The sequence below is a fragment of the Erwinia typographi genome, assembly GCF_000773975.1.
GTDB classification, from domain to species: domain Bacteria; phylum Pseudomonadota; class Gammaproteobacteria; order Enterobacterales; family Enterobacteriaceae; genus Erwinia; species Erwinia typographi.
On record NZ_JRUQ01000045.1, the window covers coordinates 112,098 to 169,035 of the forward strand.

A 56,938-nucleotide genomic window follows, 5' to 3' on the forward strand; every position below is an offset into this window, starting at 1 on the left:
TCACGCCAATTTTCTGCTGATTGTCCGGCGCGCTGGTCACCAGTTCGGCAGCCATGCTGCCAAAGGAAAGTGTGCTTAACATGACGGCGGCTACGGCTAATTTGATGTTTTTCATGACGATACCCTTAATTTAAAATGTGTTATTTCAGCAACAGCTCATTCGGTTCAGTTACTGATAAATCTCTGCGGTAGCATGCATACGGTTATTACCTGTGGTTGAGGTAATACGGAATGATTTTGCACCGGCTGCATCAGCTTTTGCTGACAGCTGAGATTCCAGTGAAGACAGGTTGGTGCCTGTCGCGCTTATCACGCCTACCTGCTGCTGGTTAACGGGGTCCTGGCCCACGATATCCGCAGCAAAACCTGTAAAGGAAACGGAAGTCAGTGCGATGGCTGCAAGGGTCATTTTCAGGGTTTTCATACTTTTTTCTCTCTCTCGATTCGGTTAAATGATTGTCTGCATCGTTATTAGTTAACGATCGATAACTAAATGGTATTCCCTCGTCGCAAAGGCGTCAACATCATTTTATTATCGATCGTTAATTTAATTGGTAAGCTGCTGATAAAAAATGATTTAAAGTTTATAAAAAGTGTGTTGGCCGCGCGCCGATGATGGAAGAAACGATTAATAGCGAGGAAAGTGACGAAGGGACTCGACAGGGCGGGATAAACTTTTTTATAATGATCGGTAATTTATTCATCAGTAGTTAATCAAGAGAGGATTTATGACTGATGGGGACGTATGCACACGCAAGGGGCGGGGACGGCCAAAAACCTTTGACCGGGAAGCGGCGCTAGACAAAGCGCTTGAGCTATTCTGGCGCTACGGCTATGAAGCCACTTCACTCTCCGATCTGGTTGAGGCCACCGGCGCGAAGGCGCCCACGCTCTACGCGGAATTTACTAATAAAGAAGGCCTGTTCCGCGCTGCGGTCGATCGCTACACCGAAAAATTTGCTGACCAGCGCCAGGCGGCGTTAGCCTGCCCGGAAAGCTGCGTTCAGAAAGGCGTGGAAGCTTATTTCCGTTCAACCGCCGCCTGCTTTACCGATGGTCAAAAACCGGCGGGCTGCTTCTTTATCTGTACCTCTACGGTACTTTCCGCGGACTCTACGGACGTTGCCAATATGCTGCGAGACCGGCATAGCAGTCAGGAAGGGCACCTTGAAGCGTTTCTGCTTGCCCGTCAGGCCGTGGGTGAACTGGATGCGAAAACCAACGTGGCCGCGCTGTCGGCTTACCTTGGCTGCCTGCTACAGGGCATGTCCGTGCGTGCGCGTGAAGGCGCCAGCCGGGCAGAACTGGATAGCATTATTGATACGCTTATGTTGCAATGGCCGACATTAAGCCAGACAGGCTGTGAAAGCCTGCGTAAAGAATAAAGAGGAGTCACCATGACCATTGAATATGCAACCATCGCCGGAGGCTGCTTCTGGTGCACCGAAGCCGTCTTCAAACAAATTGACGGGGTAGTTTCGGTTGAAAATGGCTACATCGGCGGCCATACCAGCAATCCAACCTATCGCGAAGTTTGCGCCGGGGACACCGGCCATGCGGAAGCCATCCGTCTGGGCTTCGACCCTGAGAAGATCGGCTATGGCGATCTGCTGGACATCAGCTTCGCCACGCACGATCCCACCCAGCTTAACCGCCAGGGAAACGACATCGGCACCCAGTATCGTTCGGCGATCTTCCCCGCCAACGAGGCGCAGGCTGAAGAAGCTAAAGCGGCAATTCTTCGTGCGCAGGAAGATCAGAGCAGCCCGATCGTGACCACTATTGAAGGCCCGGCTGAATGGTATCCGGCTGAAGACTACCATCAGAACTATTGGGAAGGCGAAGGGCAGCAGAACCGTTACTGCCTCGCGGTGATCCCGCCTAAGCTGCAAAAACTGCGCAAGCGTTACGCGGATCGCACCAAATCGTAATAGCAGGAACGGGCGCAAGGCCCGTTCTTTTACAGCCGTTTACTTCTGAGACGCATCCCCACCAGCAGCGCTACCGCCAGCAGGATAAAGATAAACACGGTAATGCCGGGCCAGCCGAACTGGTGCCAGAACACCCCACCTGATGTCCCCGCCAGACTCGACCCCAGGTAATAGCTGAACAAATAGAGCGAGCTGGCCTGACCTTTACCTCGCCTTGCGCGCGGGCCAATCCAGCCGCTGGCTACCGAATGTCCGGCGAAGAACCCGGCGGTGAACAGCATCATTCCCGGAAAAATCAGCCAGACCGAGCTGAACAGCGTGAGCAGAATACCGACCATCATTATGCCGATGGAAAACAGCAGCACCGCGGAACGCCCATACCTGGCGGTCATGGTGCCAGCTTTAGGCGAACTCCAGGAACCGGTGAGATAAACTACCGAAAGCAGGCCAACTATCGCCTGGCTAAACCCGTAAGGCGGCGCCAGCAGGCGGTAGCCAATATAGTTATACAGCGTAACGAAGGCGCCCATCAGCAGAAAACCCTCGGCAAACAGCAGCGGCAACCCGCTATCTCGCCAGTGCAGGCGGAAGTTAATCAGCAGGCTTCGCGGTTTTAACGAGGCAGGGCGAAAATGGCGTGAAGGCGGCAGAATTTTCCAGAACATCAGCGCAGAAGCCAGCGCAAAACAGCCAATGACCGCAATGGCGATGCGCCATGAGCTGAAGTCGGTGATCACCCCACTTAACAGGCGGCCGCTCATGCCGCCGATTGAGTTGCCGCTGATATAAAGCCCCATCGAGAAGGCCACCACGCTGGGGTGCATCTCTTCACTGAGGTAGGTCATGCCCACCGCCGCTACGCCGCTCAGCGAGAGCCCGATTAGCGCACGCGCGATCAAAACGCCGTGCCAACTGGTCATGGTTGCCGAAAGCAGCGAGCAAACGGCGGCCAGCAGCAGCGCGGTGACCATCACTGATTTGCGTCCGATGGCGTCCGATAGCGGGCCAGTCACCAGCAGCCCGAGCGCCAGCAGGCCGGTAGAGATTGACAGCGAAAGGCTGCTGTCCGCCGGCGAAACGCCAAATTCCTGCGAAAGCACCGGCAAAACAGGCTGCACGCAGTAGAGCAAGGCAAAGGTCGCCAGCCCGGCCGAAAACAGCGCCAGCGTTACGCGCATGAACTGCGGCGTGCCGCGCTTGATGTACTCGTGGCTAACCGGGACCAAACCAGAGGGGCGATCTACGCTGTCATCCAGCGTTGGGGAGGGTGAGGAGCGATTCACTGCAAAACCTTTAAAAGATGAAATTCATTAAGTTAACTGTAATCAGCGACTAATATGATGTCTAATATATTAATAATCTCAAATGAGATGTATGACATATGAATATTGAGCTACGTCACCTGCGCTACTTTATTGCGGTCGCCGAAGAGCTGCATTTCGGCCGCGCCGCGCGGCGTCTTAACCTCTCTCAGCCGCCGCTCAGCCAGCAGATTCAAGGCCTGGAGCAGCAGATAGGGGCCAGGCTGCTGGCCCGCACCAACCGCAGCGTACAGCTGACGGCGGCAGGCGCGCAGTTTTTGATCGATGCCCGGCAAATTTTGCAGAATGTGGCTCAGGCAGCGGACAAGGCGGCCAGGCTACACCGTGGCGATTTGGGCGAGTTACGGATTGGATTTACCTCCTCCGCGCCTTTTATTACGGCGGTTTCGGATGCGCTTTTCACCTTTCGTCAGCGCTATCCCGCCGTGCATATTCAGATGCAGGAAATCAACACGCGCCAGCAGCTGGCGCCGCTGAATGAGGGGCGTCTCGATCTCGGCGTGATGCGCAATACGCCGTTACCTGACACGCTTGATCATCAGCTGATGCTGCGCGAACCGCTGTATGCGGTTTTTCCCCGCGCTCACCGACTGGCCGGAGAAGCGACGATTTCCGTCAGTGAACTTGCCCAGGAACCGTTTATTTTCTTCGACCCTCAGGTCGGCACCGCGCTTTACAGCGAAACGATGTCTCTTTTGCAGCGCTACGGTGTCTCGCCCAATATTGCTCAGGAAGTGGGCGAGGCGATGACTATTCTTGGCCTGGTTGCCACTGGTCTTGGCGTCTCTATTCTTCCGGCCTCCTTTAGCCGCATCCGCCTGGATGAGGTGCGCTGGGTGGCGTTGCAAGAGGCGGATGCCCGGTCAGAGGTGTGGCTGGTCTGGGCGAAGCAGCGTGAAACTACCGCCCTGAGGGAACATATGAAGGCGCTGCTGCTGCCTGGCGATGCTGGATTAACAGGCGGCTGACGGCCTTTTATGTGCGGCAAATCACATTCCGAATCAAATATTTGACGCCACCCACGAAGTGTTTCACCATGGCGAAAAGCTTTATTTTGAGGCGCGAAAATAAGTGGGAGCAGGGGTGTGATAGCGGACGGTCAGCCTGGCCACATTGACCAGATCAAACAGACTAATGCAGGGGCAGTATATCGACTGATCGATCGGTTTGGCCCCATTTCGCGTATCGAACTGGCCCGCAGAGCGCAGCTGGCCCCGGCCAGCATCACCAAAATTGTGCGGGAAATGCTGGAAGCGCACCTGGTGCAGGAGACCGAATTTCAGGAGGCGGGCAGCAGAGGGCGTCCGGCCGTGGGCCTGATTCTGGATACTCAGGCCTGGCACTATCTCTCGGTCCGCATCGGCAACGGCGACATTACCCTTTCTCTGAGGGATTTGAGCAGCCAGCTGGTAGCCGAAGACTTCTGCCCACTGCCCGTGGAGCAGCCGGAGCCGTTACTGAACCGCATCATTGCTGAAATTGACGCCTTTTTTATTCGCCATCAGAAAAAGCTGGAGCGGCTGACGGCCATCGCCATCACGCTACCGGGCATTCTTAATGCGCATAGCGGCATCGTTCACCGTATGCCTTTCTATCAAGTCAGCGATATGCCTCTGGGCCCGGAGCTGGAAAAGCGCACCGGCCTGCCGGTCTATATTCAACACGATGTCTGCGCATGGACGCTGGCTGAATCTTTGTTTGGCGCCGCTCAGGAGGCCAAAAATGTCATTCAGGTGGTGATTGATCATCAGGTAGGCGCTGGAGTAATCACTGGCGGCAGGCTGTTGCACAACGGCAGCAGCACGCTGGTCGAGATCGGCCATACCCAGGTCGATCCACAGGGAAAACAGTGCTACTGCGGCAATCACGGTTGCCTTGAGACGGTTGCCAGCAGCGAAAATCTGCTGGAGCTGGCCGCCAGCAGGCTGAAAAATGGCAGCCCCGGCAGCCAGATCGGTTCTCCTCTTACCCTTGAGACACTCTGCGAGGCGGCGCTGGCTGGCGACCCGCTGGCCACCGAGCTGATTAGCGGCGTGGGGCAAAGCGTGGGGCGGATTGTGGCGATCATGGTTAATCTGTTTAATCCACAAAAAATTCTGATTGGTTCCCCCTTAAACCGCGCTAAAGAGATCCTTTACCCGGCCATTACCGACTGCATTCGCCGCCAGGCGCTGCCGACCTATAGCCAGCAAATCGAAGTTGAGCCGACACACTTTGATAACATCGGCACGATGCCGGGGGCGGCGCTGGTGAAAGATGCCCTTTATAACGGTACTCTACTGGTTAAGCTGCTACAGGGCTGATTCCCGACACTGAGTAACAAAATATTGCGCTAACGCAAACCGCTATTCTGCCGCCTGTCTTAACATAGCTTCTCTTAACAGTTTATGGTTTTTAATCAATCTAATCGGCAGCGGCCGGCGGAGAGCATGATGAAGCAGATATTTGTCACTGGCACCGATACCGGGGTGGGGAAAACAGTGGTCAGTCGCGCGCTCCTGCAAAAACTTACCGAAGGTAATAAAAATACGGTGGGTTATAAGCCTGTAGCGAAAAGTAGTCAGCAAACGGAAATGGGGCCGAGGAATAAAGACGCGCTGGTTTTGCAGTCCTCCTCTTCGCTGCAACTGCCTTATGCCGCCATCAATCCTTACACTGTGCTGGACGATGAAGTCAGCACCAGCCAGGATATCTGCATTGATTATGCGGTGCTGAGCAGCGGCCTCAAGGCTTTGGCAGTACAGTCAGACCATGTGGTGGTGGAAGGCACGGGCGGCTGGCGCAGCCTGATGAGCGACTTAAGGCCGCTGTCGGAGTGGGTTGTGGAGGAAAGGCTGCCGGTGGTGATGGTGGTGGGCATCAAGCTTGGCTGCCTGAGCCACGCGATTTTAACCGCTGAAGCGATAGTGAATGACGGCCTGCCATTGCTGGGCTGGGTTGCCAACCGCATTAATCCGGGACTGGCGCACTATGCCGAGATTATTGAGGTGCTGAGCAGCAAGCTTCAGGCGCCTCTGCTGGGCGAGCTGCCCTATCTGCCGAGAGCCGAAACGCGCGATCTGGCGAAATATCTCGATCTGACGCCGCTGAACCTCGCATAAAAACAGCAGCGGCCTGAGTGCCGCTGCTGTTTCTGACTTCTGCCTGCGTTATGCCGGATTTAATGCACGCCGCGTGCGGCCAGAACTGAGATAGTCCGCAATGTAATCCTGCGAAATTTCCCCACTGTAACGGCCATCCTCATCAACAATCGGCATCCAGGTGGTGTTGTGCTCATAGAGCTTTGACAGCACCACGCGCAGGTTTTCCTCTGCGCGTCCGGTAGCCTTGAAGGTATGCAGCATATCTACGCAGGTTCCGCTGGCCCCGCGTGCTTCGCGGCGCTTCACAAACCCTAACGGCTTGCCGTCGTCATCGACCACGGTGATCGAGCGCATATCGTTATCGTCCATCATGGCAAACGCTTCGGCAAGCGACGTCGAGCGCTTAACGGTAATGGTCGGCTGCTGGTCGGTCACGTCGCCCGCAGAGACCAGCAGCAGGCGCTTCAGCGTGCGGTCCTGGCCGACAAACGAGCCGACGAAATCATTGCGCGGCTTCGCCAGCAGCTCATCCGGGCTGGCGCACTGCACAATCTTACCCTGGCCGAATACCGCGATACGGTCGCCGAGCTTAAGCGCCTCATCAATATCATGGCTGACCAGCATCACGGTTTTTTTCAGCTGGCGCTGCATATCGAGAAACTCGTTCTGGATCACTTCGCGGTTGATCGGGTCAACCGCGCCAAACGGCTCATCCATCAGCAATACCGGTGGATCGGCAGCCAGTGCGCGGATCACGCCGATACGCTGCTGCTGGCCGCCGGACATCTCGCGCGGATAGCGGTGCAGGAAAGTTTTCGGCTCCAGCGCCACCATGCTCATCAACTCGCTGGCGCGTTCGTGACAGCGTTTCTTATCCCAACCGAGCATCCGTGGCACCACGGTAATGTTCTCTTCAATAGTCATATTCGGGAACAGGCCAATCTGCTGGATCACGTAGCCAATGTTGCGGCGCAGGGTAACGGTATCCAGGCCGCTGGTGTCTTCGCCATTGATCAGAATTTTGCCGCTGGTTGAGGGGATCAGCCGGTTGATCATCTTCAGCGTGGTGGATTTGCCACAGCCGGAAGGGCCGAGCAGCACGCACATTTCGCCTTCCGGCACGTTCAGGGTGACGTTGTCGACGGCATTGATACTGGTGCCATTCTTCTGGGTAAATGTTTTGGTGAGATTTTCGAGTTTTATCATTATCTAATCCCCTTGGGAGTCAGCGCCAGCTGCAGGCGGTGCAGCAGCCAGTCGAGAATAATAGCCAGCAGACAAATCATTAGCGCGCCCGCAATCAACATGCGGATATCGCTGCCGCTGATGCCGTCCAGCAGCAGCAGACCCAGGCCGCCAGCGCCAATCACTGCGGCAATCGCCATGACGCCAACGTTCATCACCACCGCGGTGCGGATACCGCCAAAAATCACCGGCATCGCCATGGGAATTTCTACCCAGCGCAGACGCTGCATAAACGTCATGCCGATACCGCGTCCTGCTTCGCGTAATCCCGGCGGGATATTCTCCAGTGCGGTGTGGGTGTTACGCACAATCGGCAGCAGAGAATAGAGGAACACGGCGGTGACCGCAGGCAGCACGCCAATCCCCTGACCGATCATCGAAAACAGCGGGATCATCAGGCCAAACAGCGCGATAGAGGGGATGGTCAGTACGATGGTTGCCAGACCCAACACCGGCGTTGCCAGCCATTTATAGCGTACAATCACCACGCCAAGCGGGACGCCAATAATAATCGCCAGCCCGACGGCCAGCCCCACCAGCCACAGATGCTGGAAGGTCAGGGAGGCTAAATAACTCCAGTTATCAATAATATAATGGATAGTATCCATACTGCCTCCTTAGAGTAAGCCTTTCGATTTCAGGAAATCACTCGCCACCTGCTGCGGAGACTGATGGTCGATATCAACGCGCTTGTTCATTTCGGTAATCGCCTCATCGGTGATAAACGGTGACAGGGTATTCAGCGCATCGGCCAGGCCCGGATGGGAATCCAGCGTTTCTTTGGTCACCACCGGCGTTACCGCATAGCTTGGGAAGAAGTTTTTATCATCCTTCAGCACCTTCAGATCGAAACCTTTTACGCGGCCATCGGTCGTGTAGATGAGGCCTGCATCAACAAACCCATCGCGGATGGCGTTATAAACCAGACCAGGATCCATCTGGCGGATCTGCGGACGATCCAGCGCCATGTCGTAGGCTTTTTGCAGCGGCTTCATGCCGTCGGAGCGCCCGGCAAACTCAAGGTCCAGCCCCAGCATCCAGTTATGGTCGGGGTCGTTCTTGCGGATATCCTCAATTTTCGCCACCAGCTGAGAAATCGTGTCGATGTGTTCGGCATCGGCGCGTTTACGCTGCATGGCGAAGGCATAGGTGTTGTTCATTGGCGCCGGATTCAGCCAGATCAAACCCAGCCTGGCATCCAGCTTTTTCACCGTGTCATAGGCCTCTTTCGAGGACATCGGCTTATTGATATGGTTGAAAATAATCAGCGAGGTGCCGGTATATTCCCAGGTCATATCAATCTGTTTGTTGATCATCGCGTTGCGACCGATGGTGGTCGCAATATTGGTTTTTGCTTCAATCTGAAAACCTTTCTTGCGCAAGTATTGCGTGGTCATCGCAGAAAGAATGTGTTGCTCGGTAAAGCTTTTTGTCGCCATCACAATCGGCGCGGCGGCGGCAGAAACGCTGGCGGTCATTGCCAGCGTAGCGCCCAGCGCCAGGGCGGTATGTCGAACCCAGCGGGTTAATGAGGCCTTAGCCATGTTTCGCTCCTTGTTGTTCTTTTACGCGGCCGTATGAGGACTTAACAGGCGGCCAAGGCCAGCCAGCAGCAAATCGAGGATCAGCGCGAACAGCGCGGTAGCGGCGGCGCCCAGGATCAGCGTAGGGAAGTCGTTAAGATAGATACCGGGGAAAATCAGCTCGCCGTAGCTGCTGGCACCAATAAGGAACGCCAGCGGCGCGGTGCCCACGTTAATTGCAGTCGCGACGCGGATGCCGGAAAGCATCACCGGCCAGGCGTTGGGCAGCTCAACCTGGCGCAGACGCTGGCCTTTGGTCATGCCAATGCCGTTGGCGGCCTCAATCAGCGAGGCAGGAACGGAACAAAGGCCAGAGTAGGTGTTACGCACAATGGGCAGCAAAGAAGCCAGGAACAGGGCCACGATAGCCGGGCGATCGCCAATGCCGATAATGACCATGGCCAGCGCCAGTACGGCCAGCGGAGGAAGGGTGTTACCGACGTTAAAAATTTGCATAACGTATTCCGCCCACTTACGGGCGAAGGGGCGACTGAGGATAATCCCGCTGGGAATGCCGACCAGCAGGGCGAACAGCATCGACCAGAACACCAGCAGCATGTGCTGCTGCCCCAGGTAAATCAAATCGACCTGGCGGGCTTTGATCGTCGCAGGGCCAAGCCCATAGACCAGCAGGCCGATAATGACGGCGATAAACAGCACGGCGAGTGCCGCACGCCGGAAGAGCGTTTGGTTTTGCATGAATTCCATTCTCCCTGAATAACCGGATAGTGATAACGCCGGAAGCGGTTAAAAATGTGACGTTAAACGCTTTTTCTGGATAAAGGGTTAGAAAGCGCCTTAAAACCTATAGCAGCCGTAACGCGACAGTGCCAGGATTTAAGCCTAAAATCAGTGGGATAGTTTTTGCGCAAACCCCGGGCAATCCCTTACCGGCACTGGTCTGGATTCAATGAAAATATTTTATCGATCTTTTGGTGACACTGTCACAACTGGTGGAGCCCGGCATTAGCACATTTCGGAAACTGCTCAGCGAAATCCAGGCCAGAATAGAAGGGAGTTAAGCAAGGAGTCCTATGTCTGAATCCGTTCACCACCAGATAACCCATCGCCACTGGATACTGGTTGCCGCCATGCTGGCGATGTTTATGGCCGCGATAGAAGTGACCATCGTCGCGACGGCCATGCCGACCATTATTGCCGAGCTTGGCGGTTTTTCGCAGTTTGGCTGGGTATTCTCCATCTATCTGCTGACGCAGGCGGTCAGCGTGCCGATCTACGGCCGTCTGGCCGACCTTTGGGGCAGAAAACGCGTCTTTTTTATCGGTACATCGCTGTTTTTAATCGGATCGGTGCTGTGCGGCTTTGCTTCCCAGATGGGCTGGCTAATCCTGTTCCGGGCGATGCAGGGGCTGGGGGCCGGAGCCATTATGCCGCTGACTTCCACCATTATCGCCGATGTCTATCCGCCCAGGGAGCGCGCCAGCATTCAGGGCTGGCTCTCCAGCGTCTGGGGCGTTGCGGCCATTATTGGCCCGCTAACCGGCGCCTGGATTGTGCAGCACTTCAGCTGGGCGCTGATCTTCTGGGTAAACGTGCCGATTGGCATTATCTCAATGCTGATGCTCGCCAGGTGGTTTCCTGAATCGCGCAGGGAGCAAACGCAGAGGCTCAATCTGACCGGCAGCGGCTGGCTGATGCTGACCGTCAGCGCGCTGCTGACCGCGCTGTTGCAGGCCGAAACGCTGGGGTACTGGGTTGTCGCGCTGTTCGCCGTCGCGCTGCTGGCAGGCTACGCCCTGATGCGTCATGAGGTCCGCGCCGATGAACCGCTGTTCCCGATGGCGATCTGGCGTAGCCGCACGCTGGTCGCCGGTAATGCCGGAAACCTGGTGATTGGCGCGGCGATGATGGGGATCAGCGCATTTCTGCCGACGTGGATTCAGGGCGTTAACGGCGGTACGCCTCTGCAAGCGGGCAGCGCGCTGGCGATGATGTCAATCGGCTGGCCGCTCGCCAGTATGCTAAGCGGCAGGCTGATGCAGCGCACCTCCTACCGTTTTACCGCTCAGCTTGGCTCCGTACTGCTGATTCTGGGCACGGCGATGCTGCTCACGCTGCACAGCAACAGTACGGCCTGGCAGGCGGGTATTTCTGCTTTTGTGATTGGCACCGGCATGGGGATGACCAGCACCACGTTCCTGATTGCGGTGCAAAATACGGCTGAGTTTCATATCCGTGGGATCTGCACCGCGTCAATTATGTTCAGCCGGATGCTTGGCTCCGCGTTGGGGACGGCGGTGATGGGGGCGGTGCTGAACTATAACCTGATGACCCGGCTGCCCGGCCATCGCGATCCGGTGCAGCAAATTATGTCGCAGCCGCAGCGTGACGCGCTGAGTCACGGCAGTTTACAGCAGATGGTCAGTGAAATTGCGCTGTCGCTGCACTGGGTGTTTGCCGTTTCGCTGGCGATTGCCGTGGCGAGTTTGCTGATTGCCAGACTTATCCCGGCGATCAGGCCGCATTAGGCGGGGAATAAGGGGTTAGAGAGTAATCAGGGGCAACGCGCTGTTGCCCCTGAGGATCAGGAGGAAGGGGCATCCTGAGAGGTTCCGGTGCTGGCTGGAACGGCATCGCTTTCCGCGCCGTTGCGCTTGTAAACGATTTTTTGCGTGTCATTTTCACAGTGGCCGACAACCTGGCCTCCGGCCTGGTCAGCCTGATCGTTAGGCACAATCTCCAGGGTAAAGCCGTCAGACGGCACGCCATTGTTAATGATTTTTTGGTTAATATCCGCTTTCACCGTTTCACACGAGGCTATCGCGGTCAGCGGAGCGGCAACAACCAGAACCGCTAACATCCAATTAATACGTTTCATTATCTCATCCCTTATTTTACTGGACCTTAGTACCTGCGCTAACTATAGCAGCTGTTGCCGATCAGGGCGCAACCGGGCGACCGGTACGGCGATCAAGACAGCGAAGGGTATTGGGTTCCCAGTAGGCGTTTACGTTCAGACTTTGATCGCAGGCATCGCGGGTATCCACGGCGCGATCGGCCTTATCGAAATCTTTCTCAACGCGGGTATTCACCTTATTGCGCAGACGGTGAGTGTCATCCCATTGCTCTTTTTCCTGCCGGGCCTGCTCATTGCTCAACGCGTTGTTACCATCCTGAATGATCAGGCGGTTGGTCTGCGCCTGAGCAACAGGCTGAAGGCTGAACAAGGCGCCCAAAAGCACCGCGGGCAGAGCGACCTTGCTCAGATGTTTTTGCCATTGTTTCATCGTCAATTCCTTGGTTTCTTTGTTGAACGCTAATCTTAGCGGTAAACGCATGTACAGTTTAGTATATCATCTGCCCGGAAAGGCTCACCAGTCTGCCTCACCTTCGTTTAGCTTTCAGAGAGTGAATGTATGCTGTTTTTCAAGACAACCTGTCTGTTTTTTATCACCGCGCTGGCGGAAATCATTGGCTGCTTTTTGCCGTGGCTGTGGCTGAAAAAGGGCGGATCGGTGCTGCTTTTGCTGCCCGCAGCCGCCAGCCTGGCGCTCTTCGTCTGGTTGTTGACCCTTCATCCGGCAGCCAGCGGCAGGGTTTATGCGGCCTATGGCGGGGTCTACGTGGTCACCGCGCTGATCTGGCTACGCCTGGTGGATGGCGTCAGGCTAAGCCATTATGACTGGCTTGGGGCGGCAATCGCGTTTTGCGGAATGCTGATTATTGTCGCCGGTTGGGGAAGGGCGTAAATCAATAGCAGGGAGCCTGGCGGCTCCCTCTCAGGCTGGCAGAGGCTCAGGCTTTGTGCACTTTCAATCCGGCCAGCGTCTGGCCTACCGGCATCATCTCCAGCGTGTTGATGTTGACGTGCTTCGGCAGCGTTGCCACCCAGAATACCGCTTCGGTAACATCTTCTGCCGTTAGCGGCTCCGCGCCGTCGTACACGCTGTCCGCTTTGGCATCGTCGCCCTTAAAACGCACGTTGGAAAACTCCGTGCCGCCCACCAGGCCTGGCTCAATGTCGGTCACCCGCAGCGCTGTGCCGTGTAAATCGGTACGCAGATTCAGGCTGAACTGGCGTACGAACGCTTTGGTTGCGCCGTAGACGTTGCCGCCCGCATAGGGCCAACTGCCGGCAATCGAGCCAATATTAATAATGTGGCCAACGTTTCTTTCCACCATTGCAGGCAGCACCGCGCGGGTCATGTAAACCAGCCCTTTGTTGTTGGTGTCGATCATCGCTTCCCAGTCATCGATATTCGCTTTGTGCGCCGGTTCAATTCCCAGCGCCAGGCCAGCATTGTTCACCAGCACATCAATATTGCGCCAGTCGTCAGGCAGGCTTGTCAGCGCTTCTTCAATGCCCGCGCGGTTGCGCACGTCCAGTTGCAGAGTGAAAAGGGCGTCACCCAACTCCTCTTTCAGCGCCTGCAGACGCTCCTGACGGCGGCCGATAGCAATAACTTTATGTCCCTGGGCAATGAAGCGGCGGGTAATGCTTTCGCCAAAGCCCGCGGTGGCGCCGGTAACAAATACGATCATCTCACTGTTCCTCAACATATTTTGGGTTTCCGTCACCATACCACTTCCCTCCGGAGCTGATAAGGACGAAAAGGTGATGATTTATCAACGCGCACGCGTTGCACGGGAGTGGTGCGCCTTCACGTTAATTTGCTTTCTTTTAGTGCGTCTGTTTCGCGCAATCCTTATTTAAGGAGGGCAAAGATGGAATTGTTTCTCAAGGCAACCGTTTGCTAGTACATGCAATCGGTTGCGCATTCGATTGCTGGCATAATAACGATAACAGGTGAATGGATTGATCATAAACGTATGATTTATATCGATAAATATTAGTATCTTTAACTGGCATAACAATTGCTATTTGTAATAAAGGTTTTCACCTGCAATAACAAATAGAGTGAGTAAAAAATTTACTCCCAAGGAATCGCTATGTCAGTGACTTATACTCAGGCTATTCGCGGAAGTTTTTTTGATATTACCGCCGTCGTGGAGACGCCGCTGCAACTCCCCGACTATGCCCGCTACATTGAAGACGGCCTGCTGCTACTGAACGGCGGCGACATCGTTTCCCTACAGAGTTGGGAAGCGGGGCGTCATCTGCTGGCCGATCGGTCCAGCGTGCTGGATTATCGCGGCAAGCTTATCGTTCCAGGGTTTGTCGATACCCATATCCATTATCCGCAGACAGAGATGATCGCCGCCTATGGCGAGCAGCTGCTCGAATGGCTACAGCAGTATACTTTCCCGGTGGAAAGCCAGTATCACTGTCCGCAACACTCGGCCAGAATGTCGGCCTTCTTCCTGCATCAGCTGTTAAGCAATGGCACCACAACGGCGCTGGTTTTTGGCACCGTGCATCCGGAGTCGGTTGATGCGCTATTCAGCGCCGCCGACCGCCTTGGTATGCGCCTGATTGCCGGCAAAGTGATGATGGATCGCAACGCGCCCGATTACCTGACGGAAACGCCGGAGCAGAGCTATCAGCAAACGCGCGAGCTGATTGAGCGCTGGCACAATCATGGCCGCCTGAGCTATGCGCTGACGCCACGCTTTGCCCCGACCTCTTCGCCTGAGCTGCTGGGCAAAGTTCAGCAGTTGAAAGAAGAGTACCCGGACACCTGGCTACATACCCACCTGAGCGAAAACCCGCAGGAAATTGAGTGGGTCAAATCGCTGTTCCCGGACCATAACGGCTATCTGGACGTTTACCACCAGTACCAGCTGACCGGCCGCCGCAGCGTTTTTGCCCATTGCATCCATCTTGACGAGGAAGAGTGGGACTGCCTGCACGCAACCGGTTCAGCAGTGGCGTTTTGCCCAACCTCGAACCTGTTTCTGGGCAGCGGCCTGTTCAACCTGAAAACCTGCTGGGAGAAAGGAGTAAAAATGGGGATGGGCACGGACGTGGGCGCAGGCACCACTTTCAGCATGCTGCAAACGCTGGGCGAAGCCTACAAGGTAGGGCAGCTACAGCGCTACAGGCTGGCGGCCTGTGAAGCGTTTTATCATGCCACGTTGGGCGGCGCGCGGGCGCTGGATTTGGACAGCCGTATCGGCAGTTTCACCGCGGGTAAAGAGGCCGATTTTGTGGTGCTAGATCCTGCCGTTTCTGCCCTCCAGCAAATGCGCTTTGCCAACAGCAAGGACATCTGGGAAAAGCTGTTTGTGCTGATGACGCTGGGTGACGATCGCAATATTGCGGCAACCTGGGTGAACGGGCAGTGCGTCTGGCAGGCGCGCAGCGAGGAGAAAGCCGCATGATTCAATTTCTACTTAATCAGACGCTGGTCAGCGAAGAGTCTCTGGACCCCAATCTGACCGTGCTGAACTATCTTCGTGAGAACAAGCGGCGCTGCGGCACGAAAGAAGGCTGCGCCTCCGGCGACTGCGGAGCCTGCACGGTGACGCTCGGCCGGGAAGAAAACGGTGAAATGGTTTATGAAACCGCCAACAGCTGCCTCACTTTCGTCAGCAGTCTTCAGGGCAAGCAGCTGATTACCGTGGAGGATTTAAAGCAGGGCGATAAGCTGCACCCGGTCCAGCAGGCGATGGTGGATTGCCACGCCTCGCAATGCGGCTTCTGCACGCCGGGGTTTGTGATGTCGCTGTTTACTCTGCAAAAAAACAGCAGCGGCTGGCAGCATAAGCAGGCCGAGCAGGCGCTGGCGGGAAATCTGTGTCGCTGTACCGGCTATCGTCCCATCGTCGATGCCGCTCGTCAGGCCTGTGAAAAACCGCAGCCAGACAGCTTTCAGCAGCAGGCTGCCGTCACCGCCAAACGCCTCAGCGCATTGAAAAATGACGCGCTACAGACTCTGACGCAAAACGGGAATATCTGCTTCGTGCCGAAAACCGTTGCCCAACTGGCCAGCCTGCTGCAGGACAACCCTCAGGCGAAGCTGCTGGCGGGCGGCACCGATCTGGCTTTACAGGTGACGCAGCAGTACAAAGCGCTGCCGGTGATGATTGCGCTGGAGCAGGTTGACGAGCTGAAGGTTTGTCAGATTAACCCGCACGAGATTGTGCTGGGCGCCGGTGCTTCTCTGCATCGCTGCTACCAGCTGCTGGTTAGCGAGATCCCGCAGTTTTCCGCGATGCTCGAGCGCTTTGCCTCGCTGCAAGTTCGCCATCAGGGCACGCTGGGCGGCAATATCGCCAACGGTTCGCCGATTGGCGACACGCCGCCGATGCTGCTGGCGCTGAATGCCTCGCTGGAACTTCAGCAGGGGGCACAGATCCGTCGCCTGCCGCTGAAGGATTTTTTCCTTTCGTACCGCAAAACAGCGCTCCGGCAGGGGGAGTTTATTCGCGCGATAGTGATCCCTAAAGTGACAGGGTCACAGGTGTTTCGCGCCTGGAAGGTTTCCAAGCGACTGGAAGATGACATTTCGGCCGTATTCGCCGCGTTCCTGCTGGAGACAGACGAAGCAGGCGTGGTGACCGAAGCGCGGCTGGCGTTCGGCGGCATGGCTGAAATTGCCCGGCGCGCCAGCTACAGCGAGCAGCAGCTGCTGGGGCAGCCGCTGACGCTGTCAACGCTGGAACAGGCCTGCGCCGCGCTGGAGCAGGACTTTAAACCGCTGAGTGATTTCCGAGCCAGCGCGGACTATCGCCTGCAGGTTGCTAAAAACCTTTTACGCCGTTTCTACGCTTCGCGCTCGGACGAACTGTCCCTGCTGGAGGTTTCACGCTATGTCTCATAATCGACCGGTAGTTGCCGAGGAAGTGATTGCCAGACAGTACCGTGAAGGGATTCAGAGCGGCGTCGGCAAAAGCAATAAGCATGAAAGCGCCGATAAACATGTCTCGGGCGAGGCGCTCTATATTGATGACAGGCTTGAGCTGCCGGGGATGCTGCATCTCTGCCCCAGGCTGAGCGAGCACGCGCACGCCCGCATCCTGCATATCGATGTGGAGCCTTGCTATGCCATACCGGGCGTGGTGCAGGTCCTGACCTGGCAGCAGGTTCCGGGTGAGCTGGATATTGGTCCGCTGGAGCCGGGCGATCCGCTGCTGGCGAAAGACCGGGTGGAGTATGCCGGACAGCTGGTGCTGGCGGTAGCCGCCGAAACACCGCGCGCCGCACGCCTTGCCGCTGAGGCCGCCATCATCGAGTATGAGCCTCTCACGCCGGTGCTGGAGGTGAAGGAGGCGCTGGAGAAGCAGCATTTTGTCCAGCAGCCGCACGTCCACCAGCGTGGCGATGCGCAGGCGGCGCTGGCACGAGCCGCACACCGCCTGCAAGGGGAATTCCATATTGGCGGCCAGGAGCACTTCTATCTGGAAACGCAGGTAGCGATGGTGATCCCCGGCGAAGATCGGACACTTCAGGTGTTCTCTTCCACGCAGAACCCGACGGAAGTGCAAAAGTTGGTGGCCTCGGTGATGGGCGTCACCATGAACAAAGTGACCATCGATATGCGCCGGATGGGCGGGGGCTTCGGCGGCAAAGAGACCCAGGCGGCTGGGGTCGCCTGCCTCTGCGCCGTGGCGGCCAGAATGACCAACCGGCCGGTAAAAATGCGCCTGGCGCGCCGCGACGATATGCGTATGACCGGCAAACGTCATCCGTTCTACGTGCGCTATGACATTGGCGTGGATGACGAAGGGCGCTTCTGCGGGGTAAAAATCGACCTGGCCGGAAACTGCGGCTACTCGCTGGATCTTTCCGGCTCGATCGTCGATCGGGCCATGTTTCACGCCGACAATGCCTATTATTTGGGCGATGCGCTGGTAACGGGCTATCGCTGCCGGACCAATACGGCTTCGAACACCGCCTACCGTGGCTTTGGCGGTCCGCAGGGCATGGTGGCGATTGAGCAGATCATGGATCACATCGCCCGCGAGCTGAAGCTGGACCCGCTGGAGGTGCGCAAGCGTAATTATTACGGCAAAGAGCAGCGCAATATCACCCATTATCATCAACAGGTTGAAGACAATCTGCTGGTCGAGATCACTGAGCAGCTGGAAACCAGCTCGTGCTATGCGGCGCGGCGCGAAGAAATCCGCGCGTTTAACGCCGCCAGCCCATTTCTGAAGCGCGGGCTGGCGCTGACGCCGGTCAAATTCGGCATCTCCTTTACCTCCAGCTTTCTGAACCAGGCCGGTGCGCTGCTGCTGATCTACACCGATGGCACCGTGCAGCTTAACCACGGCGGCACGGAGATGGGCCAGGGGCTGAATACCAAGGTGGCGCAAATCGTTGCCGAGGTGCTGCAAATCGATATTGACCAGATCCAGATTACCGCGACCGACACCGGCAAGGTGCCAAACACCTCGCCAACGGCGGCGTCCAGCGGCACCGATTTAAACGGTAAAGCCGCTCAGAATGCGGCAGAAACGCTGCGTAACCGCCTGACGGAGATGCTGTGTCAGCTGCACCAGTGCGCGGCTGAGGAGGTGAGCTTCAGCAACGGTATTGTCAGGGTAAAAGAGAAACATTTTACCTTCCCGGACGTGGCGCAGATGGCCTGGCTGAACCAGGTGCCGCTCTCCGCCACCGGCTACTACAAAGTTCCCGGCCTTCATTACGACCGTCAGGCCGGGCGCGGCACGCCGTTCTACTACTTCGCCTTTGGCGCCGCCTGCGCCGAAGTGATCATCGACACTCTGACCGGCGAATACCGCCTGCTTCGCGCCGATATTCTGCACGATGTCGGCGCCTCGCTTAATCCGGCCATTGATATTGGTCAGGTCGAGGGTGGGTTTGTGCAGGGCGTCGGCTGGCTGACCAGTGAAGAGCTGGTGTGGAACGATAAGGGGCGGCTGATGACCGACGGGCCAGCCAGCTATAAAATCCCGGCCATCGGCGATGTGCCCGCCGACCTGAGGGTAACGCTGGTTGAAAACCGCAAAAATCCGAAGGATACCGTTTTTCACTCTAAAGCCGTCGGCGAACCGCCGTTTATGCTGGGGATCGCCGCCTGGTGCGCCTTACAGGATGCCGTCGCCAGCGTCGGCAACTATCAGCTTCATCCGCTGCTTGACGCGCCCGCCACGCCGGAAAGGGTGTTCTGGGGGGCCAGCAAGCTTAAGGCGAAGGTGAGCGATGCGAACAGATGACTGGATTATGGTGCTGGCGCAGCTGCGCGAGCGGCGGGAACCCTGTGTCCTGCTAACTGTTGTGGATGAAAAAGGTTCAGTGCCGCGCGATCGCGGCTGCAAAATGGTGGTTAGCGCAGCGAAAACCTGGCTGACGATTGGCGGTGGGCATCTGGAGTTCAAGTGTATTGCCGCCGCCAGGGAGATGCTGGCGGAAAGGCAGCCCCTGCCGCGCAGCGAGCAGTTTAATCTCGGCGCGCGGCTTGGGCAGTGCTGCGGGGGGATCACTACGGTACTCTTCGAACCTTTATTACAGACCCAGCCGCAAATCGTGGTGTTTGGCGCCGGGCATGTGGGGCAGGCGCTGGTCAATCTGCTGTCAACGTTACCCTGTAACGTTTTTTGGGTGGATGAACGCCGCGAGCAGTTTGCCACCGTGCCGGAAGGCGTGACCGTCTGCTGTATGGAAGATCCGACGGAGCAGGTCGGCCTGATGCCGCCTGACAGTTACTTCGTGGTGATGACCCATCATCACCCGCGAGATTTTGAGCTGTGCGAAGCGATACTGCGGCGCGGCGACTACCGCTACTTTGGCGTGATCGGCTCGCAAACCAAACGCCAGCGCTTTGATTATCGCCTGGAAGGCAAAGGCTTCAGCCGCCAGCAGCTGGAAACCATGCGCTGTCCGATTGGCCTGCCGGACGTTACTGGAAAATTGCCGGCGGAGATCGCGGTTGCCGTAGCCGGGGAAATTATTGCGACTTATCAACGGACTGATGCTGATTGAGTTGGCTTGAACGGATTAACAGCCTATGCTGAAGGTCTACCCGCACCAGGAGATCAGCGATGCACGTCAATCCGTTCAGCCAGCCCAGCACGTTGCCCTATCAGGCGCCGCCTTTCGACCTGATCGCCGATGAAGATTACCGTCCGGCGCTCGAAGAAGCGATACGGCAAAAGCGCGAGGAAGTGCGGCAGATTGCCGACAACCCCGATGCGCCCAGTTTTGAAAACACCTATGAGGCGCTGGAGAAATGCGGCCTGATGCTCAGACGGGTGGAAAATGTCTTCAGCGCGATGACTTCGGCCAACACTAACGAGACGCTCCAGGCGCTGGACGAAGAGATGTCGCCACGGCTTGCGGCGCTGAATGACGAGATTCGCCTGAACGACAGGCTGTTCGATCGGCTGAATAGCGTTTATCAACAGCGCGCAACGCTGGGTCTGTCGGCCGAAGCGCTGCGGCTGGTTGAGGTAGTCTGGCAGGCTTTCCAGCTGGCCGGGGCCAGCCTGAACGACGAGCAGAAAACGGCCCTGAAAGCCCTGAATCAGCAGGCCGCCACGCTTAGCACCCAATTTACCAACCGCCTGCTCGCGGGCACCAAAGCCGGTGGTTTGAGCCTTAACGACGCGGGGCAACTGGCCGGGCTGAGTGCTGCCGAGCTGGCCGTCGCCGCTCAGGCGGCGGCAGAGCGGGGGCTGCCGGGTCAATGGCTAATCGCGCTGCAAAACACCACGCAGCAGCCTGTTTTGCAGGACCTCAGTAGCAGGGAAACGCGTGAGGCCTTGTTCGGACAGGCGTGGTCACGAACCGAGAAAAATGATGCAAACGACACCCGCCAGCTGATCATCCAGCTGGCGAGCGTGCGGGCGCAGCAGGCAAAGCTGCTGGGGTTCAGCAGTTTTGCCGACTGGAAGTTGCAGGATCAAATGGCTAAAGAACCGCAGGCCGCGCTGGCGTTTATGCGGGCGATCGTGCCTGCCGCCACGGCGCGAGCGGGCCGCGAAGCGTCGGATATCCAGGCACTGGTCGACCAGCAGCAGGGGGGCTTTAGCCTGGCCCCGTGGGACTGGCTTTATTATGCGGAACAGGTGCGGCGTGCAAAATACGATCTTGATGAAAGTCAGATCAAACCTTATTTCGAAGTGACCAGCGTGTTGGAAAACGGCGTGTTTTACGCAGCCACTCAGCTGTATGGCATTACCTTTGCCCGCCGTGAAGACCTGCCTGTCTGGCATCCTGAGGTCAAGGTATATGAGATCATTGACAGCAACGGCCTGCCGATGGCGCTGTTCTACACCGACTTTTTCAAGCGCGACAGCAAAGGCGGCGGCGCGTGGATGAGTAATTTTGTCGACCAGTCTAAGCTGCTGGGCACGCAGCCGGTGATTTATAACGTCTGTAACTACGCTAAACCGGCATCAGGCCAGCCCGCGCTGATTTCGTGGGACGACGTGATCACGATGTTCCATGAATTTGGCCATACGCTGCACGGCCTGTTTGCCGTACAGTGCTACCCAAGCCTGTCCGGGACCAACACCCCAAGGGATTTTGTTGAGTTTCCTTCGCAGATTAATGAACACTGGGCCAGCAATGAGCAGGTGTTTATGAATTTTGCCCGCCACTATCAGAGTGGCGAACCAATGCCGCAGGCGCTGAGAGACAAAATTGTTAAAGCCAGCCGTTTTAACAAAGGCTATGACATGTCCGAACTGCTGGCCGCCGCGCTGCTGGATCTTCACTGGCACAGCCTGGCGGCCGACGCTGGCCCGCAAGATGTGGCGGAGTTTGAAAAAGCGGCGTTGCAGGCGGACAGCATCGATCTTCCGCAGGTTCCCCCTCGCTATCGCTCCAGCTATTTCCAGCACATTTGGGGAAATAGCTATGCGGCGGGCTATTACGCCTACATCTGGACGCAAATGCTGGCGGATGATGGTTTCGAATGGTTTAACGAACAGGGCGGATTATCCCGCGAAAACGGGCAGATCTTCCGTGACAAAATTCTGTCGCGCGGCAACAGCGAGGATCTGAAGCAGCTGTATGCCGACTGGCGGGGCCACGATCCGGTGATTGAGCCGATGCTGATTAACCGGGGGTTGAAAGAGGCATGACAATTTCTCTTCCCCGTCGCAGACTGCTGATCGCTTCGGCGCTGGTGCCGCTGGCGGCCAGCCTCAGCCCGCTGGTCGCCTGGGCCGATAAGCCTGCGCTGCGCCAGCAGCTGGCCAGCCTTGAAAAACAGGTTAATGGCCGGATTGGTATGGCGTTGCTGGATACCGACAGCGGCCGCACGCTGAGCTATCGCGGCCAGGAGCGCTTTGCGATGTGCAGCACGTTTAAGCTGCTGGCCGCTTCGGCTATTTTGCACCGAAGCCAGCAGCAGCCCGGTCTGCTGCAAAAGCGTCTGCGCTGGCAGGCGGCAGATGCGGTACCCTACATGCCCATTACCGAAAAGCATCTGCACGATGGGATGACCCTTGCCGGGCTGTGCGCCGCCGCGCTGCAGTACAGTGATAATCTTGCCGCCAATCTGCTGCTAAAAGAGTTGGGAGGGCCCTCGGCGATAACCCGCTTTACCCGCCTGCTTGGTGACACTGTCACCAGGCTTGATCGCCATGAGCCGGAGCTGAACACCGCCATTCCCGGCGATCCGCGAGATACCACCACGCCGCTAAATATGATCGGCAATCTCCATCAGCTGGCTCTGGGTAAAGGGCTTAAAGACAGGGAGCAGCAGCAGTTGGTTCGCTGGCTGAAGGGCAACACGACCGGTAAAAAGGCTATCCTTGCGGGACTGCCTGCGGGATGGGTTGTCGGGGATAAAACCGGCAGCGGCGGCTACGGCACCACTAACGACGTCGGCGTGCTCTGGTCACCTGAGGGGAAGACGCTGGTGATGGCGGTCTATTTTACTCAGCACGATAAAAACGCCTCTTCTCGGCAGGATGTGCTGGCGCAGGTAGCCAGCTTGACGCTGGCGGCGCTGGGTTAACGTTCCGCCTGGGAAATGATTTAAAAAAACGCTCAGAAGAAAAGGGATTTCAGCGAAAAAAGAATAAGCAGACAGCCGCCGCCAGTATTGACATATTTTTTCAGCCTGGCAGGATTTAATTTTCTTGCAGAGAAAACCACCGCCTTGCTAACGATCAGCAGCCAGACGGTCATAACAAGGATGTGGATTGATGCCAGAGCAAGGTAGCTGGTGATGTTGCTGTGAGGGCCGACGAACTGCGTGACCACGGTTAAATAAAACAGCATGGCTTTTGGGTTCAATACGTTAGCCATCCATGCGTCCGTTAATGACGTGGTGGTTCCACCGGCGCTCAGTTGCATATCCGCTGATTTTATCCCGCTGCGCAGCAACTGGAACCCCAGCCATAACAGGTACGCTGTACCGATATACTTCAGTAAGCTAAATACCGCCTGAGACGCGACTAAGATAGTCGTTATTCCCAGCCCAATAAGAAATGCATGGGTATAGATACCGAGTGCTGTTCCAGTCAACGTCTTAACTAAGCCTCTGCGTCCTCCTGATAAAGCATTATTCATCGCAAGTGTGAAACTTGCGCCAGGGGAGAGGGCAATGGGCAGCAACGCGGGTATAAAGCCAACAATGTTAATATCCATACTGATGAATATTAATCATTTTTCTTTATTTATCCAGCTGAATGGGGCTGACATGGGGCGGCAATGGCCGCCCCGTCGAATCAGGCCAGTGGGCCACCCTGAATGGTGTCGCACATGCCGTGAATAATGCGCTCGCCGGTTTCGCTTTTCAGATCTTCATACCACTGCTGCGTGATGTTCTTCTCTTTGCCGTGGGTTATGTCGCAGCGCTTGCGGGCCTTCAGCACCAGATCCCTCACCCGATCGGCGCGTTTGGCCTGATAGCGCAGCAGCGCGTCCTCAATGCCTAATGAATTGGTTTGCAGGATCGTTGCCAGCACCACCGCATCTTCCATCGCCGCGCAGCCACCCTGGCCGATATCCGGGGTTGTGCTGTGCGCCGCGTCGCCCAGCAGCGCGACGCGGCCTTTGACCAGCTCCGGGAACGGATCGATGTCGTGAATTTCCACCCGGTTGGTGGTTTCCGGGTTTATCTGCCCAATCAGTTTCTGCACCGGCGCGGCCCAGCCCTGGAAGTAGCGGGTCAAATCGTCGCGTATGGTGCTGCGATCTTCCGCAAGGCCCGCAGGAAGCGGCACATCAAAGAAGAAGTAGAAGCGATGGTTAGCCACCGGCATCAGCGAGACGCGCTTGCCTTCGCCGACAAAGGTGGTCCACTGCCGTGACGGCGCAATGCTTTCATCAATCTCAACCAGCCCGTTCCAGTTAACGTAACCGGCGTAGCGGCGTTCAACGCTACGGCCAAGGACGTATTTACGCACTACGGAGTGAGTGCCGTCGCAGGCGATCAGCAGGTCGCCATGCGCTTCGCTGCCATCTTCAAAATAGGCGGTGACGCCGCTGTCATCCTGCTCTACGCGGGCCACGCGCTTGCCAAACTGCACCTTTTCCCGGCCGTAGGTGTCCAGCAGCATCGCCTGTAATTCGGCACGGGCCACCGGATAAGGGCGCTCGCCGGAGTCCGCAACCAGCGGTTCGAGGCTGAACTGGGTAAGGGTATTTCCCGCCTGAAAGTCTTTATAAGCCATTGACTGCATCGGTCCGCCGAGCCGGCGAAGTGGCTCTTTCATGCCGAGGAAGTTCAGGCACTTTACGCCGTTTGGCCAGATGGAAATGGCTGCGCCAACCGGTTTGATCTCTTTGACCGCCTCAAAAACCTCGGTTTCAATTCCGAACCGCTTCAGGCCAATCGCCGTGCACATGCCGCCGATACCGGCACCAATTACAATCGCTTTCATCTGTCTCTCCTTTGCGTCATAAGTTCTATTAAGCAATTTCTATACCAATTTCTTATGATTCGGAGCGATGCGGGAAACGGGGATTTTCAGGGTCATGAAACTATAGTTTCACTAAAATCCTGCATTATGGTGATGCATTGCACCATGTTGGTGATGCCATGATGAAACTCATGCAATTATTGCGCGGGATAAGTTGGCAAAGCGGGGGATATTTGTCACAGTGTGAGGATAACCCCACGGAGAAGCCACGATGGCCACCATAGCCTGCCTTCATGCGGCAAGAAGCAATATCGCCATTTTCGAAGAAGCGCTGCGCGCGCTGGATTTTGAGGATATACAGCTGCTGCATCGGGTAGAGAGTGAGCTGCTGGAACGTGCGGTGGCGGCAAACGAAGTCACGGAGGAGATTGCCGAGGCCACCAGCCGGGCGATAGCAGAGCTGTGCGAGCACGCTGATGTTGTCATTGTGACCTGTACCACGCTTGGCGTAGTGGCCTGGGATGCGAAGCAGTTCAGCAAGCCGGTACTGCGGGTGGATGCGATCCTCGCAAAGTATGCCTCGCGCTATCATGGCTCCATCCTGGTGCTGTGCACCGCGCACAGCACGCTGGAGTCGACGACCCGGTTATTTTCCGCTTTTATCCCCGGAGACAGGCTGGCCGTGGAGTTAGTCCCGCGAGCCTGGGCCTTTTTTAATCAGGGGGACATTGAGGGCTATCATCGTGAAATTGCGCACTATATTCAGCAGCGCCCCGAATGTTCGCTGGGCTGTATTGTGCTGGCGCAGACCTCAATGACCGGCGCGGAGAAATATATTAACAGCACGCTGGCGGTGCTAACCGGGCCGCAGGCTAGCCTGCAGGCGGCGATTGACGCGATACTTTGAACATAAATTACCGGAACGCAAAAAATTCGCAATCGGAGCCATAAAGTGTTTTATGCTGGAGGCTCAACAAGTTGCGAGCGCCTCTTCAGGAACCTTTTATGTTCGATCTGACCTTATTTATTCTGCTGGTTCTGGCCGGCCTTAGCTATTTCAGCAATAACCTCACCGTAGCCATCGCGCTGCTGGTGCTGATCGTTGTGCGGATGACGCCGCTGAATTCGTTCTTCCCCTGGATTGAAAAGCAGGGCGTGACGGTGGGGATCATTATCCTGACGATTGGCGTGATGGCGCCGATTGCCAGCGGCACCATCCCGAGCAGCACGCTGATGCAGTCCTTCCTGCACTGGAAATCGCTGCTGGCTATTGCTGTCGGCATCTTCGTTTCGTGGGTCGGTGGCCGCGGCGTCACGCTGATGAGCAGCCAGCCCAGCATTGTCGGCGGTCTGCTGATCGGCACCATTATCGGCGTGTCCCTGTTCCGCGGCGTACCCGTCGGCCCGCTGATCGCCGCAGGTCTGGTTTCACTGTTCATCGGCAAAATGTAGCGCGCTGCTTTCCGACGGGGGGTCTGCTATGATTGCGCTCTTTTTTTCACAGCGGAGAACGGCCAGTGAGCACTAAACAGGATAAACGGGCAAAGCGTGCCAAAGCGAAAGCCAAACAGGCCAACAATGCGCGGGCGCGCGGAAAACAGCTGGATGCGGTAGGCCGTCAGCATTATGTTGCCACGCCGGACATGCTGGCGCTTTTTGCCACGCTGCCGCCGCTTGATGATAACGGCGAGATGCCATTTGTTGCCGACGTTTACCGTTGGTCAGACCGCGAATACGGCTTTGAAGCCGCCAACGGTGAAGAGGACCGGCTCCAGGTCGCCGCGCTATGCGTGCTCTACATTCACTGGCGCACCAGCGGTGGGTCAACCACGCTGGTGCAGAACGAGATGATTGAGGCGGCTATCCGCCTGACCGAAGAGAACGAAGCCTTTAAAACGCAGTATAGCGCCGCGCAGGCCGCCGCTCAGGCTGAGTCAGAATAGCGCGGGACCGCATCGCGCTCAGAAGCCCACGCTTCGCAGATACTCCAGGCTGGCGGTAACGTCTTTCAGGCTGCCCGCCACGTCTCGGGGATCTCGCTCCTGCTCGATGGTGATCCAACCCTGCCAGTTAAGATCGGCCAGGAGCGACCTGACCGCCGGGTAATCCACATCGCCGCTGCCCAGCGGGCACATCACTCCGGCCGCGCAGGCGCTGAAAAAATCCTGCTGCTGCGCAATGGCCGCATCGTATACCGCTTTGTTGACGTCTTTAAAATGCAGGTAGTCGATGCGATCCGCATATTTCTTCAGCCAGCTTACCGGATCAAGCCCGGCGTAATAGAGGTGGCCGGTATCAAGGCAGAAACCCGCTTCAGCGGGCGGAATATCCTGCGCAATGCGCTCAATTTCGTCGCCAAATTCGATAAACCCGCCCGCATGGGGATGAATAACCGGGCGCACGCCATACTCCTGCGAGGCAATCCGGCACAGCTCGCGAATATGGACAATCATCCTTTGCCAGTCGGCGTCCGGCAGGCGCTTCGCCCGGCTGGACTGCCCGGCACAGCGGGCGCGGTCGGCATCGCCAAAGTCGATAATTACCAGGTAGGGAGGCGGAACGTCACTCTCACGGCGGCTCACCGGAACTTTCTGCAAATTAGCGCAAACGCTGTGCGTCAGTGCGACCATGCTGGCGAAGTTAGCTTCAGAGACCAGATCGTCAAACAGCGTTCCGGCCACCAGCGAAAGCTGATGCGCGTCCAGCGCCTGCTTCAGCTCAAGCGGATCGGTAGGGAGGTAACCCCACGGCCCGAGCTCAATGCTGTGATAGCCTGCCTCTCTGGCCTCGCTCAGCACCTTTTGCCAGGGAGGGAGAAAGGGATTTTTCGGGTCATCGACGCCCCAGCTACAGGGCGCATTAGCAATAGAGTACATAGGTTTCCTTGTGGTATTGAGGGCTAATTTTACTGCCCGGTGAGGGAAAGCGTCTGAGTGAAACGAGCCTATGTCGGAGAAAATAAATATTCCATTTAATTTTTTAATGAAATATTAATTCTTTGAGGCGGGTCATAAATTGCCTTGCTGGCAGGGGACTGAGTAGAGCCCCGTCGGGATTAGGCCGAATGGGGGGCGTTCTTGACCAACTCCCGCCGGCAATGCGTTTCTCCGCTATCGCAGATGAGAACGACGGAGCTTCAGGCTATCCTGATGATGGAAAACGCGTTCTTCTCCCTCTGGCTGGGTCAGGCGGTAAACGGCGTCCTGGAGCATGGCGGTTAACGGCTGCGCGTGAGTGGAGAGCTGATAGTGCGAAGATCCAGCCTGCTCAATGTCGTCATAGCCCATAATGCCCAGATGATGATGCGGTGCGTGGCTTTCCAGCGCATCCAGCGCGCCGATGGCAAGAATATCGTTTTCACAAAACAGCGCCTGGGTCCAGTCCGGTTCCGCCACCGAATTCAGATGATCTACGAGGGCGTTAAACCCGCTGGCACGATGATAATGATTGGCTTTCAGCAGGGCGATTTGCTGATCTTCAATCCCCAACTCCAGCAGGCGATCGCGATAGCCTTCAAAGCGCAACAGCTGCGTTGACTCGGTGTCTGGCCCCTTCATATAGCCAAACCGCTGATAGCCCTGTTGATGGAGAATTTCCGCCGTTTGACGGCCAGCCTGATAGCCATCGGTATTGATCACCTGGATGTAGGGATTGTCATCATTACGGCACAGCTGTACCAGCGGGATACGGTGGATGTCCCGTGCCAGGGCAATCAGATCGTCGCTTAGCAGCGTACCGAGAAACAACAGCCCATCAACCTGTAGCTGATCGGCCAGCGTCAGTACTGCCTCTTCGCTGCGCCGGGCGCTGATATTCAGCAGCAGCGCCATATAACCCCGTAGCTGAAGCTGCTGAGTGATCTGATCCAGCAGCGTCAGCAGGTTAGGGTTCAGCATTTCATCGACCACCACGCCAATCAGTCGCGAGCTTTTTTTAGACAGGCTGCGCGCCAGCAGGTTAGGGCGGTAGCCCAGCTCTTTAGCCGCCTGCTGCACGCGCTCCATTGCCTGGGCAGAAATTGACGCGCCGTCGGTAAAAGCGCGTGAGACGGTCCATTTTGAGACGCCAGCCAGCTTCGCCACATCGCTGGCGGTGACTTTGCGCAGCGCAGGCCGCCGTGAGGCTTTTTCGTTCATGCTTTACACCGTTTTGGGAGAGAAGCCCCAGTGTAATGCATAATTCGATCCTGCTTGTGCAACCGGGTGCAAAAAAGTTTTTTCTTGTGAGCTGGTCCGCGAATTCACCTTGAAGAGGTTTGACTTCCTGCTCATCCTCTCTGAAAGTTCACACGCCATCTCAGTCGGGTTATGTTTTGCACCCGGTTGCATCAGGCGATTTGCTACCGGGTGCAAAAGGTCATCCGGTCATCCTTAATCCTGAATACACCGATAAACGAGGTCGCTATGTTAAATGGAGAGAAAAAAATCGCCCGTCCGCTGCGCTGGGCGATGATTGGAGGGGGGCGCCTGAGCCAGGTGGGGTACAAGCACCGCAGCGGCGCACTTCGTGACAATACGGCTTTTCAACTGGTGGCTGGCGCGTTTGATATTGATGCCCAGCGCGGCCGCGATTTTGGCGTCAATATCGGCGTTGCAGCCAGCCGCTGCTACGACAACTATTCCCAGATGTTCACCACTGAGGCAACGCGGCCCGACGGGATAGAAGTGGTGACCATTGCCACGCCGAACGGCACACACTATGAAATCACCCGAGCGGCGCTCAATGCCGGTCTGCATGTTATCTGTGAAAAACCGCTATTTTTCACCAGCGCGGAGGTCATAGAGGTAAAGCAGCTGGCGGCAGAAAAGGGGCTGATTGTCGGCGTTACCTACGGCTACTCAGGGCACCAGATGCTGCTGCAAATGCGTAAAATGATCGCCAATGGCGACATTGGCGACGTGCGTATGGTTGAGATGCAATATACCCACGGCTTCAGCGCCAACGACAGCGCCGATAAATTTTCCGACGCGCAGAAATGGCGCGTGGACCCTAAAATTGCCGGGCCGAGTTTTGTGCTGGGCGATCTCTCCACCCACACTGTTTACCTGTCTCAGCTGGTGCTGCCGGAGTTAAAATTGCAATCGCTGCTGTGCGATCGTCAGAGCTTTATTCCCTCCCGCGCCCCGCTGGAGGATAACGCGATGGTGCTGATGCATTACCACGGCGGCGCGGTAGGACGGCTTTGGACTTCAGCGATCAACGCGGGATCGATGAACAGCCAGAAAATCCGCGTCATTGGCTCAAAGGCCAGCCTGCAATGGAGCGACTATCAGCCCAATGAGCTGGTGTACGAAGTGCAGGGACAGCCGAATCAGGTGATGCATCACGGAATGCCCTATCTGGACGAATCCGCGCTGGCAGACGATCGTCTCGGGGCGCTGCATACCGAGGGGCTGACCGAGTCGTGGTCGAATATCTATCTGAAGTTTGCGCAAGCCATTGATGCAAAACAGCGGGGCGACGAGGCGGCGCTGAGTCAAATGGTGTATCCGGATATCGACGCCGGGCTGGAAGGGGTTCGCTGGATAGAAAACTGCGTGCGCTCCGCTGACGGCGGCTCTGTCTGGGTAAATGTCGGGTAAGCAGCCAGCCATTGCGGCGAAGGGAACAAAAGGGCGGATTGCTCCGCCCGGTAACACTTTATCCCGGATAAATACCCCGGTCCTTACGCGCCATCAGAATGCGTTCGCAGGCCACGATATAGGCTGCGGTGCGCAGGCTACAGGCCTTTTCGCTGGCTTTGTCCCAGACGTGGATCATCGCTTCGGTCATGATCTTGTCCATGCGGTCATTGATCTCGCTCTCGCTCCAGAAGAAACTGGCCATGTCCTGCACCCATTCAAAGTAGCTGACCGTTACGCCACCCGCATTACAGATCACGTCCGGCACCACGGTGATGCCGCGTGAGCTCAGCATATCGTCCGCGTCGGGATAGGTTGGACCGTTTGCGCCTTCAAGCACCAGCTTACAGCTCAGCACTTCTGCCCGCTCGCGGGTGATCTGCCCCTCAAGTGCCGCAGGGATCAGGATATCCATCTGGGTAGTCCAGAACGCTTCGCTGGCAATCTCTTCTGCGCCAGGGAAACCGGCAATGATTTTATTGCTGCTTTGCCATTCGCCTAGCGCCACCAGGTCGATGCCGCCCGCGTTGAACAGCGTTGCGGAGTGGTCCTGTACCACCACCACGCGGGCGCCCGCAGCGACAAACAGACGGGCGGCTTCGCTGCCGACGTTACCAAACCCCTGCACGGCGATTTTTGCGCCTTCAATCTCAATGCCTGAGCGGCGGGCAACTTCGCGGCCGGTAATGAACACGCCGCGACCGGTGGCTTTTTCACGGCCCAGCGAGCCGCCAAGATGGATCGGCTTGCCGGTGACCACGCCGGTGACCGTGGTGCCGTGATTCATGGAATAGGTATCCATCATCCACGCCATGACCTTGGAATTGGTGCCGACGTCCGGCGCAGGAATATCTTTCTGCGGGCCAATAATCAGGCCAATTTCGCTGGTATAACGGCGAGTCAGACGTTCCAGCTCGCCTTCAGAAAGTTTGAAAGGATCGACGCGAATACCGCCCTTAGCCCCGCCGTAAGGCAGGTTAACCGCCGCACACTTAATGGTCATCCACGCGGAGAGCGCCATCACTTCATTCAGATCAACGTCAGGATGGTAGCGAACGCCGCCTTTGCCCGGTCCGCGGGAAAGATTGTGCTGCACGCGAAAACCTTCGAAGTGGCGAATGCTGCCATCGTCCATCTGCAACGGGATGTCGACAATCAGCGCGCGTTTAGGATGACGGAGCGTATCAATCCAGCGGGTCAAATCGCCCAGGTAGGGCGCCACGCGGTCGATTTGCTGTAAGTAGGTTGACCAGGCCGTTGTGCTGCCTTCTGAAACGTAAGATAGCTTATCCATAACAAACCTTTTGTTAAATAGTGATATGTACTGCGTAATGGCGACATGTTTAGTTCATCTGACTTGTACGGTAGCGAATTTACCATTATATCGACGTTTCTAATCTGTTAATTTAGTGTGAAGTTTGGTGGTAAATCCGGGGTGGTCCGCGCTATTTCGAATAAATAATTACCCCATCGGGCACAGCAAAAGGGAAGATGAGAAGTATTCTCATAGTTATGCAGCAAAAGTGCATAGCGGTCGCTTTGGCTTTATTTATCAGAACTTTGAATGCGATCAAACTTTGCGGTGTCTGAGGGGGCGTGAGCGGGAAAAATGGTCGGCGGGACGGACCGGCAGCGCCTTCCGCTGGCGCCACATTTCTTGTTACATTATAACAGCTATATTTTTTTAACTTCGTTAAACTCCTGTTTCTTTACTTTGTCAGAGACTTTGCTTACGCAATACTGTGGCAGCTTTCAGAACCTTTACGTTCTGTTTCTGGCATGACATTCACGCGATGACGAAGAACCAGATGAAAAAACTGTTTTTTTTGACCCAGTTCAGGGTCTGTTGTTTTATTGCTTTCTATATTGGGGTCCTGCTTAATCTGCCCATTTTTTTCCGCCGTTTTCACCAGTTGCAAAATGACGCGGTCCTGTCTACGGGTATTGAAATACTGGCAGCCTTTATGCTGGTACTGTTCATCTCGCTACTGCTCTCTCTGACTGGCCGCTGGCTGTACAGAGCAGGGGTGACGCTGCTGGTGATTTTCTCCGTTGCCGCCAGCTACTACATGATTTTCTTCAACGTCGACATTGGTTACGGCATTATCGCCTCGGTGATGGCTACCGATAGCCTGGACCTGTCAAAGGAGTCAGTTGGCTGGCATTTTCTGATCTGGGTGGCGCTGGTAAGCGTGCTGCCGCTGCTGCTGATTTGGCTGTCGCCAATGCCGGAAGCGTCACTCCGCCGCAGCAATGGCATCGCTTTTCTGCGCCGCACCGGCGTTATGCTGGCCGCAGGACTTTGCTGCTGGCTGCCGCTGAAGGTGATGGGCCACCATCAGGATCGTCTTGATAAGCAGCACAACAGGATGATGGCAAGCTACGGCGGCGTGGTGGCGGGAACCTATTCCCCGTCTAACTGGCTGTCGGGCGTGGGCCTGCTGGCTTACAGCAGCTGGAGCCAGGCCGAAGACAGCCGTAACCTGTACGATCCGGCCGCGCACTTTACCTACAAGCCGCCAAAAGACGTTAACGACCTTTACGTCGTCTTTGTAATTGGTGAAAGCGCGCGGCGCGACCATATGGGTCTTTACGGCTACGACCGTGATAACACGCCAAATCTGGATAAAGAACCGAATCTTGCGGCGCTGCAGGGCTACTCCTGCGATACCTCGACCAAGCTCTCTCTGCGCTGTATGTTCGTCAGAGAAGGCGGGGCGTCGGAAGCGCCGCAGCGCACGCTCAAAGAGATGAACGTATTTTCCGTGCTGAAAAAACAGGGTTTCTCCTCTGAGCTGTTCTCCATGCAGAGCGAGGCCTGGTTTTATAATAAAGTCATGGCGGACGATTACGCGCTGCGCGAAACCATTCAGTCCGAAAAGCGCAACGTGGGTAAGCCCATTGACGATATGGCGCTGGTTAGCGAATTGAAAGATTCTCTCGATCGCCATCCACAGGGTAAACATCTGGTTATCCTGCACACCAAAGGCTCTCACTACCTCTACACGGAACGCTATCCGCGCTCGTTTGCGCGCTACCAGCCGGAATGCCAGGGTATTGACGATCAGTGTTCTACCGAAGAGATGGTGAATTCCTACGATAACAGCCTGCTGTACACCGATTACGTGCTTGAGCAGGTCTTTAACCAGCTGCGTGACAAGAACGCGATTGTGTTTTATGCCTCGGATCACGGCGAGTCGATTTCGAAAAACATGCACTTCCACGGTACGCCACGCAATCAGGCGCCGATGGCTCAGCGCTCGGTGCCGATCATGGTTTGGGCGTCGGATAAGTTCCTGCAACAGCCTGACAACGCCACCGCCTTCCAGCAGTTGAAAACGCTGGCGAAGGATAAAACCCCGGTATTCCATGAGAAGCTGTTCGACAGCATTCTCGGCTGTATTGGCTATACCTCTCCGGACGGCGGTATCAACGCGTTACGCAACTGGTGCCACGCTAAGTCTTAATCTTGCGGGAGGCCGCTGCGCCTCCCTCACTTCCTCTTTCGCAGCCTGTTAAGCATTCCCCATGCCATTGCTCGCAGAGTAAGCAACCGGCTAAGTGAAAAGGCATCCTTAACCCGTTAATTTTGCCTGAACCGACACAAGCGGGTATTCTACTGCCCATATTTACTGTGACAGTATCAATTGAGGTCGACATGATTATTAAACCACGCATTCGTGGCTTTATCTGTGTTACTGCCCATCCGGCGGGTTGCAAAGCTAACGTTGAAAAACAAATCGAGTACGTTACCAGCCACGGCAACATTGCCAACGGTCCGAAAAAGGTGCTGGTGATTGGCGCGTCAACCGGTTACGGCCTTGCGGCGCGCATCTCTGCGGCTTTCGGCTGTGAGGCGGCGACGCTGGGCGTATTTTTTGAACGCGCAGGCGAAGAGACCAAACCGGCTACCGCTGGCTGGTACAACTCCGCCGCGTTTGAAGAGTTTGCTGAAGCCAAAGGCCTGTACGCCAAAAGCATCAACGGCGACGCCTACTCCGATGCGGTGAAGCAGAAGACCATTGAGCTGATCAAACAGGACCTGGGGCAGGTGGATCTGGTGGTTTACAGCCTGGCTGCGCCACGCCGCACCCATCCTAAAACCGGTGAAGTGTTCAACTCAACCCTGAAGCCAGTGGGTAAAACGCTGACCACTCGCGGCCTGAACACCGATAAAGAAACTATCTCCGATATCACGCTGGAACCGGCTTCTCAGGAAGAAATTGACGGAACCGTAGCGGTGATGGGCGGTGAAGACTGGCAGATGTGGATTGACGATCTGAACGCCGCAGGCGTGCTGGCTGACGGCGCAAAAACCACCGCCTTTACCTACCTCGGCGAGCAGATTACCCACGATATCTACTGGAATGGGTCGATCGGCGAAGCGAAGAAGGATCTGGACAAGCGCGTGCTGACCATCCGCGACACGCTGGCTAAAAAAGGCGGCGACGCGCGCGTTTCCGTGCTGAAAGCCGTTGTTACTCAGGCCAGCTCGGCTATCCCGGTGATGCCACTTTACCTTGCGCTGCTGTTTAAAGTGATGAAGGCAAAGGGCACGCATGAAGGCTGCATCGAGCAGGTTTACGGTCTGTTCAAAGACAGCCTGTATAACGCTGCGCCAATTCTGGATGACGTCGGCCGCCTGCGAGCGGACTACAAAGAGCTGACGCCAGAAGTGCAGGATGAAGTGGTGAAGCTGTGGCCTACTGTCACCAACGAAAACCTGAATCAGCTGACCGACTTTGTCGGCTACAAAACCGAATTTATGCAGCTGTTCGGTTTTGGGCTGCAGGGCGTGGATTATGACGCTGACGTTAACCCGGACGTGAAGATCAAAAATCTGGTCCAGCTGTAATCCCTGATTTTCGCCTTTAAAAAGCCTGTCTGCCGACAGGCTTTTTTTTCACCTCTGCTTTCCGGTATCCATCAGGGCGATCATCGCCTCGAGGTTAGCCGGGCGGTTTCCTTTGCGCCACACCAGCCAGATATGCAGATGCCCGCGCGCTTCCGCCAGCGGCCAGGCCAGCACGCTGTCCCTGCCGGGCATACTTTGCAGCATACTTTTGGGGATCATCGCCAGTCCGGCGCCCGCGCTGACGCAGGCGACAATGCCATGATAAGACTCCATTTCAAAAATCTTGCCGGGCGCGGCGTTATCCACTGCGAACCAGTTCTCAAACAGCCGTCGGTATGAGCAGTTGGCGCGAAACGCGTAGATGGTGGCGCCGTTAATATCCGCCGCGCAGCTCACCGCCGGATGATTAAGGGAAGAGATCAGCACCATTTCTTCGGCAAAAGCCGGAACGCCTTCCAACTGAGGGTGCTTCGGCGGGCCGTCAATAAACACCGCGCTGAAACGGCCTGCCAGCAGTCCTTCCGTCATCTCGCCGGAAGGGCCGGTAGAGAGATCCAGCTCAACCTCAGGCCAGGCCTGATGATAGCGGGCGATCAGTGGAGGAAGACGCACGGCAGCGGTACTCTCTATCGCCCCCAGCGTGAAGATGCCGGTAGGGTGCTGACCGGAAACCCGCTCTCTCGCTTCTTCAGTCAGCGCCAGAATCCTGCCCGCGTAATCCTGTAGCGTGCGGCCGGCATCGGTAATATGCAGCCGGAGTTTTTCCCTGTTGAACAGCGCCACGCCCAGTTCGTCCTCCAGCTGGCGCAGGCGCGTGGAGATATTCGACGGCACCCGGTGCAGCCGAGCGGCGGCGGCGGTGACGCTGCCTTCTTGCGCAATCGCGCGGAACACTTCCAGCTGGGTCAGATCCATAATCTTCTCAATTTGAGCAGGATATTTTCATTATTATTCATTTTTCAGGAAATACGCGCAAGCCTATGATTAAGTCATCTTCCGCTCACCCATTGCTTCGGGCCCGCCGGCCCGCAGACCAGGAGAATGTTTATGACTACCCCAGCAGGCGCAGTTTCACGCAATCCCTTTACCGGAGAGGTCATTGGCCACACGCCTTTTGCCTCGACTGCGGAGGTTGATGCCGCGTTGCAGCAAACCTGGAGCGCCTTTCAGGCGTGGCGCGTCAGCGAGATCGCCAGCCGTAGCCAACTGCTGCTGAAGATAGCCGGCGGCCTGCGCCAGCAGGCGCGTGAACTGGCCGAAATGATGACCGATGAAATGGGTAAGCCGATCGCTCAGGGGCTGGCCGAGGTGGAGAAAAGCGCGCGTCTGTGCGAATGGTATGCGGAGCATGGCCCGGCGTTCCTCAAACCTGAACCTACGCTGGTTGAGAACAATAAAGCTTTCGTTCAGTATCTGCCGCTTGGCCCCATTCTGGCGGTGATGCCGTGGAATTTCCCGGTCTGGCAGGTGATGCGCGGCGCGGTGCCAATCATCCTTGCGGGCAACAGTTATCTGCTGAAACCGGCACCAAACGTGATGGGTAGCGCGTTGCTGTTACAGTCGATCCTAGTCGGGGCTGGCGTAGCGGAAGGGCTGTTCAGGGTGGTCAATGCGGATAATGATGCCGTGGCGAAAATGATTCATGACCGCCGTATCGCCGCCGTCACCCTGACCGGCAGCGTCCGTGCCGGTGCGGCCATTGCCGGACTGGCCGGTGCCGCGATCAAAAAAAGCGTGCTGGAGTTGGGCGGGGCTGATGCCTTTATCGTGCTGGCCGATGCTGATATCGATGCGGCAGTTAAAGGCGCGATCTCCGGGCGCTTTATGAATAGCGGACAAATTTGCATCGCGGCGAAGCGGATTATTGTTGAAGCCGCCGTTTACGATCAATTCCGCGATAAGTTCATTGCGGCGGTTAAGGCGATGAAGGTCGGCGATCCGCGTGATGAAGAGACGCTGATCGGCCCGATGGCGCGCTTCGACCTGCGCGACGAGCTGGACTCACAGGTGCAGGCGACGCTGAAAGAAGGGGCTGAGTGTCTGCTGGGCGGCCACGCTATGCCAGGTGCTGCGAACTTCTACGCGCCCACCGTATTGGGCAACGTGAAGCCAGGCATGACCAGCTTCCGCCAGGAGCTGTTTGGACCGGTGGCCTCGCTGATCGTAGCTAAAGATGCGGAGGACGCCATTGCGATGGCGAACGATTCAGAATTCGGCCTGGGCGGCAGCCTCTGGAGCCGCGATCTGGTCAAGGCTCGTGAGCTGGCGGCCCGGATTGAAACGGGCGGGGTGTTTATCAACTCACCCAGCTTCTCCGATCCGCGCGTGCCGATTGGCGGAGTGAAGCGCAGCGGTTATGGCCGCGAGCTGTCCCATTTCGGCATCCGCGAGTTTACCAATGCCCAGACCGTCTGGCTGGAGGAGTAAGCCAACAGAGTAATTCTCTTGCTTGAGGCTTTTTCCCTTAGACAGCCCAGGGAGCAATAACGTATGTTTTTGCTTACAGCTAACTACGTTAAGTGCAATGGAGGTGTCCGTGTCAGTCCGAATGAATGAATATCAGCAGCCCGTGGGCGAACCAATGGAGAACTGGAGCCCACGCCAGCGTCCAGGCCCTGTTACGCTGAAAGGCCGCTTTTGCCGTCTGGAGCCGCTCGACAGCGCGGGGCATTTCGCCGATTTGTACGAGGCCTACGGCAAAGCAGGCGATGGCCGCGACTGGACCTATATGTTCACCGGCCCTTTTGCTGATGAACAGCAGTTCCACGGGCACCTGAACGCCGCCGCGACCAGTTCCGATGCGGTCTACTACGCGGTTATCGATCTGAGCAGCGGCCGCGCGGTAGGGACGCTGGCGCTGATGCGCATTGAGCCTGCCCATGGGGTGATTGAAGTCGGGCAGGTGGCTTTTTCACCCGATCTGAAGCGCACGCCGGTCTCTACCGAAGCGCATTTTCTACTGATGACCTATGCCATCGAGCAGTTGGGCTATCGCCGCTATGAATGGAAATGCGACAGCCTGAATGCGCCTTCCCGCCGCGCGGCCGAACGGCTGGGCTTCATTTACGAGGGGTTGTTCCGCCAGGCGATCGTTTATAAAGGCCGCACGCGTGACACTACGTGGTTTTCAATCATCGATGCCGACTGGCCTGCCGTCCGCGCAGGATTTGAACGCTGGCTTGACCCGGCTAACTTCGACAGTCAGGGGCAACAAAAAAAGAGCCTTGCGGCGCTTCGCGACCAGGCGGGCAGCTAAACCGAGAACGGCCCAGGCAGCCCGTGAAAGCGAGCGGAAGAAATTCTGCTTGCGATTAAGATATATCATAGATATATTTTAATCATGTTTTCATCCGTGGTTATCACGGGCCTGCCACCCCCTCGGTTTGGGAGAATTTCCTTGTCAGAGATTGCAGAAAAAAATCGTCGCGCGCCGCGCCGCGTGAGAAATGAGCTGGTTTTTCGTCCGGTAGCGGTGCTGTCGAAAACCTTCATCGCCGGAAACTTTTACCGCATTGAGTTTGGCGGCGAGGCGCTTAAAGGCTTTACCTCGCCCAGCTTTGAGGACCATATCAAAGTGTTTTTCCCCGATGCGCAAACCGGTGAGTTTCATCTGCCGGAAATCAGCGAAGAGGGCGTGGTGTGGAAAGACGGCATCAGGCCGGTTGCCCGTGATTATACGCCGCTGTTCTTTGATAGTGAGCAGGGCCGCCTGACGCTGGACTTTTACCTGCATCAGTCCGGCGTAGCCAGTGACTGGGCGGCACAGGCTCAGCCGGGCGACAGGCTGGCTATCGGCGGGCCGCGCGGTTCGCTGATAGTGCCGGAGGATTATGACTTTCAGCTGTATGTCTGTGACGAAACCGGGCTTCCGGCTTTTAAACGTCGCCTGCAAACGATGAGTGGCAGCCGAATCAAGCTTTATGCCTGGGCGGATGAAGCGACCGGTCTGGAATATTTGCAGGATATCCGTCAGGTTGAGGTGAACTGGTTGGGAAGCGGTACGATGAATACCGACACCGCTCAGGAGCTGATCGCCCGCCTGGAAGCGCTGGCGCTGCCGGAAGAGGATTACTTTATCTGGCTGACCGGCGAGGGCGCCGCGGTCAAAATGCTGAGCGATTATTTTACCGGCCAGCGCGGCAAAGAAGCCGATTTTGTCAGAGCGGTGGCGTACTGGCACCTAAAGTCACGCTAAAGCGCGGTCAGCTGACGGTAACGCCGGGAAAAGCGCGGGAATACCGGTAGCAAGACCAGGCTTATTGAAATTTGCCAGGGGGTCATTTACACTCAGTCCCCCTTAATTCTGCGCAGGCTGGCGATGAAATTATCTCCTCAGGACCCCGCTCATAAACAAGCCTGTGCGCAAGCGCGCAGAAAGCGGCGTGAAAAAATGCTGGATGCCAGCGACATCCGCCTGCTGATCCTGCACTTTATTTCGCAGGGTGCGGCGCATGGCTATGAGCTGATCAAATCGATTGAGGAATTATCCAAAGGGGAATATTCCCCCAGTCCGGGAATTATCTATCCTAATCTGACTCTGCTTGAAGAGATGGACTGCATCCAGGCGATCAATCCTCAGGCTGCCCGCAAGGCCTTTCGCCTCGCAGCAGGGGGAGAAAGGCTGCTTCATCAGCAGCAGGCCAGCCTGAAGGCCATTATCGCCCGGCTCAGCTCAATGGCGGTGTTAGTGAATAACCGTAGCCTTCCCGAAATGGAACGCGCCATTCATAATATGAAAATGGCGCTCAACACTCGCCTTTCACAGCCCGAACTCGCGCAGCAAACGCTGTATGACATTATCGATGCGCTCGACGAAGCGGCAAAGAAAATTGAGCGAAGCTAAGGGCAACGGCAGCAGCGCCTGGTTCATCCTGACAACATTCTGCTACTGGTCGCCGGGCTGCTGATACTGCTCGTCAGACACTTTTTCCATCCAGTCGACAACCTTGCCATCCTGCGCTTCAGCGATGGCAATATGGGTCATTGCGCTGCTGGCGCTGGCGCCGTGCCAGTGTTTTACCTCTGGGCGAATCCACACGATATCGCCTTTGCCAATTGCCCTTGCCGGTTTGTCCCATTCCTGCACCCATCCCTGACCCTCCGTAACGATCAGCGTCTGTCCCAGCGGGTGAGTGTGCCATGCGGTACGCGCGCCGGCTGGGAAAGTGACGGTCGCACCGCTTACGCGGGCAGGTTCGGTCGTTTTGAACGGCGAGTTAATTTTTACTTCACCGGTAAAATAGTCTTCTGGTCCGCTAACGGTGGGGGTGGCACCCTGTTTAAAGATATCGATCATCGTAAGGCCTCAAGGCTGGCGAAAGAAATTGCGTGGATGAATGATAGGCGATTTACCGCTGAAGACTATGGCGCAAAGCTGAAAGAACTTATGAATTCTGATCATTAATTAACGGCGCGGGGCTGAAATTTCTTGTTGTCCCGGTCGGTGAATTTGCTTTTCTGCACGTAAAAATATACCCAGTGCGAAACAATAACCTGAAATAGATTAAATAAATGGGTTTTTTTTCTTATGTTTTTTTAGTTAAATTTGTGTTTTCGAATTGTAATGGTTCGTAAGGATGATAATCGTCCATTCGTATACGCTGAGAGATGAAAATGATTAACAAATTGACGAGTATTGTCATAGCGATTGCCGGTCTCGCTATGCTTTACATGGGGGCACAGCTGCTGCTGGCTGGCGGCACGCCTTTTTATGCCATGATGGCCGTAGGGCTGCTGATTACCGCCGTTGCGCTGTTTAAAAACAAAATAATCGCCTTATCCCTCTACGCGATCCTGATGTGGATTGTGCTGGCATGGATCATTTATGAAGTGGGCTTCGATAAATGGCAGTGGATACCTCGCGGCGATCTGATTGGTATCATTGGCGTCTGGCTGGCCTTACCCTGGGTGGTTCGCCCGCTGTCAAAAGCGCAAAGGCCCGCCAACCCGGCCAGGTTCCATCCGTTCCTCGGGACCACCGTGTTGGTGATGATTGCCATTGTGATTGGCATGGCCTTCTACGATCCTTTGCCGCAAGAGGGCACGATTAGCAACCAGCGCGAAGCGGCGAATACCGAGGCGGCGGGAAATGACTGGGCGGCCTACGGCGGCACCAACAACGGTGCGCGCTTCTCTAACCTGAAGCAGATCACCGCCGATAACGTCAGTAATCTGGACGTGGCGTGGACTTACCACACCGGCGACCTGCGCGATGCGCAGGATGCTTCTGAATACACTTTTGAAGCCACGCCGATGAAAGTGAACAACACCCTCTATTTCTGTACGCCGCACAACGAAGTGCACGCGCTGAATCCGGAGACTGGCGCGCTGAAGTGGAAATATGAGCCAACCAAAGACCGCTCTTATTTGCAGCAGCACCAGACCTGCCGCGGCGTGAGCTACTATGAGGCACCGGCCGTCCCGGCGGGGAACACCGTGCAGCCAGCCTCCGTCGCCAACTCACCGGCCGTTTGCCGTAAGCGTATTTTCAATGCCGCTAACGATGCGAAATTACTGGCGCTGGATGCGGACACCGGCAAGCTGTGTGCCGATTTTGGCAACAACGGCATTGTCGATCTGCGGGCAAATATGGGCGAAATTCGTCCTCACGCCCTGATGCAAACGGCTGCGCCTCTGGTTGCCGGTAATCTGGTGATTGTCGGCGGCTCGGTGATGGATAACGGCTTTAATTCCGGCAACCCGTCAGGCGTTATTCGGGCATATGACGTGATATCGGGGCGTCTGGTGTGGAACTTCGATCCGGCTAACCCGGAAAATACCCAGCCGATCGCGGCAGGCCAGACCTATCCTCAGGATACGCCCGTTGCCTGGGGGACGCTCAGCGCCGATATGAAGAATGGCCTGCTGTACGTCCCGTTCGGCAACGCCTCGCCGGATGAGCTGGGGATTGAGCGTGATGCTAACAGCAACACCGAGAAATTCCGCGATACGCTGGTGGCGCTGGATCTGAAGACTGGCGCATTTAAGTGGCGCTTCCAGTCCTCCAAACACGATCTGTGGGACCGCGATAATCCTTCACAGCCGTCGCTGCTGGATATCGATTATCAGGGTCAAAAACAGCCGGTGGTGATCCTGCCGACCAAAACCGGCAACCTGTTTGTTCTGAACCGTCTGACCGGCCAGCCGGTCTATCCAATCAACCAGCTTGACGTGTCGACGAAAGGAATTGAGGGGGAGAAATATTCGCCAACGCAGCCCGTATCCGCGCTGAACTTTATCCCTGAACCGCTCAACGAGAAAGCGATGTGGGGCCTGACGCCGTTCGATCAGATGGCCTGCCGTCTGGAATTTAAATCTCTGCGCTATGATGGCAATCCGTGGACGCCGGCGACGGAAAGCGGATCGATTATCTTCCCGGGCAACATTGGAGTGTTCAACTGGGGCTCGGTGGCGGTAGATCCAGAGCGTCAGATTCTGATCGCTTCGCCGGTACGGCTGGCTTACAAATACAACCTGATCAAACGTACGCCGGATACGGCCGACAAACGTTTATTCACTCAGGACGGTACGCCTTACTGGAATGAAAACTTCCAGGGGGATTATGCGATACATATCCAGCAGATGGCTTCCAGCCTGGGTATTCCGTGTATTGCACCGCCGTGGGGCCGGATGGTCGGCGTGGATCTGAAAACGGGTAAAACCGGGTGGCTACGCCGCGTGGGAACGACCAAAAATCTGAAGACCACCTTCCTGCCAGGCCGCTTCCCGATCGGCTTCCCGATGGGAATGGTGGCGCACGGCGGCCCGCTGACGACGGCGGGAGACCTGGTGTTCCACGGCGCAACGGCGGATAATTTCTTCCGCGCGTACGACACCAGCAGCGGTAAGCTGCTGTGGCAGGCTGAGCTGCCAGCCGGTGGCCAGGCCACGCCATCCACTTATCTGGGTGCGGATAATAAGCAGTACGTGGTTATCGCAGCCGGTGGACACGGTTCGCTGGGCACTAAAGAGGGCGATGCCGTGGTGGCATATCGTCTGAAGTAATCGACAAGGGCGGAATGCCAGTTCCGCCCATTTTCCTCTCACCGGCCGGTGGCCCAGCCTCCGCTGTAAACCCGTAGCTATACCTGCTTCACACCTTTTCCTGGTTAATCATTCTCCATCCACCGGAAATTCATATCCTAAAACTGAGATGTAGCTCACACTTTTATTGAATAAAATTCAGTTCCTCCTACACTTGTGCGCTTTCTGACGTCTTTTATTGATCCGGGAGCCGCACGCCATGTCTGATTTGTTAGTCGTTTCACGCCGGGTTGCCTGGTCCAGAGTGCTGACCCTCGCGGGCGCAGCCTTCGTGTTTAACACCACTGAATACATCCCCGTCGGCCTGCTCACCGATATTGGCAGCAGCTTTGGGCTGGCGTCCTCGCAGGCTGGCATCATGATGACCGTCTACGCGTGGATTGTGGCGCTGATGTCGTTACCGCTGATGCTGGCGACAAGCCAGGTCAACCGCCGAACGTTGCTCATCGTGCTGTTCGCTCTTTTCGCCTGTAGCCATCTGCTCTCCTTTTTTGCCTGGAGTTTTGAGGTGCTGCTGATTGCTCGCGCGGGGGTGGCACTGGCCCATGCGCTCTTCTGGTCGATCACCGCGTCGCTGGCCGTGCGGCTGGCGCCGCCGGGGAAACGCGCGCAGGCATTGAGCCTGCTTGCCATGGCGACGGCACTGGCTTCCGTTCTCGGCCTGCCGCTAGGGCGGATCGTTGGACAGATGGCGGGCTGGCGCTACACGTTTCTGTTGATTGGCGCGGCGGCGCTGGTGCTTTTATGGATGATTATCCGCGTGATGCCTTCGCTGAAATCTGAACAGGCTGGCTCGGTTAAAAACTTACCCAACCTGCTGCGGCGACCGGCGCTGGTCAGTCTGTATGCGCTGACGGTGACGATTGTGACCGCCCATTTCACCGCCTTTACCTATATTGAGCCTTTTGTGGTGAAGGTCGCCGGGTTCACTGAAGGTTTTGCCACGCTGCTGCTGCTGTTGGTCGGGGTGGCTGGCGTTGCAGGTAGCCTGATTTTCAGCCGGTTGGGCGATCGTCGTCCCGCGCAGATGCTGACTCTCTCCATCGCGGTGCTGGCTGTTTGCCTGCTGATCCTGCTGCCGGTCTCTGGCAGCGAAAACGGCACCGTGGCGGTGGCGATGCTGTGGGGTATGGCCTTTATGATTATTGGCATGAGCCTGCAAATGAAGGTGCTGACGCTGGCGCCGGACGCCACCGACGTGGCGATGGCGCTGTACTCCGGCATTGTCAATATTGGCATTGGGGCTGGCGCGCTGCTGGGCAACAAAGCCAGCCTGGACATTGGCATATCATCCGTCGGCTACATTGCGGCCATCCCCGCCGTTGCGGCCCTTACTGGCGCGCTTTTTATGTTCAGGAAATGGCCGTCCAGAACCGTGGAGCAGGGCCAGCAAATGGCCGCAAGGCCGGAATAACAACGTGGGGCGCTGGCTCAGGCGAGGGTTTCCTTCAGCGCCCCGGCATATTTGCTTAACAGCTGCACCAGTTTATCTACGTCATCCTGCTGCCAGCTGGCAAAAATTTCCCGCCCAATTCTTTCCCGCGCCGCATCGACGTGATCGGTCATCGTTTTACCTTTCGGCGTGATGACCGCTTCCCGTACCCGGCGGTCAGCCGCGCCTGGACGCCGCTCGACGAGGCCGCTGCCTTCAAGCTTTGCCACCTGACGGCTGACCGTACTGTGATCTCTGCCGACGCGCTCGGCCAGCTCCACCACGCCAATCGGTCCTAAGCGTTCAATGCCCACCAACAGCGGAAATAACGCTCGCTCAAGATTGATCCCCGCTTCTTTAATCAGCCGCTCATCTCCCTGCGGCCTGTTGATCACCGCGACTATTTCTAAGATTGCCCCGTGCAGGGCGCGCAGCTGTTGGCTGATGTGTGTATTTTGCACATTATTACTTGACGGCATACGGACTCCTCTTTAATGTGTGCATTATACACATAATTAATTTTATCCTGACAGAGGAAATCTTATGAAAGCAGCATTCGTGACCCAGGCAGGACAACTGCCGATTTACGGCGACTTTGCGGAACCGGTCGCTTCAGAGCAAGGGGAGCGGGTGCTGGTTCGGGCGGCCGCACTTAGCCACCTGGTTAAAAACAGGGCTTCAGGCAAGCATTACAGCGCCAGCGGGCAGTATCCTTTCATTGTCGGGATTGATGGCGTTGGGACCAGGGAAGACGGGCAGCGGGTCTATTTCTTTCAGCCGGTCGCGCCTTACGGCAGCATGGCCGAGCAGACGCTGGTGCCAGCCTCGCGCTGCATTGAACTGACGGACGAGCTGGATGACATAACGGCGGCGGGGATTGCCAATCCGGGAATGTCTTCCTGGGCAGCCCTGACCGAGCGCGCCAGCCTGCAAATTGGCGAAACGGTACTGATTAACGGCGCCACCGGCATTTCAGGACGTCTGGCGGTGCAGATCGCCCGCTACCTTGGGGCGAAGAAAATAATTGCGACCGGCCGCAACCCTGAAGCGCTGAAGCAGCTCTCTTTGCTGGGTGTGGACACGATCATTGCGCTGACGCAGGAAGAAGAAGTCCTGAATGACCAGTTTCGCGAAGCATTCAGGCAGGGCGTTGACGTGGTTATCGACTACCTGTGGGGAAAAACGGCGGAACAATTGCTCGCCGCGGCAGCCCAAACGGCTGAAGAGGGCCAACCGCTGCGATTTGTGCAGGTCGGATCAATGGGTGGCGGCGAGATCGCTCTGCCCGGCGCAGTGCTGCGTTCCAAAGCAATAGCGCTGATGGGCAGCGGTTTAGGCAGTGTCACAACCGACGGGCTGCTGAAAACGCTTAAAGGCCTGCTCAACGCGACCGCTTCCGCTGGCTTTACCCTGGCAACCCACGAAGTGCCGTTGTCCCAGGTTACCGAGGTCTGGCAGCAGAACGACAGCGCTTCGCGTACGGTATTTACGCTATAGCACTGATGCTCCGCATACCTGTTCTTTGCCGTTCGGACTACCAGCTGAGCGACGTCCCGGCATAGTCCAGATAGTGATGGCCACCCTTGCCGGACCAGCGCTCAAGCCGATCGACGATGCCCGTTGTGCTTTGCTCTACGGTCAGCGCGGCATTTTCTCCGCCCATATCCGTTTGCACCCAGCCTGGGTGAATATTCAGCAAAGTCTGACCGTCGGCCAGCCGATCGGTCAGGCTGCGCGACAGCATATTCAGCGCCCCCTTGCTGGCTGAATAGAGCGGGTAGGTTGCCGAAGTATTTTCGTTCAGGCTGGCTAACTGCGAGGTCATCAGCGCCAGCACGCCATTAGTGGGGGAGAGCAGCGGCAGCAGTTCCGCAGCGCAGCGCACCGGAGAGATAGCGTTGGTTAAAAATAAAGCGGCCAGCTCGTCATCCTTCGCCTTTGCCAGATCCTGATGATCCGGGCCGAACACGCCTGCATTGATAAAAATCAGATCGAAAGATTTACCCTCAATCTCATTTCTTAGCGTCTCTCTTTGCGTGGGTTCGTTGATGTCCACGGTCAGCCAGTAAATGGCAGAGTCTGAAACCGGCGAAGTATTGCGGGTGGTGGCAATCACTTTCCAACCGCGCTGGGCTAGCGTATTTGCCAGACCCAGCCCAATCCCGCGTGAAGCGCCGACGATCAGCGCCTGTTTTGAGGTATCCATAAGCTGTCCTTTGTGTTTGCGTGTCTGCGAAAAAAACCATGACAACACTTTAGCAGCTTCAGCTGATTTGATGGCTGTTTCAGCCAAACGTCAGCTGTACCTTCGCCGCCAGGTTTTTGTCGCTGGCCATCTCCAGCGCTTTTACCACATCCTGCTGCGGAAACTCGGCGGAAAGCAGCGGAAGAGGATTGATGCGTCCGCTCTCCAGCCAGCGCACGGCAATCTCAAATTCATTGATGAAGCGGAAGGAACCGGCCAGCTCGATCTCTTTAACCAGTAGCGATCCGAGCGGGAACTCCAGCGAAGCGGCACCCATCCCCAGCTGTACAATCCGGCCTTTCGGCCGGGTAAATCCCACGGTAGAAGCGATGGCAGCAGGGGCGCCGGACGCTTCAAAGCAGACGTCAAAATAGCCGCCGTTCTCCTGCCAGCGGCTGGTAGTGGGGAGATCGCCAGGATCTACGGCCCGGGAGGCGCCCATTGCCAGCGCCAGCGTCCGGCAGCGTTCGCTCATATCGGTGGCGACAATCTCTGCGGCGCCCGCGGCGAAGGCCGACGCCATCACCAGGCAGCCAATCGGCCCTGAGCCGGTCACCAGCACTTTTTTACCCACCAGATCGCCTGCCTGGTGGATGGCGTGGATCGCCACCGCCAGCGGTTCGGCGAAGGCGATGATTTTGGCATCGGCCTCATCGGCATAGGGGACGCACTGCGCCGGGCTGACGGCGACAAAGCTGGCGAACCCGCCCTGAACGTGCGGGAAGAACTGCGCGCTGCCCATAAACTTCATGGTCCGGCACAGGTTCTGCTTGCCGGAGAGGCAAAATTCGCAGCTATTACAGGGTTGCGAAGGGTTAACGGCCACGCGCTGGCCTGGTTTCAGGGCGCTTCCTGCCGGCGCTTCGACGATTCGACCGACAAACTCATGCCCCAGCGTCATTGGCTCTTTCAACACCGACATGCCCGCACGGCCATGCTGAAAATAATGAATGTCCGAGCCGCAAATTCCGCCGCGCTCGACCTGCACCAACACCTGGTCGTCCCGACACTCCAGCATACGCGGCTGATTGCTGACCTGGTGCGCCGCGCTGACTACGCTGGCAATAATCTCTTTCTGCTTCATAACAAATCCTCAGGCTTTTGACGGGGTTTTTAACGGCTTCTGGCGCGCTTCGTCTGCGTGATCCTGCTCTGGATCGTCGGGCAGCGAGATAACTTCAATCTTACCTACCAGAAACAGGTAGGCGAGGAAACCGATCAGCGCCACGGCGGCGATGTACCACATGGCATACTGGAAGTTTTGCGTGCGTTGAAGAATAACGCCAATAACGATTGGGCTGATAATGCCGGACAGGTTGCCAAAAATATTCAGAAAGCCGCCGAGGGTGCCAATTAAGTGACGCGGGATGACGTCACTACAGACTACCCAACCCAGATTGGAGAAGGCGTTGGCGAAGAAGGCTACCGACAGAATGCCAATCGCAATGGTCGGGCTGTGCTGGAAGAAGTTAACCAGCGCAATCGAGGTGGTCACCAACAGACCAGACATGACCGGAAGCTTGCGGGCAAAGGTCCGGCTGTGGCCTCTCTTGAGCAGCATATCGCTGAGCGTGCCGCCGCAAAGGACGCCTGCCATCGCCATCAGATAAGGAAACATTGCGCCCAGTCCGGCCTTAGCGATGGATAATCCCAACCCTTTTTCAAGGTAGACAATAAACCACGTCAGGAAAAAGTAGAGGGTTGACGAGGCGGCAAACTGGGCGATAAATAATCCCCATACCGTACGCTGGCCCAGAATATGCTTTACGCTGGCCCAATTTACTTTGCCGTTTCCACTCTGCTGATTAGCGGAACCGTACCCGCCTCCCTGGCGAATATAGTCGAGTTCCGCATCGTTAACTTTTTTGCTGTGCTGCGGATCGCGATAGGCCACCAGCCAGTAAAGACCAAACAGGATGCCGACGCCGCCGGAAAGATAGAAAGAGGCTTCCCAACCGTATTCAGCGACGATCCACGACAGCAACGGCGTTAATAAAGCCAGGCCAATATATTGGGCGCTGGAATAAAAAGCCGTGGCGCGGGCGCGTTCATGATCGGGAAACCAACTGGCGATAATTTTAGTATTGGAAGGGAAAGAAGGCGCTTCCGCGATGCCAATCAGCGCCCGGCACACCAGCAGCATAATGAAGGAAGCGGTGGCGGTGGCAAACAGATGGTGGGAGGCGAAGCCCATCACAAAGGTAAACACGCTCCACAGCACAATGGCGCTGCCGTAGAGAATTCTGGAGCCAACCCGATCCAGGATGTAGCCTACCGGGATCTGGCTCATGGCGTAAAACCAGGTAAACATGGAGAACAGCAGCCCCAGCTGTGTCGGGGAGAGTTCAAACTGCCCCTGAATATGGGAACCCGCCACCGAAAGATTGGCGCGGTCCATATAGTTAATCGCGGTCACCACAAAAAGCATCAGCAGGATGGTCAGGCGAGAGCGGGTGGGTTTCATGGTCATTTTCGTCCCTGTGACTTAATAAGCCGAAGTCGTTTTGGTGGATAGCGGGAGGTGGCTGCTGAAACGGGTTAACGCAGTCAGCAGCACGGCAAATACCAGCGAACCGCCCATAAACACGTAAGAAGCGTCGGGACTGCCGGTGACGCCGTTCAGGTAGCCGACGATCCAGGCGCCAACAAACGATCCCAGTGCGCCGAAGCAGACCACGAATGACATTGCGCCAGCGGCCACGTTGCGGGGGATTATCTCTGGAATAGCGGCAAAAAAGGGACCATATGGCGTGTACATGGCGCCACCGGCAATCACCAGCAGGGTCCAGGAAAGCCAGAAGTGGGCGGGGCCGATGCTGAAGGAGGCGATAAAGCAGGCCGCTCCCAGTCCCAGGAACAGCAGCACGATCGATTTACGCTGTTGATATTTATCTGAGAACCAGGACGCGCCCAGCATCAGAGGAACCGCCAGGACATAAGGCGCGGCAGAGAGCCAGCCCGTGGCCACAATTCCCATGCCGGAGGCGGATTTCAGCATCGAAGGCAGCCACATAATGAAGCCGTACATGCCGATATTCCAGAAGAAGTGAATGAACGCCAGCGCCAGCACTTTAGGCGAGCTTAGCGCCTCGCGGTAGTTTTTCACCGGCTTGATATTTTCCTGCTCGGCGGCCAGAGCCTGCTCAACAGCCTGTTTCTCTCCCTCGGTCAGCCAGCGGGCATCTCGCGGGCGGTCGGCGTAAATCACCCACCAGATCACTGCCCACAGGATCGCTGGCGCGCCCTCAATAATAAACATCCCTCGCCAGCCCACGGCGTTAACCAGATAGCCGGAGAGAATTGACATCCATAGCACCGTAATTGGGTTGCCGAGAAACAGGAAAGTATTGGCTCTGGAGCGCTCTGCTTTGGTAAACCAGTGGCTGAGAAAAATCAGCATTGCGGGCATGACCACGCTTTCGGCCACGCCAAGCAGGAAACGTATCGCCGCCAGCAGGGCAATGTTATGCACCATCCCGGTTGCGGCAGCGAGCACTCCCCACAGCAGCAGACTCCAGAAAATCAATCTTTTGGCCGAGTGCTTCTCGGCATAAATGCCGCCGGGAACCTGAAAGAAAAAATAGCCGAGGAAAAAGAGCGCTCCCAGCAGCGAAGAGACGCCGGGGGTGATGTTCAGGTCTTCAGCCAGGCCTGCCGCCGCGCCGAAACCATAGTTTGCCCGATCCAGATAGGCCAGGCTGTAGGTGATAAAAGCGATGGGAATTAATTTCCCCCAGCGGCTGGCCGGTAATATCCCTGTAAGAGTCTGGTTCATAGTATTTTCCTGAGCAATCTTAATGTGTAGGGCACGAGGCCGGATCTTGATGCCCGGCAAGATGATTATTCTGCTGTGCTCGTGCGGGCGTTATAAGGTGGCGAGCCAGCCGCCATCGACATAAATGATCTGACCGTTAACGTAGTTTGAGGCGGAAGAGGCCAGATAGACGGCGGTGCCGATCAGCTCGTCTGGTTTCCCCCAGCGCCCGGAAGGGGTGCTGTTACGTACCCAGCTGTCGAACTCGACGTTATCAACCAGCGCCTGGTTCATCTCCGTCAGGATGTAGCCGGGGCCGATGGCGTTGCTCTGAATATCGTACTGCGCCCATTCGGCGGCCATCGATTTGGTTAGCAGTTTGATTCCGCCTTTGGCAGCGGTGTAGGGGGCGACCGTGGCTCTTGCCGCCTCGCTGGTCAGCGATCCGATATTGATGATTTTGCCGCCGCCTCCTCGCGCAACCATTCTGCGTGCGGCCGCGCGGGCTATCAGAAACGCGCTGGTCAGGTTAACGTCCAGCACTCGCTGCCAGTCGCTAAGCGCCAGATCCAGCATGGGCTGACGAAACTGAATTCCCGCGTTGTTAATTACAATATCAACCTGAACATTCTGCTCATCGAGTTGTTTAAACGTGGCTTCTACCGCTGCTTCATCAGCAACGTCGAAAAGGAAGCCGCGCGCGTTTACCCCTTGCTTTTCCAGTCCGGCGAGAGCGGCCTGCATATGATGCTGCTGGGTGCCATTGAGGATGACGGCGGCTCCGGCCGCTGCCAGTCCCTGAGCGTAGGCCAGCCCCAGCCCGCGCGTAGAACCGGTAATCAGCGCCGTTTTGCCAGCCAGCGAGAACAGTGAAGACATAGAGACTCCTGTGATTATTCATGTAACATGACTAACAAGTTAGGCGTTTAGATTTACGTGACGTTGCGAAAATCAGCAATCCACAGCTTTCTAAAATGTCGTCCTGGTCACAATAAACCGCATCAGGATAAAGATAATGGCTATTAATATAGTTATAAAACAGATTGTTATGTGTGATTGTGTGATTTGAATCACAAAATAAAACGGCGTGAAACTATTCCTTGCTAATCGCCGTGCAGAGATGTTAAAAAAGCCAGATACCTGTAGGACAAGTTAGCGTATGCGTTGACAACGGTGGTTTTGCTGGCGTCCATGTGCCAGCAGCATAGAATGACGGCATACAGCAAACGGGGGAAAGGCGTGACACTGGAAAGCGTGCAAAAGCATAACGTGGTGAACGTTATCTATGAACAAATGAAAAGGAATATCCAGGACGGCGTTTGGGAGCCGGGCTGCAAGCTGCCTTCGGAGTCCGAGCTCACGCAGACTTTTAACGTCAGTAGAGTGAGCGTTCGCAGCGCGGTGCAGAAGCTTCGCGATCTTGGCGTGGTCGTTACGCATCAGGGAAAGGGCACCTACGTCACCAGGGACATTGGCCGCTACGGTGCGTTCAGCGATAATCAGCCGATTCTGCATCTGTCTCAGGAAGAGTTTGATGATATGCGGGTGTTTCGTCAGACCGTTGAATTTCGCTGTATGGATCTGGCCGTTGAGCAGGCGACCGAAGAGGATATCCGGCTGCTGGAGCAGGCGCTGAACCGCATGTTGGTGAGTAAGGATGACTATAAAAAATATTCCCAGGCGGATTACGACTTCCACCTGGCGATTGTCAAGGCGTCTCATAACAAGGTCTTTATCCATGTGATGGAGTCGCTGAAGAATATTTATATTCACTATCTTGAAGAGCTTAACCGGGTGCTGGGCATCACGCTTGAGAGCGTGGAAGCGCATATTAAAGTCTTTATGGCGCTGAAAAATCGCGATGCGGCAACCGCCAGCGAGACCCTGAATAGCGCAATGGCCCACAATGTGGGCGCGATTGAAGAAGTGAAGCTGATCGAAAAATAAAGCTGAAAAACCTCGTGATGAGGTTTTTATTTACGTCATACATGTAGGACATCATACATCATAGCGGTGATGCGGAGAGACTTATGGAAACCTTGAAAATTACCAATATCAAAACGCTGCTGACGGCCCCGGGGGGAATCGATCTGGTGGTGGTGAAAGTTGAGACTAACCAGCCGGGATTATACGGGCTGGGCTGTGCCACCTTCACCCAGCGCATCTTTGCCGTGGAAGCCGCCATTGAAAATTACATGAAGCCCTTTCTGCTGGGGAAGGATCCGCTGCGCAGCGAGGACATCTGGCAGTCGGCGGCGGTTAGCGGCTACTGGCGCAGCGGTCCGGTAATGAACAATGCGCTTTCCGGAATTGATATGGCGCTGTGGGACATTAAAGGCAAGGTAGCCGGGCTGCCGGTTTATCAGCTGCTGGGCGGGCGCTGCCGGGATGGCATTCCGCTTTATCGCCATTGCGACGGGGCCGATGAAGTCGAGGTCGAGGATAACATCCGGGCGCGGATGGAAGAGGGCTACCAGTATGTTCGCTGCCAGATGGGGATGTACGGCGGGGCGGGCACTGACGATCTAAAGCTGATCGCTGGCAAACTGGCGAGGGCCAGGAATATCCAGCCGAAAGTTTCCCCGCGCAGCCGCACGCCAGGCATCTATTTCGACCCGGATGCTTATGCTCGCGCGGTTCCCCGCCTGTTTGACCACTTGCGCAACAAGCTGGGCTTCGGCGTGGAATTTATCCACGATGTTCACGAACGCATCACCCCGGTGGCGTCCGTTCAACTGGCGAAAAGTCTTGAGCCGTATCAGTTGTTCTTCCTGGAAGATCCGGTTGCGCCTGAGAATATCGACTGGTTGAAAATGATCCGGGCGCAGAGCAGCACGCCGATTTCAATGGGGGAGCTGTTTACCCACGTTAACGAATGGAAACCGCTGATCCAGCAGCAGCTGATTGACTACATTCGCTGCCATGTCAGCACCATTGGCGGCATCACGCCAGCGAAGAAACTGGCGACCTATGCAGAAATTCACGGCGTGAGAACCGCCTGGCACGGGCCGGGAGATATCTCTCCGGTTGGCGTTGCGGCCAATCTGCATCTGGATATGAGCGTGACCAACTTTGGTATTCAGGAGTACACGCCGGTTAATGAGGCGCTGATGGAAGTGTTCCCCGGCTGCCCTGAAATCGACCGTGGCTATGCCTATCTCAGCGATCGCCCAGGGCTGGGGGTAGATATTGATGAAGAGAAAGCCCGGCGCTTCCCGGTGACGGGTGGCTTGCCGGACTGGACCAACGCCCGCCTGCCGGACGGCACGGCCGCCCGACCCTAGCGGCTAGCGTTGCCCTGGAACCGTGGTGTCGCCTGCGCCCAGCGTGCATTGCATCATCACGGTGTCCAGCCAGCGGCCGTGCTTAAAGCCCACCGATCTCAGCACCCCGGTGAGCTGAAACCCCAGCGAGCGGTGCAGGGCAAGCGAAGCCGCATTTTCGCTGTCGCCAACCACCGAGACCACCTGACGAAAGCCTGCCGCTTCGGCAAGGCGTAGCGCCTCAGTCAGCAACGCGCGTCCTGTCCCGCGTCCGGTATGCTCGGGATGCAGATAGATAGAATCCTCGAGGGTAAACCGGTAGGCGTAGCGGGGGCGATAAGGCGCGAGGTAGCAATAGCCAAGCACGGTCTTATCTTCCAGCGCGACGAGCCAGAAACCGCCTTTCTCCTGCACGTTCGTCAGCCTGGTCAACATCTCTGCCGCCAACGGCGGTTCGGTTTCAAAAGTGGCCGTACCCTTTTCAACGTGCCATGCGTAAATCTGCTGTATTCCTGCAATATGAGCGGCCTGCGCCGTGACTATTTCCATTCTTCTCTCATTGATAGGCTGGTCTGGCAACTATCGTAACGCTAATCTGTTAGCCGTGGCAGAGAGCAGGGTAATAGGAAAATCTTATGAGGGCGTTCAGGCAGGATAATTTTGTCGCAGGGCTGATTTTTGTGCCGAAGAAATGCCCGTCGGGCAATCTGGTCAAGCCGTTTCCAGCCCGTAAGCCTGACGGGAGAAAATAATGACGGGTTGCTGCGGCTAAATATTTTTCTAAGAGGACATTTCCGGTTGCCAGAGAATTTCACTGTGGTAGGGTAGGTGCCGTTAAATATATTGCGGCACTTCCTGATGGTTATTTTGTTAATAGCGATCGCTCAGCGCGGCGAATATTTACCCCGAAACTGCCAGAGTGGTCAGCACTATTTTCACAGCGAGTGGCGTGATTTTTTCTTCTATTTTTAGTGTCAGCACGTAAAAAATAACAAGGACTCATCATGCGAACCAGAGAAATTTTGACCTTAGCTATTACAACCCTTGCCAGTGCTTCTCCAGCGTTTTCCGCAGCGTTACCAGGCAAAGGTGTAGTCGTTAACCCGGTACAAAGTACCCTGCCAGAAGAAACCTTCCAGACAGAACTGATTAATCGGGCGCTGGAGAAGCTGGGCTATGACGTTCAGCCAATCAAAGAAGTGGATTACAACGTTGCCTATACGGCCATCGCCAGCGGTGATGCAACCTATATGGCGGTGAACTGGGACCCGTTACAGAAGGATATGTACAGCTCAGCGGGTGGCGATACCCGGTTTTATCGTCAGGGAACCTATATCTCCGGCGCGGCGCAGGGCTACCTTATCGACAAGAAAACAGCCGAAAAATATCACATCAGCGATATCTCCCAGCTTAAAGATCCCACTCTGGCGAAGCTGTTTGATGCAGATGGCGACGGCAAGGCCGATCTTGCCGGCTGTAACCCTGGCTGGGTTTGCGGTTCGGTCATCAGTACCCAGATTGATGCCTATGGTCTGAGTAACACCGTGGAGCAGAATCAGGGGAATTACTCGGCAATCATTGCCGATACGCTAACCCGCTATAAAGCCGGAAAGCCGGTGCTGTACTACACCTGGACGCCTTACTGGGTCAGCGATGAACTTAAACCAGGTAAGGACGTGGTGTGGCTGACGGTGCCGCATTCCGCTAATCCCGGCAGCCAGAAGGACCTGGATACCACCTTGCCGAACGGCAAAAATTACGGCTTCCCGGTCAATAACGAGCATATCGTCGCCAACAAAGAGTGGGCGCAGCAGCAGCCTGCCGCCGCGAAGCTGTTTGCCATCATGAAGCTGCCGCTGGCGGATGTGAACGCGCAGAACCTGAGAATGCACGAAGGACAGGGGACTTCCGCCGATATTGATCGCCACGTTGACGGCTGGATTGCTTCACATCAGGCTACCTTTGATGACTGGGTGCAGCAGGCGGCGGCAGCCGCGAAATAGTAGCCTGATGCCTGGTAAATAGCTGGAAAGGAAAGCAGGGCGTAGCGTTAAATAAGGGCCGGAGGTCGGCCCAACTTTAACCAAATTAAAAAAGGGATAATTCAAAAATTTGCCGGTCAGATCGCGAAAGCGACTCCGGCAATTTTTTGCCCGCGCCTGTGATAATTGTCACAACAGGTCGCAGAACTATTAATCATTCACGCTATCTGCACCCTCGTTTATAAAATTAGTTCTCGGGTCCGCAAACAAAAAAGCCCTCCCGCAGGAAGGCCTCAGGGCAGACTGTCGCGTGAGCTAGCTGCGTTTTGCCCGCTCTTCCGTCACTTTTTGCGCAATGCGATCGCCAATTGTCTGGTCGATATTGCGCCAGTACTCAAAGGCTCGTGACAGCACCGGCTCTTCCACGCCGTTAAGCAGATGTCCCGTCACATTATTCACCAGGCGATCGCGTGCAGGCTGATCCATCACTTTATTGATCAGCGTGTTGGCCTGGCCGAAATCATCATCATCCTTGCGCAGCGTGTAGGGCGCGCGCACCATTTCACCGCTGGCAGGCCAGGTTGAGTCGGTAGGATAACGATCGCCGTCCGCCGCCGGTCCGCCCTTGGAGTTAGGCGCATAGACCGGATCGGACACCGGGTTAATGCGCATCACGCCATCTTTGCTGTAGCTGTTGACCGGCGAATGGGGAGCGTTCACTGGGATCTGCTTATAATTGACGCCCAGCCTCGCGCGGTGCGCGTCAGCATAAGAGAAGACGCGGCCGAGCAGCATTTTGTCCGGGCTCAGACCGATGCCGGGCACCAGGTTGTTTGGCTCGAAGGCGGCTTGCTCAATCTGAGCATGGTTATCGGTAGGGTTACGATCCAGGGTCAGCTTACCGACCGGTATCAGTGGATAATCGTCGTGC

55 protein-coding genes (2 of these 55 only partly in view) are annotated in these 56,938 nt (G+C 56.3%); 29 read left to right on the forward strand and 26 right to left on the reverse strand.

Features of this window, described 5'->3' with window-relative positions:
* Both bhsA (NG99_RS16550) and bhsA (NG99_RS16555) read right to left on the reverse strand, forming a co-directional pair.
* Positions 1–115, reverse strand: the beginning of a protein-coding gene (gene bhsA / locus NG99_RS16550) for a multiple stress resistance protein BhsA (RefSeq protein ID WP_034895310.1). Its footprint begins 143 nt before the window's first position; only the first 115 of its 258 coding nucleotides appear in the window; the start codon lies at positions 113–115; its stop codon lies beyond the left edge, outside the window.
* A gap of 54 nt (positions 116–169) precedes the next feature.
* Positions 170–424: a multiple stress resistance protein BhsA gene (gene bhsA / locus NG99_RS16555; protein WP_034895312.1), complete on the reverse strand. Its 255-nt coding sequence runs from the start codon at positions 422–424 to the stop codon at positions 170–172.
* A gap of 304 nt (positions 425–728) precedes the next feature.
* On the opposite strand from bhsA (NG99_RS16555), the gene NG99_RS16560 reads away from it, so the two are divergent.
* Together NG99_RS16560 and msrA are read left to right on the forward strand one after the other, a co-directional pair.
* On the forward strand, positions 729–1,385 hold the full coding sequence (locus NG99_RS16560; protein ID WP_034895314.1) for a TetR/AcrR family transcriptional regulator: 657 nt from the start codon (positions 729–731) through the stop codon (positions 1,383–1,385).
* A 12-nt stretch (positions 1,386–1,397) separates the two neighbouring features.
* Positions 1,398–1,931, forward strand: coding sequence for a peptide-methionine (S)-S-oxide reductase MsrA (gene msrA / locus NG99_RS16565; RefSeq protein WP_034895316.1), 534 nt, complete (start codon positions 1,398–1,400; stop codon positions 1,929–1,931).
* Between the two features lie 29 nt (positions 1,932–1,960).
* Here msrA and NG99_RS16570 read toward each other — a convergent pair whose 3' ends face one another.
* Positions 1,961–3,187 carry an MFS transporter gene (locus tag NG99_RS16570; protein ID WP_232298332.1) on the reverse strand — a complete coding sequence of 409 codons (1,227 nt, stop codon included), beginning with the start codon at positions 3,185–3,187 and terminating at the stop codon, positions 1,961–1,963.
* A 125-nt stretch (positions 3,188–3,312) separates the two neighbouring features.
* On the opposite strand from NG99_RS16570, the gene NG99_RS16575 reads away from it, so the two are divergent.
* From NG99_RS16575 to bioD, 3 genes are all read left to right on the forward strand, one after another.
* Positions 3,313–4,221, forward strand: a complete 909-nt coding sequence (locus NG99_RS16575) for a LysR family transcriptional regulator (RefSeq protein ID WP_034895320.1) — start codon at positions 3,313–3,315, stop codon at positions 4,219–4,221.
* 117 nt (positions 4,222–4,338) lie between these two features.
* A complete protein-coding gene (gene mlc, locus NG99_RS16580) occupies positions 4,339–5,556 on the forward strand; it encodes a sugar metabolism global transcriptional regulator Mlc (protein WP_034895322.1) in 1,218 nt (405 codons plus the stop codon).
* Between the two features lie 126 nt (positions 5,557–5,682).
* Positions 5,683–6,354, forward strand: a complete 672-nt coding sequence (bioD, locus tag NG99_RS16585) for a dethiobiotin synthase (RefSeq protein WP_034895323.1) — start codon at positions 5,683–5,685, stop codon at positions 6,352–6,354.
* 48 nt (positions 6,355–6,402) lie between these two features.
* Here the strand turns inward: bioD and osmV are convergent, their stop codons facing one another.
* Genes osmV through osmY form a run of 4 tightly spaced genes read right to left on the reverse strand, consistent with a single transcriptional unit; the run spans position 6,403 to position 9,863 of the window.
* On the reverse strand, positions 6,403–7,542 hold the full coding sequence (gene osmV, locus NG99_RS16590) for an osmoprotectant ABC transporter ATP-binding protein OsmV (RefSeq protein WP_034895324.1): 1,140 nt from the start codon (positions 7,540–7,542) through the stop codon (positions 6,403–6,405).
* Positions 7,542–8,189 carry an osmoprotectant ABC transporter permease OsmW gene (osmW, locus tag NG99_RS16595; protein ID WP_034895325.1) on the reverse strand — a complete coding sequence of 216 codons (648 nt, stop codon included), beginning with the start codon at positions 8,187–8,189 and terminating at the stop codon, positions 7,542–7,544. Before osmW ends, osmV begins: the two co-directional genes overlap by 1 nt.
* 9 nt (positions 8,190–8,198) lie before the next feature.
* Positions 8,199–9,125 (reverse strand): glycine betaine ABC transporter substrate-binding protein, encoded by a 927-nt coding sequence (locus NG99_RS16600; RefSeq protein WP_034895327.1) that lies wholly within the window; start codon positions 9,123–9,125, stop codon positions 8,199–8,201.
* 21 nt (positions 9,126–9,146) lie between these two features.
* Positions 9,147–9,863, reverse strand: a complete 717-nt coding sequence (gene osmY, locus NG99_RS16605; protein WP_034895429.1) for an osmoprotectant ABC transporter permease OsmY — start codon at positions 9,861–9,863, stop codon at positions 9,147–9,149.
* 335 nt (positions 9,864–10,198) lie between these two features.
* Between osmY and NG99_RS16610 the strand changes: the two genes are divergently transcribed.
* Positions 10,199–11,653, forward strand: coding sequence for an MDR family MFS transporter (locus NG99_RS16610; protein ID WP_034895329.1), 1,455 nt, complete (start codon positions 10,199–10,201; stop codon positions 11,651–11,653).
* 56 nt (positions 11,654–11,709) lie between these two features.
* Here NG99_RS16610 and NG99_RS16615 read toward each other — a convergent pair whose 3' ends face one another.
* Together NG99_RS16615 and NG99_RS16620 are read right to left on the reverse strand one after the other, a co-directional pair.
* Entirely contained in the window at positions 11,710–12,003 is a 294-nt protein-coding gene (locus NG99_RS16615; protein WP_034895331.1) for a DUF1161 domain-containing protein, read from the reverse strand.
* Between the two features lie 61 nt (positions 12,004–12,064).
* On the reverse strand, positions 12,065–12,412 hold the full coding sequence (locus NG99_RS16620; RefSeq protein ID WP_052130748.1) for a DUF1283 family protein: 348 nt from the start codon (positions 12,410–12,412) through the stop codon (positions 12,065–12,067).
* Between the two features lie 129 nt (positions 12,413–12,541).
* On the opposite strand from NG99_RS16620, the gene NG99_RS16625 reads away from it, so the two are divergent.
* Positions 12,542–12,874 (forward strand): YnfA family protein, encoded by a 333-nt coding sequence (locus NG99_RS16625; RefSeq protein ID WP_034895333.1) that lies wholly within the window; start codon positions 12,542–12,544, stop codon positions 12,872–12,874.
* Between the two features lie 46 nt (positions 12,875–12,920).
* Here NG99_RS16625 and ydfG read toward each other — a convergent pair whose 3' ends face one another.
* On the reverse strand, positions 12,921–13,667 hold the full coding sequence (gene ydfG / locus NG99_RS16630) for a bifunctional NADP-dependent 3-hydroxy acid dehydrogenase/3-hydroxypropionate dehydrogenase YdfG (protein ID WP_034895335.1): 747 nt from the start codon (positions 13,665–13,667) through the stop codon (positions 12,921–12,923).
* 408 nt (positions 13,668–14,075) lie between these two features.
* On the opposite strand from ydfG, the gene guaD reads away from it, so the two are divergent.
* Genes guaD through bla form a run of 6 tightly spaced genes read left to right on the forward strand, consistent with a single transcriptional unit; the run spans position 14,076 to position 22,960 of the window.
* On the forward strand, positions 14,076–15,407 hold the full coding sequence (guaD, locus tag NG99_RS16635) for a guanine deaminase (protein ID WP_034895337.1): 1,332 nt from the start codon (positions 14,076–14,078) through the stop codon (positions 15,405–15,407).
* Positions 15,404–16,849: a xanthine dehydrogenase small subunit gene (gene xdhA / locus NG99_RS16640; RefSeq protein ID WP_034895342.1), complete on the forward strand. Its 1,446-nt coding sequence runs from the start codon at positions 15,404–15,406 to the stop codon at positions 16,847–16,849. The genes guaD and xdhA overlap by 4 nt, the downstream gene beginning before the upstream one ends.
* Positions 16,839–19,208 carry a xanthine dehydrogenase molybdopterin binding subunit gene (gene xdhB / locus NG99_RS16645; protein ID WP_034895344.1) on the forward strand — a complete coding sequence of 790 codons (2,370 nt, stop codon included), beginning with the start codon at positions 16,839–16,841 and terminating at the stop codon, positions 19,206–19,208. The genes xdhA and xdhB overlap by 11 nt, the downstream gene beginning before the upstream one ends.
* On the forward strand, positions 19,195–19,974 hold the full coding sequence (xdhC, locus tag NG99_RS16650; protein ID WP_034895346.1) for a xanthine dehydrogenase accessory protein XdhC: 780 nt from the start codon (positions 19,195–19,197) through the stop codon (positions 19,972–19,974). The genes xdhB and xdhC overlap by 14 nt, the downstream gene beginning before the upstream one ends.
* A 59-nt stretch (positions 19,975–20,033) precedes the next feature.
* On the forward strand, positions 20,034–22,079 hold the full coding sequence (gene dcp, locus NG99_RS16655) for a peptidyl-dipeptidase Dcp (protein WP_034895348.1): 2,046 nt from the start codon (positions 20,034–20,036) through the stop codon (positions 22,077–22,079).
* Positions 22,076–22,960: a class A beta-lactamase gene (bla, locus tag NG99_RS16660; protein ID WP_034895351.1), complete on the forward strand. Its 885-nt coding sequence runs from the start codon at positions 22,076–22,078 to the stop codon at positions 22,958–22,960. Before dcp ends, bla begins: the two co-directional genes overlap by 4 nt.
* 32 nt (positions 22,961–22,992) lie before the next feature.
* Here bla and NG99_RS16665 read toward each other — a convergent pair whose 3' ends face one another.
* Together NG99_RS16665 and hpxO are read right to left on the reverse strand one after the other, a co-directional pair.
* Positions 22,993–23,595, reverse strand: coding sequence for a LysE family translocator (locus NG99_RS16665; RefSeq protein WP_034895353.1), 603 nt, complete (start codon positions 23,593–23,595; stop codon positions 22,993–22,995).
* Between the two features lie 80 nt (positions 23,596–23,675).
* On the reverse strand, positions 23,676–24,833 hold the full coding sequence (gene hpxO, locus NG99_RS16670) for an FAD-dependent urate hydroxylase HpxO (RefSeq protein WP_034895355.1): 1,158 nt from the start codon (positions 24,831–24,833) through the stop codon (positions 23,676–23,678).
* 250 nt (positions 24,834–25,083) lie between these two features.
* Here hpxO and NG99_RS16675 point away from each other — a divergent pair, with 250 nt between their 5' ends.
* The 3 genes from NG99_RS16675 (at position 25,084) to NG99_RS16685 (ending at position 26,755) form a co-directional block, all read left to right on the forward strand.
* Complete coding sequence (locus NG99_RS16675; RefSeq protein ID WP_034895356.1) at positions 25,084–25,719, forward strand: hypothetical protein; 636 nt, start codon at positions 25,084–25,086, stop codon at positions 25,717–25,719.
* 98 nt (positions 25,720–25,817) lie between these two features.
* The gene (locus tag NG99_RS16680; protein WP_034895358.1) at positions 25,818–26,264 is read left to right on the forward strand and encodes a DUF441 domain-containing protein; all 447 of its coding nucleotides are present in this window, start codon (positions 25,818–25,820) and stop codon (positions 26,262–26,264) included.
* A gap of 65 nt (positions 26,265–26,329) precedes the next feature.
* Positions 26,330–26,755 (forward strand): hypothetical protein, encoded by a 426-nt coding sequence (locus tag NG99_RS16685; RefSeq protein WP_034895360.1) that lies wholly within the window; start codon positions 26,330–26,332, stop codon positions 26,753–26,755.
* 18 nt (positions 26,756–26,773) lie between these two features.
* Here NG99_RS16685 and NG99_RS16690 read toward each other — a convergent pair whose 3' ends face one another.
* Together NG99_RS16690 and NG99_RS16695 are read right to left on the reverse strand one after the other, a co-directional pair.
* Positions 26,774–27,688, reverse strand: coding sequence for a sugar phosphate isomerase/epimerase family protein (locus NG99_RS16690; RefSeq protein WP_034895362.1), 915 nt, complete (start codon positions 27,686–27,688; stop codon positions 26,774–26,776).
* 234 nt (positions 27,689–27,922) lie between these two features.
* Positions 27,923–28,948 (reverse strand): LacI family DNA-binding transcriptional regulator, encoded by a 1,026-nt coding sequence (locus NG99_RS16695; RefSeq protein ID WP_034895364.1) that lies wholly within the window; start codon positions 28,946–28,948, stop codon positions 27,923–27,925.
* Positions 28,949–29,215: 267 nt separating this feature from the next.
* On the opposite strand from NG99_RS16695, the gene NG99_RS16700 reads away from it, so the two are divergent.
* Positions 29,216–30,394 carry a Gfo/Idh/MocA family protein gene (locus NG99_RS16700; protein ID WP_034895366.1) on the forward strand — a complete coding sequence of 393 codons (1,179 nt, stop codon included), beginning with the start codon at positions 29,216–29,218 and terminating at the stop codon, positions 30,392–30,394.
* Between the two features lie 58 nt (positions 30,395–30,452).
* Here the strand turns inward: NG99_RS16700 and NG99_RS16705 are convergent, their stop codons facing one another.
* Both NG99_RS16705 and NG99_RS29995 read right to left on the reverse strand, forming a co-directional pair.
* Entirely contained in the window at positions 30,453–31,727 is a 1,275-nt protein-coding gene (locus tag NG99_RS16705; protein ID WP_034895368.1) for a Glu/Leu/Phe/Val family dehydrogenase, read from the reverse strand.
* 436 nt (positions 31,728–32,163) lie between these two features.
* Positions 32,164–32,352: a hypothetical protein gene (locus NG99_RS29995; RefSeq protein WP_232298338.1), complete on the reverse strand. Its 189-nt coding sequence runs from the start codon at positions 32,350–32,352 to the stop codon at positions 32,164–32,166.
* On the opposite strand from NG99_RS29995, the gene eptB reads away from it, so the two are divergent.
* The gene (gene eptB / locus NG99_RS16710) at positions 32,260–33,900 is read left to right on the forward strand and encodes a kdo(2)-lipid A phosphoethanolamine 7''-transferase (RefSeq protein WP_232298336.1); all 1,641 of its coding nucleotides are present in this window, start codon (positions 32,260–32,262) and stop codon (positions 33,898–33,900) included. The genes NG99_RS29995 and eptB overlap by 93 nt on opposite strands.
* Before the next feature lie 191 nt (positions 33,901–34,091).
* Complete coding sequence (gene fabV / locus NG99_RS16715) at positions 34,092–35,288, forward strand: enoyl-ACP reductase FabV (protein WP_034895372.1); 1,197 nt, start codon at positions 34,092–34,094, stop codon at positions 35,286–35,288.
* Positions 35,289–35,336: 48 nt separating this feature from the next.
* Here the strand turns inward: fabV and ptrR are convergent, their stop codons facing one another.
* Positions 35,337–36,203, reverse strand: coding sequence for a putrescine utilization regulator PtrR (gene ptrR / locus NG99_RS16720; protein ID WP_034895374.1), 867 nt, complete (start codon positions 36,201–36,203; stop codon positions 35,337–35,339).
* A gap of 126 nt (positions 36,204–36,329) precedes the next feature.
* Here ptrR and NG99_RS16725 point away from each other — a divergent pair, with 126 nt between their 5' ends.
* From NG99_RS16725 to NG99_RS16740, 4 genes are all read left to right on the forward strand, one after another.
* Complete coding sequence (locus NG99_RS16725) at positions 36,330–37,715, forward strand: NAD-dependent succinate-semialdehyde dehydrogenase (protein ID WP_157032642.1); 1,386 nt, start codon at positions 36,330–36,332, stop codon at positions 37,713–37,715.
* Between the two features lie 109 nt (positions 37,716–37,824).
* On the forward strand, positions 37,825–38,544 hold the full coding sequence (locus NG99_RS16730; RefSeq protein WP_052130749.1) for a GNAT family N-acetyltransferase: 720 nt from the start codon (positions 37,825–37,827) through the stop codon (positions 38,542–38,544).
* A gap of 135 nt (positions 38,545–38,679) precedes the next feature.
* Positions 38,680–39,483 (forward strand): siderophore-interacting protein, encoded by an 804-nt coding sequence (locus NG99_RS16735; RefSeq protein ID WP_232298337.1) that lies wholly within the window; start codon positions 38,680–38,682, stop codon positions 39,481–39,483.
* Positions 39,484–39,606: 123 nt separating this feature from the next.
* A complete protein-coding gene (locus NG99_RS16740) occupies positions 39,607–40,131 on the forward strand; it encodes a PadR family transcriptional regulator (protein WP_034895379.1) in 525 nt (174 codons plus the stop codon).
* A gap of 42 nt (positions 40,132–40,173) precedes the next feature.
* Here NG99_RS16740 and NG99_RS16745 read toward each other — a convergent pair whose 3' ends face one another.
* Positions 40,174–40,584, reverse strand: coding sequence for a (R)-mandelonitrile lyase (locus NG99_RS16745; RefSeq protein WP_408606413.1), 411 nt, complete (start codon positions 40,582–40,584; stop codon positions 40,174–40,176).
* 317 nt (positions 40,585–40,901) lie between these two features.
* Here NG99_RS16745 and NG99_RS16750 point away from each other — a divergent pair, with 317 nt between their 5' ends.
* Positions 40,902–43,292 carry a membrane-bound PQQ-dependent dehydrogenase, glucose/quinate/shikimate family gene (locus tag NG99_RS16750; RefSeq protein WP_034895437.1) on the forward strand — a complete coding sequence of 797 codons (2,391 nt, stop codon included), beginning with the start codon at positions 40,902–40,904 and terminating at the stop codon, positions 43,290–43,292.
* 238 nt (positions 43,293–43,530) lie between these two features.
* Entirely contained in the window at positions 43,531–44,745 is a 1,215-nt protein-coding gene (locus NG99_RS16755) for a sugar transporter (protein WP_034895381.1), read from the forward strand.
* A gap of 17 nt (positions 44,746–44,762) precedes the next feature.
* On the opposite strand, the gene NG99_RS16760 is transcribed toward NG99_RS16755, so the two are convergent.
* A complete protein-coding gene (locus NG99_RS16760; protein WP_034895383.1) occupies positions 44,763–45,242 on the reverse strand; it encodes a MarR family winged helix-turn-helix transcriptional regulator in 480 nt (159 codons plus the stop codon).
* A 64-nt stretch (positions 45,243–45,306) separates the two neighbouring features.
* Here NG99_RS16760 and NG99_RS16765 point away from each other — a divergent pair, with 64 nt between their 5' ends.
* A complete protein-coding gene (locus NG99_RS16765) occupies positions 45,307–46,260 on the forward strand; it encodes a quinone oxidoreductase family protein (protein ID WP_034895384.1) in 954 nt (317 codons plus the stop codon).
* Positions 46,261–46,297: 37 nt separating this feature from the next.
* Here NG99_RS16765 and NG99_RS16770 read toward each other — a convergent pair whose 3' ends face one another.
* The 5 genes from NG99_RS16770 to NG99_RS16790 all read right to left on the reverse strand — a co-directional run bounded on the left by NG99_RS16770 (position 46,298) and on the right by NG99_RS16790 (position 51,641).
* Complete coding sequence (locus tag NG99_RS16770; RefSeq protein ID WP_034895387.1) at positions 46,298–46,969, reverse strand: SDR family oxidoreductase; 672 nt, start codon at positions 46,967–46,969, stop codon at positions 46,298–46,300.
* A 79-nt stretch (positions 46,970–47,048) separates the two neighbouring features.
* On the reverse strand, positions 47,049–48,092 hold the full coding sequence (gene idnD, locus NG99_RS16775; RefSeq protein WP_034895389.1) for an L-idonate 5-dehydrogenase: 1,044 nt from the start codon (positions 48,090–48,092) through the stop codon (positions 47,049–47,051).
* 9 nt (positions 48,093–48,101) lie between these two features.
* A complete protein-coding gene (locus NG99_RS16780; RefSeq protein ID WP_034895439.1) occupies positions 48,102–49,472 on the reverse strand; it encodes an MFS transporter in 1,371 nt (456 codons plus the stop codon).
* A 21-nt stretch (positions 49,473–49,493) separates the two neighbouring features.
* Positions 49,494–50,783 (reverse strand): MFS transporter, encoded by a 1,290-nt coding sequence (locus NG99_RS16785; RefSeq protein ID WP_034895391.1) that lies wholly within the window; start codon positions 50,781–50,783, stop codon positions 49,494–49,496.
* 90 nt (positions 50,784–50,873) lie between these two features.
* On the reverse strand, positions 50,874–51,641 hold the full coding sequence (locus NG99_RS16790; protein WP_034895393.1) for an SDR family oxidoreductase: 768 nt from the start codon (positions 51,639–51,641) through the stop codon (positions 50,874–50,876).
* A 360-nt stretch (positions 51,642–52,001) separates the two neighbouring features.
* On the opposite strand from NG99_RS16790, the gene NG99_RS16795 reads away from it, so the two are divergent.
* Together NG99_RS16795 and NG99_RS16800 are read left to right on the forward strand one after the other, a co-directional pair.
* The gene (locus NG99_RS16795) at positions 52,002–52,709 is read left to right on the forward strand and encodes a FadR/GntR family transcriptional regulator (RefSeq protein WP_034895440.1); all 708 of its coding nucleotides are present in this window, start codon (positions 52,002–52,004) and stop codon (positions 52,707–52,709) included.
* An 83-nt stretch (positions 52,710–52,792) separates the two neighbouring features.
* Positions 52,793–54,046: an enolase C-terminal domain-like protein gene (locus tag NG99_RS16800; RefSeq protein WP_034895395.1), complete on the forward strand. Its 1,254-nt coding sequence runs from the start codon at positions 52,793–52,795 to the stop codon at positions 54,044–54,046.
* Positions 54,047–54,049: 3 nt separating this feature from the next.
* On the opposite strand, the gene NG99_RS16805 is transcribed toward NG99_RS16800, so the two are convergent.
* Positions 54,050–54,574, reverse strand: a complete 525-nt coding sequence (locus NG99_RS16805) for a GNAT family N-acetyltransferase (RefSeq protein WP_034895397.1) — start codon at positions 54,572–54,574, stop codon at positions 54,050–54,052.
* 455 nt (positions 54,575–55,029) lie between these two features.
* On the opposite strand from NG99_RS16805, the gene proX reads away from it, so the two are divergent.
* Positions 55,030–56,028, forward strand: a complete 999-nt coding sequence (gene proX / locus NG99_RS16810) for a glycine betaine/L-proline ABC transporter substrate-binding protein ProX (protein ID WP_034895399.1) — start codon at positions 55,030–55,032, stop codon at positions 56,026–56,028.
* A 294-nt stretch (positions 56,029–56,322) separates the two neighbouring features.
* Here proX and NG99_RS16815 read toward each other — a convergent pair whose 3' ends face one another.
* Positions 56,323–56,938, reverse strand: partial view of a catalase gene (locus tag NG99_RS16815; protein WP_034895401.1) — the 3' portion only. It continues 854 nt past the right edge of the window; 616 of the gene's 1,470 nt are visible here — the last part of the coding sequence; its start codon lies off the right edge, out of view — the gene reads right to left on this strand; it ends in the stop codon at positions 56,323–56,325.

Bases quoted from the DNA above. Each gene is read 5' to 3' on its own strand.
- NG99_RS16680 (WP_034895358.1), top strand. From the start codon at position 25,818: ATGTTCGATCTGACCTTATTTATTCTGCTGGTTCTGGCCGGCCTTAGC.
- bhsA (WP_034895312.1), bottom strand. From the start codon at position 424: ATGAAAACCCTGAAAATGACCCTTGCAGCCATCGCACTGACTTCCGTT.
- guaD (WP_034895337.1), top strand. From the start codon at position 14,076: ATGTCAGTGACTTATACTCAGGCTATTCGCGGAAGTTTTTTTGATATT.
- NG99_RS16780 (WP_034895439.1), bottom strand. From the start codon at position 49,472: ATGAAACCCACCCGCTCTCGCCTGACCATCCTGCTGATGCTTTTTGTG.
- msrA (WP_034895316.1), top strand. From the start codon at position 1,398: ATGACCATTGAATATGCAACCATCGCCGGAGGCTGCTTCTGGTGCACC.
- proX (WP_034895399.1), top strand. From the start codon at position 55,030: ATGCGAACCAGAGAAATTTTGACCTTAGCTATTACAACCCTTGCCAGT.
- NG99_RS16740 (WP_034895379.1), top strand. From the start codon at position 39,607: ATGAAATTATCTCCTCAGGACCCCGCTCATAAACAAGCCTGTGCGCAA.
- NG99_RS16690 (WP_034895362.1), bottom strand. From the start codon at position 27,688: ATGTACTCTATTGCTAATGCGCCCTGTAGCTGGGGCGTCGATGACCCG.
- xdhC (WP_034895346.1), top strand. From the start codon at position 19,195: ATGCGAACAGATGACTGGATTATGGTGCTGGCGCAGCTGCGCGAGCGG.
- NG99_RS16695 (WP_034895364.1), bottom strand. From the start codon at position 28,948: ATGAACGAAAAAGCCTCACGGCGGCCTGCGCTGCGCAAAGTCACCGCC.
- NG99_RS16705 (WP_034895368.1), bottom strand. From the start codon at position 31,727: ATGGATAAGCTATCTTACGTTTCAGAAGGCAGCACAACGGCCTGGTCA.
- osmV (WP_034895324.1), bottom strand. From the start codon at position 7,542: ATGATAAAACTCGAAAATCTCACCAAAACATTTACCCAGAAGAATGGC.
- NG99_RS16770 (WP_034895387.1), bottom strand. From the start codon at position 46,969: ATGGATACCTCAAAACAGGCGCTGATCGTCGGCGCTTCACGCGGGATT.
- NG99_RS16745 (WP_408606413.1), bottom strand. From the start codon at position 40,584: ATGATCGATATCTTTAAACAGGGTGCCACCCCCACCGTTAGCGGACCA.
- idnD (WP_034895389.1), bottom strand. From the start codon at position 48,092: ATGAAGCAGAAAGAGATTATTGCCAGCGTAGTCAGCGCGGCGCACCAG.
- bla (WP_034895351.1), top strand. From the start codon at position 22,076: ATGACAATTTCTCTTCCCCGTCGCAGACTGCTGATCGCTTCGGCGCTG.
- NG99_RS16560 (WP_034895314.1), top strand. From the start codon at position 729: ATGACTGATGGGGACGTATGCACACGCAAGGGGCGGGGACGGCCAAAA.
- hpxO (WP_034895355.1), bottom strand. From the start codon at position 24,833: ATGAAAGCGATTGTAATTGGTGCCGGTATCGGCGGCATGTGCACGGCG.
- dcp (WP_034895348.1), top strand. From the start codon at position 20,034: ATGCACGTCAATCCGTTCAGCCAGCCCAGCACGTTGCCCTATCAGGCG.
- NG99_RS16790 (WP_034895393.1), bottom strand. From the start codon at position 51,641: ATGTCTTCACTGTTCTCGCTGGCTGGCAAAACGGCGCTGATTACCGGT.
- NG99_RS16610 (WP_034895329.1), top strand. From the start codon at position 10,199: ATGTCTGAATCCGTTCACCACCAGATAACCCATCGCCACTGGATACTG.
- ptrR (WP_034895374.1), bottom strand. From the start codon at position 36,203: ATGGATCTGACCCAGCTGGAAGTGTTCCGCGCGATTGCGCAAGAAGGC.
- xdhA (WP_034895342.1), top strand. From the start codon at position 15,404: ATGATTCAATTTCTACTTAATCAGACGCTGGTCAGCGAAGAGTCTCTG.
- NG99_RS16805 (WP_034895397.1), bottom strand. From the start codon at position 54,574: ATGGAAATAGTCACGGCGCAGGCCGCTCATATTGCAGGAATACAGCAG.
- ydfG (WP_034895335.1), bottom strand. From the start codon at position 13,667: ATGATCGTATTTGTTACCGGCGCCACCGCGGGCTTTGGCGAAAGCATT.
- NG99_RS16785 (WP_034895391.1), bottom strand. From the start codon at position 50,783: ATGAACCAGACTCTTACAGGGATATTACCGGCCAGCCGCTGGGGGAAA.
- fabV (WP_034895372.1), top strand. From the start codon at position 34,092: ATGATTATTAAACCACGCATTCGTGGCTTTATCTGTGTTACTGCCCAT.
- osmY (WP_034895429.1), bottom strand. From the start codon at position 9,863: ATGCAAAACCAAACGCTCTTCCGGCGTGCGGCACTCGCCGTGCTGTTT.
- NG99_RS16700 (WP_034895366.1), top strand. From the start codon at position 29,216: ATGTTAAATGGAGAGAAAAAAATCGCCCGTCCGCTGCGCTGGGCGATG.
- NG99_RS16800 (WP_034895395.1), top strand. From the start codon at position 52,793: ATGGAAACCTTGAAAATTACCAATATCAAAACGCTGCTGACGGCCCCG.
- xdhB (WP_034895344.1), top strand. From the start codon at position 16,839: ATGTCTCATAATCGACCGGTAGTTGCCGAGGAAGTGATTGCCAGACAG.
- NG99_RS16750 (WP_034895437.1), top strand. From the start codon at position 40,902: ATGATTAACAAATTGACGAGTATTGTCATAGCGATTGCCGGTCTCGCT.
- NG99_RS16755 (WP_034895381.1), top strand. From the start codon at position 43,531: ATGTCTGATTTGTTAGTCGTTTCACGCCGGGTTGCCTGGTCCAGAGTG.
- osmW (WP_034895325.1), bottom strand. From the start codon at position 8,189: ATGGATACTATCCATTATATTATTGATAACTGGAGTTATTTAGCCTCC.
- NG99_RS16765 (WP_034895384.1), top strand. From the start codon at position 45,307: ATGAAAGCAGCATTCGTGACCCAGGCAGGACAACTGCCGATTTACGGC.
- NG99_RS16575 (WP_034895320.1), top strand. From the start codon at position 3,313: ATGAATATTGAGCTACGTCACCTGCGCTACTTTATTGCGGTCGCCGAA.
- NG99_RS16665 (WP_034895353.1), bottom strand. From the start codon at position 23,595: ATGGATATTAACATTGTTGGCTTTATACCCGCGTTGCTGCCCATTGCC.
- NG99_RS16675 (WP_034895356.1), top strand. From the start codon at position 25,084: ATGGCCACCATAGCCTGCCTTCATGCGGCAAGAAGCAATATCGCCATT.
- NG99_RS16620 (WP_052130748.1), bottom strand. From the start codon at position 12,412: ATGAAACAATGGCAAAAACATCTGAGCAAGGTCGCTCTGCCCGCGGTG.
- NG99_RS16600 (WP_034895327.1), bottom strand. From the start codon at position 9,125: ATGGCTAAGGCCTCATTAACCCGCTGGGTTCGACATACCGCCCTGGCG.
- bioD (WP_034895323.1), top strand. From the start codon at position 5,683: ATGATGAAGCAGATATTTGTCACTGGCACCGATACCGGGGTGGGGAAA.
- NG99_RS16760 (WP_034895383.1), bottom strand. From the start codon at position 45,242: ATGCCGTCAAGTAATAATGTGCAAAATACACACATCAGCCAACAGCTG.
- NG99_RS16615 (WP_034895331.1), bottom strand. From the start codon at position 12,003: ATGAAACGTATTAATTGGATGTTAGCGGTTCTGGTTGTTGCCGCTCCG.
- NG99_RS16725 (WP_157032642.1), top strand. From the start codon at position 36,330: ATGTTTATGACTACCCCAGCAGGCGCAGTTTCACGCAATCCCTTTACC.
- NG99_RS16625 (WP_034895333.1), top strand. From the start codon at position 12,542: ATGCTGTTTTTCAAGACAACCTGTCTGTTTTTTATCACCGCGCTGGCG.